Raw genomic sequence first — 56,368 nt, forward strand, 5'->3', positions numbered from 1 at the left:
CCGCGAGCGTCGCGGCGAGGGTGAGCGGAGTGCGCATGGTGGGCGATTCCTTTCAGCGGTGGGGTTGGGTCATGTCGCGGTTCATGGTCGGGATCTCGATGCTGATCGGCATGCGCAGCTCGGCCAGATAGATCAGCGCGGCCTTGCGGAGGAACTCGTCGAGCAGCCAGTACGGATCGCCCAGCGGCGGCACCGCGGCGAGCAGGCCCTCGCGCACGGCGATGAACGGGCCCCAGCTCAGCCGCAGCAGCGGATCCCAGACCGGTTCGCGCGGGATGGCGAGCCCGTCGGCGATGGTGTCACCGAGCAGGAAGCGGGTGAACGCGCCGAGCACCGGCTTGCTCAGCAGGGCGAAATCGATATTGGCGCCGAGGCCGAGCAGCCGGTCGGCGAGCTTGACGCCCTCCGGGGTCACCGCGATGACGGGATCGAGCACCTGCGCGGCCTGCGCGTCGGCGGCGGGCCAGGAGTTGGGGATGTACTCGTCGCGGACGCCGAGCAGGTGCGCGGCCACCTGCCAGGAGTGCAGGAACCCCGCCGACTCGTGCTCCGGGATCGGCACGTTCCACGCGGTCAGGTGCTTCATGACGGTGGTCGGCAGGCTGTGCCAGGTGACCATGATGTCGTTCTGGCTGATCGGGATGTCCTCCTGGGCGGAGTTCACCCAGTGCGGCGACTGCGGCAGCAGATGCCGCACCGCCGCGTGTACGAGCCGGGTCTTCACGCAGGTGACGATCATTTCCCCGTCGGCGGCATAGGCATTGGCATTGCCGATGTCGTAGCCGAGCTTGGCGGTCTTGGTGATGCGGTCCTTGAGGTCGTGGCCGCCCTTGGAGTAGTAGACCGCCTTGGCCTCCTTGGGGATGACGGTGCTCATCATGCCGCTGGCGAACCCGTAGAGCACGCCGAGATAGAGGCCGCGCTTCTTGTTGAACTGGATGGCGGCGTCGAGCTTGCCGGGGTCGGTCCACTGCGGCAGGCGGCGGGCGTACTCCATGAAATCGCGCAGGTCCGTGGGCAATCCGGCGGGCAGGGGCTGGCCGTTGGTGCGCCAGGTTCGCAGCAGTTCGTTGACGGCGGGGACCTCGCCGCGATCGATCAGGTCGGCGACCAGGGCGTCGGCCTCGGGGTCCCACACCGTCATCGGATCGGCACCCGCGCCGGATCCGGCCACCGATCCGTCCGGTGACCAGGACCAGGGCTCGGCTCGCGCGGGTCCGGTGGCGGCGAAAGCGCCCACCGCGCCCAGGATTCCGCCGATTCTCATCGCATTGCGCCTGTTGATCGCGTCCATGACGCCACTCCTCGTCGAGTACGGTGTCCGGCCGGACGGGACGGTGTTCCCGCCTCCAATCCGTCAACCTCAGAATGGTGAGTAACTTAACACCGGAAGTGGGCGGGGGGCGGGGGTTCGGGTATTCGCTCGCGAAGGTGCACGTCAAGACTGATCAATATCCACTGACAGGCTGCATTGGATCTACCCGGCTGGGCGGTGCCGGAGGTTCTTTTCGGCGAAAGGTGTTGATCGATAGGAAATGGGCGGTAACTTATGGTGCTGTCACCCGGCCCCTGGTGACACAGAAAAGCGCCGACGCAGGGGTTCCTGCGTCGGCGCTCCTGTGTGCGTGCTAGCCGGGGACGGCGGCTGTCCGCGCCGCCGGGGCGCTCGGTGTGGTGCGCGGCAGTGTCGTCGTGGCGAGAACCGCGAGACCGGCGACCACGAAGCAGGCCAGGGTGTACCAGAGATTGCCGATCGGGTCCCCGTTGGCGGTCTCGCCGTCGACAGCGCCGAAATACGCGGGCAGCGAAGCGATCCAGAGCACGGCGAACACGAGCAGATACACCGCGCTGAACCGCTGCACGAACGGGTCGACGTAGTCCACCGGCGCGGCACCCGCCCGCAGCGCCCGCCACTGCCGCACCAGCGCCACGACCGCGACCACCGACAGCGCCGCCAGCTCCAACGCGTAGACCACCCCGCGCACCGTGTCGCCCGCCAGCCCGATCACCGTCGCCGGGAGCGGCAGCAGGAAGGTGCCCACCGAGGCCAGCAGGCCGATAACCAATGTGCGCCAGGTCAATTCGACGCCACCGAAGTGCCGTCCGGCATCGACGTGGCGGCCCACGAAGTACTGCACGCAGAAGGCCAGCGACATCGGCCACAGTGCCGCGAACACCACCACCGAGCCCATCGGCACCGCGTCGAACATGGGCTGGTTGATCGGGTTGTCCACCGACCACTCCCACCAGCGCAGCTGCGGGCCGAGGTGATCGAAGATCTCGTAGAACGCGTGGTGCACGAACCCGACGCAGGCCGCGCCGACGAGCGTGCCGTAGCGGCGGAAGACACCCAGCATCCGGACCAGGCCGAACGCCATGGTCGCCATCAGCGGATAGATGGCCACGATGTAGAGGGGCAGGCGGCCCCACAGGAAGTCGACGGTGAACACGTTGTGCGCGAACATCGTGTCGACGTGGTCCTCGATGCCGAACGCGGCCGGGAAGTACAGCGGCGGCTCGATGACGAACAGATACGCCGTGGCACCGAACCACAGCACGAGATTGGTGGGGTCACCGTGGCGGTGCAGCCGCGTGATCGCGAACCACAGGGCCAGGACGGCCCCGACGACGATGGTGAGTTCCAGGACCGGCAGGGTCCAGTTCTCCAGGGCGAACGGGCTGCGGAACTCCGCGAGCCCGCCCGCCTCCTCGCAGGAGAAGCCGAGTTCGGTGGCGAGTTCGGCGAAGGTGGGGGAGCAGTGCTCGGCCATCGGGGCACTCCTAGGAATTCACGGAATCGGCGGTGTACCACCGGGTCACGTCGTAGCCCTCGTCATAGCGGCGGAACCACTCGTCGGCCAGCTCGGGCAGGTTCTCGTGCGCGGGATTGTGGTGCGGCAGCTGGCTGCGGATGATGCCGCCCAGGGCGACGAGCTGCTCTCCCAGGCCCAGGTCGTCGAACGCGCGTGGCATGGTGCCGTTGTCGGCGGGCCGCAGGCCGGGCAGCCAGCGGCGCAGCGTCTGGCCGCGGCGGTAGTTGGCGAACATCGACAGCGCGTCGACCTGCCGCTCGTCGAGGGGCACATGCTCGTTGAAGCCCTCGCAGGCCACCCGGATCACCTGCAGCACATGCCGGAAGATCGAGGGCGCCACCCGCATCCGGTACAGCTCGCTGTCGACCACGGAGTTGAAGATGATCAGCGCCGAACTGCGGTGCTCGACCTCCTCGACGAAATGCCAGATGAACAGCGAGGCCACCCGGTCGTCGCCGGGGGCGAACAGCGAGGCGTCGTTGTCGAGCATGAGCTTGAACACCGGGGTGAAGGTCGCCTCGAGATCGGCGGTGTAGGCCAGCCGGTACTTCACCGGGGTGCTCGCGGTGAGCTTGTCGAACTCGCCGATGACCGCGTCGAGGGTCTGTTGCAGGCCGGGGTAGCGGCGGATCAGCGCCTTCACGTGCTGGCGGTGCGCGGTCGAGTGCTGACCCTCCTGGCGCATGAACGCGTCGGCCTCCTCGGCCACCTCGGGGTCGGTGATCTGCGGCTTCGCCTGGGTGATCAGCTGCACGATCATCTTCTCGAAGCCGATGGCCAGGAACGAGACCGCGTTGGCCATCGAGGAGAAGGCCGGGTTCTGCGGGTTCCACAGGAACGGCACGTCGTAGTCGGAGAAGGCGAAGTCCATTTTGCGGACATGAAGATCGGTCACGGTGGTGTACCTCGTTGTCGGGCGCGCACGATGCTGCTCGGATGGTGAGGCAATCATACGAATGACCCATCGAGTGTATGATCCCTTTGCGGGAATTCGCCCTGACCTGGGGTTGTGCTAGCGTCCAGTCGGTGGCGCGTAGACGTGGATGGGGCGGGAGTCCGCCGGGGGACGACGAGGAGGCGACGCGCCGGATCATCGGTGCCGCAGTGGATCTCATCGGCCGGACCGGTGCGGAGATCAGCATCGCCGATGTGGCCGAATCACTCGGCGTGATCCGGCAGACCGTCTACCGGTATTTCCCGAGCGCCGACGCGCTGATGACGGCCGCGGCCATCGCCTCGGTCGACGGCTTCCTCGACCGCCTCGCCGCGCACGTGCGCGGGCTGCGCGACCCGGCCGAGGCGATGACCGAGGCGGTGGTCTACACCCTCACCGAGGTCCGCCGGACCCCGCACCTGGGCATCCTGCTGTCGAGTTCCTACTCGGCCAGCGCACACACCGACAGCCTGACCTCCGAGGAGGCCCAGGCCTTCGGCATGACGATGATCGACCGCTTCGATGTCGACTGGGCGGCCGCGGGCTACGACGAGCCCGCGCTGCGCGAACTGGTGGAATACGCGCTGCGCACCATGCAGTCGTTCTTCCTCTCGCCGGGCGATCCGCCACGCGGCGAGGACGAGCTGCGGCGCTACCTGCGCCGGTGGATGGGCACCGCGATCAGCGCCCAGGCCGGCGAACCACGCTGAGTTCGCCGGCGGTGGCGCGGATCAGCGCGCCTGCCATTCGGGCTTGCGCTTCTGCATGAACGCGAGGGTGCCCTCGCGCACGTCCTCGGTGCCCGCGACGGCGACGATCTCGCGGTTGCTCTGATCCCAGGACGCGTCGTCGGCGAGCGTGCCGTCGACGATGCCCAGGGCCACTCGCTTGCTGGCCTGCACGGCCAGCGGCGCGTTGGCCGCGATCCGGTTCGCCAGCTCGAGGGCGGCGTCGAGCACCTGGTCGGCGGGCACCACCCGGTTGATCATGCCCAGTTCCAGCGCGCGGGCCGCGGTGATCGGCTCGCCGGTCAGGATCATCTCCATGGCCACCTTGCGGGGCAGCTGCTCGGGCAGCCGGAACGCCCCGCCCGCGGCGGCGAACAGCCCGCGCGCCACCTCGGGCAGCCCGAAGGTGGCCGTCTCGGCGGCCACCGCGAGATCGCTGGCGAGCACGAGTTCGGTGCCGCCGCCGAGGGCGAAGCCGTTCACCGCGGCGATGGTCGGCTTGCTGATCGGGTGCCGCACGTACCCGGCCAGGTTCCACTCCTCGTGGCCCGGCGCCAGGATCGACTCGCCGCGCCCGATCGCCTTGAGATCGGCACCGGCGCAGAAGGACCGGTCACCCGCGCCGGTGATGATCACCGCGCGCACCGCCGGATCGGCCTCGGCCTGTTCGAGCGCGGCGCCCACCCCGGCGCTGACCTCCGCGTCAACGGAGTTCATGGCCTGCGGCCGGTTGATGACGATGACGAGCACATGCTCGCGCTGCTCGACCAGAACTGCGCTCACGAATCGACTCCTTTGTCCGAACGGGCGCCCACCGAGCGGACGGGCGTCTTCGACATCTACCACGCGCCCGCTCCCGGCAGGCCGTTCGTCCCGGTCAGCGGGCTCGCCCCACCGCGGCGCCGTAGGCTGCCGGGAAGTCGCGAAAAAAGATTCGGACGGGTGTCGATTCGTGCGGGTGCCCGTTCGACCTAGGGATGAACACCGGGCCCGGCCATCGGGTCCGCACCGATCCGAGGAGAACCGATCATGAAGTACATGCTGATCATGCGCGCGACCGACGAAGCCTGGGCCGCGATGGCGAATGTCGATTTCGACGAGATCCTGGAGACCATGGGCAAGTTCAACGACGAGCTCATCAACGCCGGGGTACTCGTCGCGGCCGAGGGGCTCGACGACGCGGCCGAGGGCGTGGTCGTCGACTACGCCTCGGAGACCCCGGTGGTCACCGACGGGCCCTACGGCGAGACCAAGGAGCTCTTCGGCGGGTTCTACATCCTCAACGTCGCTTCCAAGGAGGAGGCGATCGAGTGGGCCAAGCGGATGCCCTACGTGGGTCCGGGCACCAAGACCGAGATCCGCCGGGTGACCAGCATCGACGAGTTCCCGCAGGACAATGTCTGGATCCAGAAGGAACGGGCCTGGCGCGAGGCCACCGGCCAGCTCTGAGCCGCGATGACCGAGCACACCGGCCGCGAAGCCGTCGCCGCGGTCTGGCGGATCGAGTCCGCCCGGATCGTCGGCGCGCTCGCCCGCTACACCGGCGATTTCGCGATGGCCGAGGACCTCGCCCAGGAGGCCCTGGCCGAGGCGCTGGTCACCTGGCCGCGCGCGGGCGTGCCCCAGCACCCGGCGGGCTGGTTGCTCACCGTCGGTCGGCGCCGCGCGATCGACGCGTTCCGGCGCCGCGCCGCCCTCGACGAGCGCTACGCCACCCTCGCCGGTGATCTCGGCGAGGGTGGCGTGCTGACCGGGGGCGAGCCCGCCGACCCGGTGCGCGCGGCGGCCGAGGTGCTGTGGGATCCGGACCAGATCGACGACGATGTGCTCGCGCTGATCTTCGTCTCCTGTCATCCGGTGTTGTCGCGGGAGGCGCGGCTGGCCCTGACCCTGCGGGTCGTCGGCGGTCTGACTAGCGACGAGATCGCCCGCGCCTGCCTGGTACCCACCGCCACCGTGCAGGCCAGGATCACCCGCGCCAAGAAGACCCTCGCGGCGGCGCGGGTGCCGTTCGAGGTGCCGTCGGCCGCCGAGCGCGGGGCGCGGCTGGGCTCGGTGCTCGGGGTGATCTATCTGATCTTCACCGAGGGGTCATCGGCCAGCAGCGGCACCGACCTCATCCGGGTCGACCTGGCCGGGGAGGCGCAGCGGCTGGCCCGGGTGCTGTCGCGGCTGATGCCCACCGAACCGGAGGTCTACGGGCTGCTGGCCCTGCTGGAACTGACCGCGGCGCGCTTCCCCGCCCGGACCGGTCCCGACGGCGAACCGGTGTTGCTCGAGCAGCAGAACCGGCGGCGCTGGGACCGCTCGGCGATCCGGCGCGGCCGGGCGGCACTGGCCAGGGCCGGGCAGGTCGGGCGCGGGCTCGGCGCCTACGGATTGCAGGCCGCCATCGCCGAGTGCCACGCGGTGGCACCCTCGGTGGCCGCGACCGACTGGGACCGGGTGGTGCTGCTCTACGAGGCGCTGGGCAGGCTCGCGCCCTCGCCGGTGGTCGAACTCAACCGGGCGGTGGCGGTCTCGATGGCGGGCGGACCGGCCGCCGCGCTGCCGCTGGTCGACGACCTGGTCGCCGGGGGTGCCCTGGACGGGTCGCATCTGCTGCCGAGTGTGCGTGGGGAGCTGCTCACCCGGCTCGGGCGGGTCGCCGAGGCCAGGAAGGAGCTGGCCGCGGCCATCGCGCTGTGCGGCAACGAGCGCGAACGCTCGGTGCTGACCGGCAAACTCGACGCGCTGGGCTGATCAGCCGGGGCCGCGGCGCACCAGCGCGAGCGCGTCGGCGCGGGAACAGAGCTTGGGCAGCGCGGTGAGCCACCAGGTGGCGCCCGCGCGCTCGTAGGCCGCGCGCTGGTCGTCGGTGGCCGCCGCCACCGCCACCTCGAACCCGGTGAGGTCACCGCGGTGCTCGGCCACGATCTCGAGCATCTCGACGAGCTCGCCGGGGGTAGCCTCCGGGCACAGGCCGTCGTAGCGGGCCGCCCGGCGCAGCGGGGCGTGGCGCACCGACTGCGCGCCGACCCAGATCGGGATCCGGGGCCGCTGCACCGGCCGGGGCAGGAACTGCACGCCGTCGATCCGGTAGGCCGGGCCGTCGTGGTCCACCACCTCCCCGGACCACAGTGCGGTGAGCACGGTGAGCGCCTCGTCGAGGCGGTGCGCGCGCTCGCCGGGCGCGATGATCTCGCCCAGCCGGGCGAACTCGCCGGTCTCGTCCGAGCCGAGGCCGACCCCGAGCACCAACCGGCCCTCGCCGAGCAGATCCAGCGCCACCGTCTCGCGGGCGACGTCCTGGGGCCTGCGCCGCGCCAGCGGGGTCACCCGGGGACCGAACACCAGCCGGGTAGTCGCCGCGGCGATCGCCGCCATCCCGATCCAGGCGTCGCCGACCGGCAGGCCAGGGTCGTTCGGGCGGGCCACGTGATCCCAGACGAAGGCGCCGTCGAAGCCCGCCGCCTCGGCCTCGGCGGCGACCTCGGCCAGCACTCGCGGGTCGGCGAGTTCGCCGAACGGTGGCAGATAAACCCCGTATCGCAGCACCATTTCTGCAGTGTAGAGCTATTGTGTGGCGATCTTCGCACGCTCGTCACGTTTGCCAGGGACCCCGGCGGGTAGCCCGAATAGGCGACGACGAGAGGTTTGTGCATGTCACAGCAATCGAAATCGGTGCTGCACCGCGCAATCGGTGCATCGGCGATCGGAAATGCGGTCGAATGGTTCGACTACGGTGTCTACGCCTATCTGGCCACCTATATCGCGACCTCCCTGTTTCCCGGTGACGGCGAGTCGGGCATGGTCTACGCCCTGCTCGGTTTCGCGCTCTCGTTCCTGATCAGGCCGATCGGCGGGATGATCTGGGGTCCGCTGGGTGATCGCATCGGGCGCAAACGGGTGCTCGCGACCACCATCATCCTGATGGCCGGTTCCACGCTGGCCGTCGGCCTGATCCCGAGTTACGACCTGATCGGCATCGCCGCGCCGATTCTGCTGTACGCGCTGCGGATGGTCCAGGGCCTGTCCGCCGGTGGCGAATACGGTGGCGCGGCGACATTCATGGCCGAATACGCGCCGGACCGCAAACGCGGTTTCTACGGCAGTTTCCTCGAGGTCGGCACGCTCGCCGGATTCACCCTCGGCAACCTGGTGGCACTGCTGCTGGTGAACGTCCTCGACGACGCCACCATGCATTCGTGGGGCTGGCGCATCCCGTTCCTGATCGCCGCCCCGCTGGGTCTGATCGGCATGTACCTGCGCAGCCGGGTGGAGGACACCCCGGTCTTCCGCGAGGTCGACGCCAAGGACGAGACCGAGGAGGCCGTCGGCGTCTATCGCGACCTGCTCACCCGCTACCTGCGCCCGGTGCTGACCCTGTTCGGCCTGGTGATCGCGCTGAACGTGGTCAACTACTCGCTGCTGAGCTACACCCCCACCTACCTCGGGTCCGCGCTCGGGATGGAGGAGTCCGACGCGCTGCTGGTGCCGCTGATCGGCCAGGCCGCCATGCTGTGCACGCTGCCGTTCCTGGGAGCGCTCTCGGACCGGATCGGGCGCAGGCCGATGTGGATGTTCTCCTGCGCGGCCATGATGATCGCGGTGATCCCGGTCTACAAGCTCATCGGCACCTCGCTGGCCGGGGCGATCGCCGGTTTCGCGATCCTGGGCCTGCTCTACGCGCCGCAGCTGGCGACCATCTCGGCGACCTTCCCGGCGATGTTCCCGACCATCGTGCGTTTCGCGGGCGTGGCCATCGGCTACAACGTGGCGACCTCGATGTTCGGTGGCACCGCGCCGGTGATCAACGAGGCGCTGATCAGCGCGACCGGCGACCACCTGATCCCGGCCTACTACATGTTCGGCGCGTGCCTGGTCGGCCTGATCGCGGCGTTCTTCCTGATCGAGACCAAGGGCGTGTCGCTGCGCGGCACCCAGGTGCCCGGCACACCGGAGGCGATCGAGGAACAGCGCGAACTGGGCGAGCTGCCGGAACCGGATCTCGTGCCGGTGAAGTGAGGTCTCAGCGCTGGGCGGCGGCGCGGAAGACCGCCAGCGCCTCCTCACCCAGGTGCGGCCCGCTGACCTCCACCGGCACGGTGGCACTGGCCACCAGCTCGGCACAGGTGAGCGTGAAGGCGGGCCCACCGGGCAGGATCTGCCCGAACTCGGCGGCGGCCGCCCCGAAGACGATCCGCCCGACCCGCGCCCACACCATCGCCGCCGCGCACATCGGGCACGGTTCCCCGCTGGCATAGACGGTGGCACCCCGCAACGCCTCGGCCTTGCCCGCCGCCGTCGCCACGGTGATCGCCACCAGCTCGGCGTGTGTGGTCACATCCCCGGTGGTGTTGACCGCGTTGACCCCCTCGGCCAGCACGGCCCCGTCCCGGCCCACGGCCACCGCCCCGAACGGCCGGTCGCCGAGCGCGAGGGCCTGCCCGGCGAGCTCGACGGCCCGCCGCAGATGAGTGCTGTCGATCTCGGTGAGTGCGGTCATCGGCTGAGGTCCACTTCCGTTCCGACGCCGTCGACACGAAACCGTGTCGTCGGACTTGGTGAGTTGTGGTCGGCCCTGAGTCTACGGCCACCTCCGCCGTGCACTCCCTCGTCCGGACCATCCGTGGGTGCTCAGCCGGGATAGGGCGCGTGGAGGTTGCCGGTGAAGAGTTCGAGGTAGAAGGCGTTCATCTTCGCGGCGGCGGGGGCGTGGCGGGTCAGGATCGCGGCGACCACCGGTGGCATGTCGTCGGGGATATGTCCTTCGGCGCACCTGAGTACGTACGCGTTGCGGGCATCGGGGCTGGTCACCATCGGGACGCCGCAGACCTCGAGCACCAGCCAGTTGACCAGGCGCATGGCGGCGTAGTCGGCGTCGTGGGTGGTGTGGCGGGCGACAAAGTCGCGTTCGGTGGGCGAGAGCTCGAAACGCGGGGAGGTCACGAGGCCGAAGTCGGTGAGGCAGATCCGGGTCCCGTCGGTGCGCAGATTGCCGAAGTGCCAGTCCATGTGGAGCAGCTCCCGGTCGCTGAGGAAGGCCGTGATCTCCGCGAACTGCCGCTCGACGGTGGCCGCCTTGCCGACCGGGTCCGTGCCGAGCCAGTCCGGCAGCGCGTGCGGGATGTACTCGCAGAACAGGACGAGGCTGCTCGGTGCCGCGGCGAGTGCTTCGAAGCGGGCGCGCACCGCCGGGCTGCCGTCCTGGGCGGCGACCGCGGCCTCGAGATCGGCGTGTTCGGCGGCGACCGGTGACCGGCCGGGCAGCACCCGCCAGTGGTGGAGCAGGGGGAACGCCTCCGACTCCCCGGCCAGCACACCCGCGGTGACGCTGAGGTTCGCGGCCAGCTCGCGCCAGGCGTTGAAGCCGGGACCGCCGACGCCGTACTGGCAGAACATCGGCAGGTCGAACAGGTTCGCGGTGGAGCGCGGATGGGCGAGTTCCCGATCGGTGAGCGGGATGCGCTTGGCGAACACCGGCACGCCGTCGATCTCCAGGATCGCTGTCCCGCCGCCGACGCCCACGGTGTTGGGCCTGCCCGTGGCCACGAGCTCGGCGAGCTCGATGTCGGTGTGGGAAGCCAGGAATGCCGAGAGCCGCCGATGGCGATCGTGTCGAACCGCTGTCATCGCACGATTCTGCCAGCGGGCCCGGTAGGTCCGCCTGAGCGAACCCTCAGGCCATCTCCGGGCGTCCGCGCGCGGCCGCGTGGAGGGCGCGGCGGGCGGCGTGGACGCCGGGGTGGGTGGCGGTGCCGGTGCGGTAGGCGAGGTGGGTGCGGCGGCGGGTCGGCAGGGGAGTGAGGGCGAGATCGATCGGCGCGGAGGGCAGTGCCATACCGGGAACGATGGCGGTGCCCGCGCCCGCGGCCACGAGGGCCAGCACGGTGCCGAAATCGTCGGCGTGGTGCCGGATGTGGGGGGTGAACCCGGCGGCCTGGCAGACCCGCAAGGTCATGGTGTGGCACAGCGTACCCGCGGTGCCCGCGATCCACGGTGCCGCGCGCTGGGTGGGCAGCGCGTCGGCGGCCGGGACGGGGTGACGGGTGGCCAGGTAGACCGTGTCGGTGTGCAGCGGTTCGGTCTGCAAGGCCGGGCCGGGGTCGGCGGGGACCAGGTCGTAGTCGTGGGTCAGGGCGATGTCGAGGGTGCCCGCGCGCAACGCGTCGGGAGCGTCGGCGGGATCGATCTCGGTGACGGTGAGTTCAAGGTGCGGATGCTCGGTGCTCAGCGTGACCAGCGCCGGGGAGAGCAGCCCGCGGGCCGCGGTGGGGAAGGCGCCGATGCGCAGCGTGCCGACGAGATCGGCACGGGCACCGGCCAATTCGGCATCGGCGCGCTCGAGCGCGGCCAGTATGGTCTCGGTATGCCCGACCAGCAGGTGGGCCGCGGGGGTGAGGACCACCCGGCGGCCCGAGCGCTCCAGCAGGGGCACGCCCGCCTCGCGTTCCAGCGCGGTGAGCTGTTGGGAGACCGCCGACGGGGTGTAGCGCAGCGCCTCGGCGACCGCGGCGATGGTGCCACGGTGGGCGAGTTCGCGCAGCAGGCGCAGCTTACGGACATCGAGCATCAGTCCAGCTTAGGTGTTGCCTCAAGTATGTGAACTAGACCTGATGTATTGGGGACGCGAGCATAGGTGTCATGACCTCGCTGCACGGACTGTTCGTCCCACTCATCACCCCGTTCACCGCCGACGGCGCCCTCGCCACCGACGCGCTGACCCGGCTCGCGCACCGCGTGCTCGACGCGGGCGCCACCGGCCTGGTGGCGCTCGGCACCACCGCCGAGCCGGGCGCCCTCACCCCGGGCGAGCGTGCCCGGGTCCTCGACATCTGCACCACGGTGAGCGCCGAACGCGGGACGCCGCTGATCGTCTGCGTGAGCGGCACCGCGACCGCCGCGGCGGTCGCGGCCATCGACGCGCTGCCCGTCGAGCCCGCCGCCGTGCTGTCGGTGGTGCCCTACTACGTGCGGCCCAGCGAGGAAGGCGTCATCGCCCACTTCGCCGAGCTCGCCGCGCACAGCCCGGTCCCGGTGCTCGTCTACGACGTCCCCTATCGCACGGCCCGCCCGCTCACCGGCGACACCCTGGTCCGCCTGGCCGCGATCCCGAATATCGCCGGTTTCAAGCACAGCGTCGGCGGCGTCGACGCGGCCAGTGTCGAACTGCTGGTCCGGGCCGGTGCGGACACCACCGTGCTGTGCGGCGACGACCGCTTCGCCTCCGCCCTGCTCGGCCTCGGCGCCCACGGCGGCATTCTGGCCGCGGCCAATGTCGCCCCCGCCGCCTACGCCGACCTCGTCGCCGCCTGGCACGCCGGTGATCTCGCCCGGGCCCGCGCGCTGGGACACCGGCTCGATGCCCTCGGCGGTGCTCTGTTCGCCGAACCCAACCCGACGGTCATCAAGGCCGTACTCGCCGCCCAGGGCCACATCCCCAGCGCGGCGGTCCGGCTGCCCCTGCTGCCCGCCACCGAGCAGTCGACGACAGCCGCGCTCGCCGCCGCGGCCCTCGCGCGGGACGACACGACGACCCGATCCGCCCTGGTCGACGCGCTCTCCGATCACGAACAATAACTTTCACTGGTCAACGGCGACGAAAGGTGCCAGGCTCAAGCGGTGACGAAACCTCCGGATATCGGCGCCGCCGATCCCACTTCCGACAAACTGGACGCCGCCGTACTGAAAGTGGCGGGCGTGGTCGTCCTCGGTGCCGTGATGTCGATCCTCGACATCACCGTGGTCACCGTGGCGATCCCCACCTTCATGACCGACTTCCAGGCCTCCGTCGAGGTCGTCGCCTGGACCATGACCGGCTACACCCTGGCCCTGGCCTCGGTGATCCCGATGACCGGCTGGGCCGCCGACCGCTTCGGCACCAAACGCCTGTACATGGCGGCGCTGACCTTCTTCATCCTCGGCTCGGTGCTGTGTTCGATGGCGTGGAGTATCGAATCGCTGGTGGCCTTCCGCGTCATCCAGGGCATCGGCGGCGGCATGCTCATGCCGCTGGGCATGACGATCATGACCCACGCGGCCGGTCCGCAGCGGATCGGCCGGGTGATGGCCGTGCTCGGTGTGCCGATGCTGCTCGGCCCGATCTGCGGCCCGATCCTGGGCGGCTGGCTGATCGACTCGTTCAGCTGGCACTGGATCTTCCTGATCAACCTGCCGCTGGGCCTGCTCGCGCTGGTGCTGGCGTTCGTGGTGTTCCCCGCCGACAAACCCAAGCCCTCGGAATCGTTCGACTTCGTCGGCATGCTGCTGGCCTCGCCCGGCCTGGCGCTGTTCCTGTTCGGTGTCTCCTCGATCCCGGAGAAGGGCACCGTGCTCGCGGGCCGGGTGCTGATCCCGGCGATCATCGGCGCGATCCTGCTGGTGGCGTTCGTGTTCCACGCGCTGCGCACCGAACATCCGCTCATCGATCTGCGGCTGTTCCGCAACCCGTCCCTGCGGTTCTCGGTGCTGACCATGTCGCTGTTCGCGACCGCGTTCTTCGGCGCGGGCTTCCTGCTGCCCAACTACCTGCAGCAGGTGCGCGGGGAGACCGCCTTCGACGCGGGTCTGCTGATGGCGCCGCAGGGCATCGGCGCCATGCTCACCATGCCGGTCGCGGGCTTCCTGGTCGACAAGATCGGCCCCGGCAAGATCGTCATGTTCGGCATCACCCTCATCACCATCGGCCTGGGCGGGTTCACCCAGCTCGGCGCGGACACCTCGTACCTGGTGATCGGCGGGGCGCTGTTCGTGATGGGCCTCGGCATGGGCTGCACCATGATGCCGGTGATGACCGCGGCCATCCAGACCCTGACGCACGCGCAGGTGGCCCGCGGCTCGACGCTGATGAACATCATCAACCAGACCGCCGCCTCGATCGGCACCGCGACCATGTCGGTGGTGCTGGCCGCCCAGCTCAACAATCACCCCGAGGCCGGGATCGGCATCGCGGCCACGGTGAAACCCGAACTCGCCGCGCAGTTCCCGGCGGCGGTGATCGAACAGGGCAGGCAGCTGGCAGCCGAGGCGTTCAGCAACACCTACTGGGTCACCGTGATCCTCGCGGCGCTCACCCTGATCCCCGCGTTCTTCCTGCCCCGCAGCAAACCCAAGACCCCAGTCGACGCCGAAGCCTCGATCATGGTCTGACACTCACGAAAGCCCGGGCCGGACAGCGCAGTCCGGCCCGGGCTTCGTCGTAGCAGGGGTCAGCCGTAGAGCTTGACGAACGCTTCCAGCGAGCGCTCGATATCACCGCGCAGCGCCTTGGCCACCGCCGAGCCGATCGGGCCGAACAGCGGCGCGCCACCCAGGTCGATGTCGACGCTCACCTTGGAGCCGGTGCCGTGCGCTGCCACGACCATCCCGAGACCGAACTTGGTGCCGCCGATCCCGGTGCCGGTCAGCTGCAGGCGACGCGGGGGTTCGGCGGTGCGCACGGTCCAGGTGACCTTGTTGCGGAAGCCTTTCACGCGCGCGATCCCGACGAGCACGGTGCCGGGGGTCAGCTCCGCGGGGAGCTCGCCGCGCCAGGCCTCGTGAATGGTCAGCCAGTCACCGAGGTGGGGCAGATCGGCGGCATGATTCCAGGCCTCGTCCGGCGGGACGGGGACATCGACGGAGAGCTTGAGTTTCGCCACGCCCGGATAGTATCCGGTACCCGTGGTTCCGCCTCGGGCGGCTCGAGGCATAGCAAACCAGAATAGATCAGCTGCCCAATACCATGGGTGGCTTTCGCGGGGAAATCTGATGGCGGACAGCACGATCCGGCCTCGGGAACGTTCACGGTGCTGCTAGGGTGTGCGGGTCGCTGGAACCGGAGCGTGTGTATCGGGTAACCCGAAACGCCGTACGGCTCGTGCGAATGCCTCCCGGGTCGGCCGGTGAGGGCCCACCGACCAGGGCGCCGGAGTGGTCGACGACGACGAAAGATCTGATGAACTCAGGAATCGCGGTGCTGTTACTGATCATCGGGGCTCCGCTGTTACTGCTCGCGATGGGTGTCGCCGTGCTGGCGATGCGCAACGAGCGTCAGCAACGGCTGCGCACCGATGCCGCCGTCCGGGATCGCCTCGCGATGGAAGAGGTAGTGCTCCGGTTGGCGCAGACCACCCTCCCTGCCATCACCGAGGCCGTGCGCAGGCACGAGATCCCGCAGGTCGGCGTGGAGATGCCCGCCGAGCTGGCGCAGACCCCGCCCGGCCAGGCCCTGCAGTGGATCGCGACCGGCCACGCCGAGGACCTGCGTGCCGTCGCCGAGGACACCAGGGCGATGGTCGAGCGCTACAGCGAACAGCGCCGCACCGCCGAGGTGCAGGCCGCCCACGAGCAGGCGGGCAACGAACTCTCGGCCGCCTCGCGCGCGGCGACCAGTGCCGCGGTGCGCTCGTTCGGCACCTCGGTGGTCAGCCTCGGCACCGACCTCGGCCAGGTGGTGAGCGCCGCGCTGCGCGAGCACCGCGACGACGCGATCTACGAGACGCTGACCCGCATCGACCACACCGTGCAGCAGATGATCCGCCAGGCGCAGTCCTATGTGATCGTCTCCGGTGGTCTGCCCGGGCGCCGCTGGCCGCAGCAGTCGCTCACCGACGTCGTCGGTGGCGCGACCGGCCGGGTCCGGGAATTCCTGCGGGTGCGCTCGGGCCAGTCCGACCGGGTGGTGATCAGCCGCGCGGTGGAACCGCTGGTGCACACCCTGGCCACCCTGCTCGACAACGCGCTGCGGTACTCACCGCCCTCGTCGTTCGTCGAGGTCGGGTTCCAGGAGGGCCATCACGGCGTCACCGTGATCATCGACGACGCGGGCATGCGGATGAGTCCCGAGCAGCTCGAGGACGCCCGCCTGGTGCTCAGCGGCGAACGGCCCGTCGACATCCACGACCTGGGCCCCGCGCCCAAGGTCGGCTTCCCCGGCATCGCCGCGCTGGCGCGCCGCTACGGCTTCTCCGTGCACGTCGACGGACCCAATATCTTCGGCGGCATGCGGGCCATGGTGTATGTGCCCGCCGCGCTGCTGGTCTCGGGCGCGGCCCCGCGCCTGCCCGAACCGGAACTCACCGCGACCGCGCACGTTCCGGTGCCCGTCCCCGACCTCGTCGAGCCCGAACGCGGTGCCGAGGTCCACGAGATCACCAGCGGCGGCCTGCCCAAGCGCCGTCGCAGGCCGGTTGCCCCGGATTCGGCGGGGGCAGCCACCGAAACGGGGCAGGCTCGCCCCGAACTCGCCGCTGCCTGGCACAGCGGTTCCCGCAGCGGTCGCGCCGCTGCGGCCGAGCGAACCACGGAAGGAACAGCCGATGAGCACACCGGTGGCCGATAGCACGAACCGATTGGCGTGGCTGCTCGGGGATCTGGAGATCCCCGGCGTCCGCTTCGCGGTGCTGCTGTCCGAGGACGGACTGCGCATCGCCCACTCCCGTGGTGTGGCCAAGGACGACGCCGAGCGCTTCGCCGCGGCCGCCTCGGGCCTGCGTTCACTCGGCAAGGCGCTCGGCGAGTTCTGCGGTGGCGCGCAGAACGCGGTGCGCCAGAACATGACCGAGTACGACGAGGGCATGATCATGATCACCGCCGCCGGGTCGGGCGCGCTACTAGGGGTGGCGACCACCCTCGATGTCGATGTCGCGCTGGTCGCCCACCGGATGAACGAGCTGTCCTCGCGGGTCGGCCACGAGATCGGCAGCGCGCCCCGCCACGGTGGCAGGTAATGACCCGCGGCAGGCGTGACCCCGACCTGGTCCGGTCGTATGTCCGGGCCGGGGGTCGGGTCAAGGCCGCCCGCGAACTGGATCTGGTCACCCTGATCCGCGCGGTCGCCGATCCGCGGCCGGACCACCGGCCCGATCAGCGGCGCGTGCTGGGCCTGCTCAGCCGCCGCGGCGCGCTCTCGGTCGCCGAATTGTCGGCCTATCTCGATCTGCCCGCCTCGGTGGTGAAGATCCTCGTGTCCGATCTGCTCGACAGCGGACATCTGCAGTGCCCCACTCCGGCTGAGGTGAAGCCGGAACTAGCGTTGATCAAGGAGGTGCTGCATGGGCTCCGTGCCCTCGCGGGCTGAGGTCGATTACGTCGCGGATACCGTGACGCGGTCGGTGAAGATCCTGGTAGCAGGCAACTTCGGCGTCGGGAAGACCACCTTCGTCGGCACCGTGTCGGAGATCCGGCCGCTGCGCACCGAGGAGACGATCACCGAGGCCAGTATCGGCGTCGACGACATGGCCGGGCTGGGGACCAAGGTCCAGACCACCGTGGCCCTGGACTTCGGCAGGCTCACCCTGAATCCGCAACTGGCGCTGTACCTGTTCGGCACGCCGGGCCAGGAACGCTTCGCCCCGCTGTGGGAGGAGCTGGCCCGCGGCGCGCTGGGCGCGCTGGTGCTGGTCGACACCCGCCGTATCGAGAAGGCCGACGACGTGCTGTCCGCGCTCGAGCAGCGCGGCGTGCCCTACGCGGTGGCGGTCAACGAGTTCGAGGGCTTCCGCCGCTATCCGCTCGAGGAAGTGCGCGAGGCGCTGGACCTGGCACCGGAGACCCCGGTGGTCGCCGTGGACGCGCGCCGCCGCGATCACGGCCTGCGCGCGCTGATCACCCTGGCGGAGTTCCTGTTCCGCAGGCAGGAAGCGGCCGCGTCGTGATGCCCGAACTCGTCGTCGGCGAGCGCGTGCCGATGTACGCGCCGGAATTCGCCGCCGATCCGCAGGCCGCCTACCGGGAGATGCGGCGCCGGTTCGGTTCGGTGGTGCCGGTCGAGCTGTCGCCGGGGATCCGGGCGACGCTGGTCATCGGCTATCACACCGCGGTCCGCATCCTCAACGATCCCGAGCACTTCCCGGCCGATCCGCGCGCCTGGCAGCGCGATATCCCGCAGGACTGCCCGGTGCTGCCCATGCTGCAGTTCCGCCCCGCGGCGCTGCGCACCACCGGCGCCGAGCACGCGCGCTACCGGCAGGCCAATGTGGCCGGTATCGCCGGGGTCGACCTGTACGCGATGCACACCACCATCGAGCAGTTCGCCATCCCGCTGATCAACAGCTTCTGCGCGTCCGGCTCGGCGGATCTGCTGAGCCAGTACGCGTTTCCGCTGGTCTTCCAGGCGCTGAACTCGATGCTGGGCTGCACCCCGGAGATCGGGCAGCGGGTCGCCACCGGCATGGCCCAGATCTTCGAGGGCGACGACGCGGAGGCGGGCAACAACCTGCTGGCCAGCGCGCTGTCGGACCTGGTCGTGCTGCGTCAGCGCGAACCCGGCGACGATGTCGCCACCCGCCTGCTGCACCATCCCGCCGCGCTCACCGACGAGGAACTGGTGCACCAGCTGCTGGTGCTCTACGGCGCGGGCATCGAACCGATGCTGAACCTGGTGGTCAACACGCTGCGGCTGATGCTCACCGACGACCGCTTCGCCGGTGACGTCCTCGGCGGCAGCCTGTCCACCCGCGACGCCCTCGACGAGGTCCTCTTCACCGACCCGCCGCTGGCCAATTTCTGCATGACCTACCCGCGTCAGCCGATCCTGATCGACGAGGTGTGGCTGCCCGCCAACGAACCGGTCGTGATCTCGATGTCGGCGTGCAACAACGATCCGGCCATCGCGGGCCGCGATGTGGTCGACAACCGCGCCCACCTGGCCTGGAGCGCGGGCCCCCACGGCTGCCCCGCCAAGTCGGTGGCGTATCTGATCGTCCAGGACGCGATCGACCAGCTCCTCGACGCGCTCCCCGAACTGAGCCTGGCCGTCCCCGCCGAGGACCTGGTCTGGCGACCCGGCCCCTTCCACCGCTCACTGGCCGCCCTCCCGGTGCGGTTCCCGAAGACACCACCGCTACCGATGCCCTGACCCGTCAGCGAGTGCGCAGGGCTGGGCCGACGAAGCGTTCGACCAGTGCGCGTTCGGCCGCGGCGTCGGGTAGGGGCCAGGTGAGCAGGGAGAGCACTACGCGGACGATCCAGGCCGCGGCCGCGGCGTCGGGTGCGATGCGGGTGAGGGTGGTCGCCAGGTCGCCGAGTTCGGGTGCGGCGGCGAGGAATTCGTCGGTGCCGGGGGAGCGGTGGCGGGTGAGCCACTGGTGCAGGACCGGGTCGGCGCGCAGGGCGGCCACCGCGGCCAGGATGGCCTCGACCGGTCGGCGTTGCGCCGGGACCCGGTTGATCGCCGTTTCTATGCGGGCGACGACGGTGCCCGCGGCGCGCAGCATGACGGAGCGGACGAGGTGTGGTTTGCCGCCGACGTGGCGGTAGAGGGTGGCGCGGGAGCAGCCCGCGGCGGCGGCGATGTCCGCGGCGGTGACGGCGTCGATGCCGCGTTCGAGGAACAGGGCCAGGGCCGCGCGTTCGATGCGGTCGACGGCGACGGCCCGGCGGTCGCCGCCGGTCAGCCAGTCGTTGTGTGTGGTCATGAGCGGCTCCCTTCCGTCTCGCTCTGAGACACTTTCCGGAATCTGTCTACTCGAACTCTCGTCGGCGAACAGGTCTTTCCGGCGAGAACGGTCGAGGCGTGTCTCCACCGGCCGTCTCACCTCGCGACACTCGTTGACCCTGTGCCCGGATCGGCGCACGGTGGGCGCCGATACTCCTGACCAGGAAAGGCATCGCCGTGACCGACCTCGCGACCTTCGATCTGTTCGACCCGGCCGTCCTCGACGATCCCGTCCCGCTGTATCGCGCCCTGCGCACTCACGCGCCGGTGTATCCGGTGCCGGGAACGGATTTCGCGCTCGTCTCCTCCTGGGACGCGGTCACCGAGGCCACCGCGCGCACCGCGGACTTCTCCTCCCACCTGACCGGCGTGCTCGTCGCGCGTCCCGGAGCGGCGCCGTCGACCTTCGCCCTGGACGCGGCGGGCGAGGCCGTCCACGTGCTGGCCACCACCGACGGCGCCACCCACGCCGCGCACCGCGGCATCATCGGCCCGGCCCTGGCCAAACGGGTCCGTGCCCTGAGCCCCGTCGTCACCGCGCTCACCGAGCGGCTCTGGACCGAGGAACTCGACGGGGACCGGATCGACTGGGCCACCGGCATGGCCGACCGGCTGCCCCTGGCACTGATCGCCGAACTCGTCGGTTTCCCCGCCGCGGACGTGCCCCGCTTGCTGACCTGGGCCTACGACTCGACGGAGATGCTGGGCGGGGTCGTCGCCGAGGGCCGGATGCCCGCGCTGATCACCTCGGCGGCCGAACTGGCCCACTACGCCTACCTGGCCTTGCGGACGGCGAAAGAGCAAGTCGCCGACGCGGATTCCCCGCCGACGCTGCTCGCCGTCCTCGTCGCGGCGGTCGCCGACGGCCGCATCGACGACCAGCAGGCCGTCCTGATCCTGGTGCAGCTCATCGGCGCGGGTGGGGAATCGACCGCCGGTCTGATCGCCTCCGCGGTCCGCGTCCTCGCCACCGACCCCGAACTCCAAGCCCGCCTGCGCGAGCGCCCGGAACTCGTCGCGACCTTCCTGGACGAGGCACTACGCCTGGAATCGCCCTTCCGCGGCCATCACCGGCACGTCGTGAGCGACACCCGGCTCGGCGACGTCGACCTGCGCGCGGGCAGCCACCTCCTCCTGCTGTGGGGCGCGGCCAACCGCGATCCCGCGCGGTATCCCGACCCCGACACCGTCGACCTGACTCGCCCCCGCGGACGCACCCACACCGCCTTCGGGGCGGGCGCACACTTCTGCATCGGCTCGACGTTGGCCCGCCTGGAAGCCACCGCCGCGCTCACCCTGCTGCTCGACCGCACCACCCACTTCGCCCTGCGCGCCGACGAACCGCCCCGCTGGCTACCGAGCCTGTTCGTCCGCCGCCACGCGAGCCTGCCGCTGACGATCACACCCCGCTGACCGGCGCGGCCGATCACGACGAATTCGGCAGGGGTCGCGCAAGTTCGCCGCGCGGCACCCGCGCTACCCCCGGCAACCACAAAAAGCGCTCTTGTTGCGAACCGGAATCCCTATCCGCAACCTCCGGCAAATCCGCGGAACGCCCGGAACTGGGAGGTTAACCGGATGATTGCGGCGGGTGGATACCGGTTGGTTCGAAGGCTGGTTGTTCGCCGAATTCGCACCCGCTGGAATCGTCGGTGAAATACCCACTGGTAACGGCATTTCCGCGTGGGAGGCACCCTTGACGGGTGATCTTGGCCGTCCTACTGTCCCACTCGCTCGAAATGTTTCCGGACGGCACGCCGGCCCCTGCCGTCCTCCGTATGCGTTTCCAAGGAGTATTCACGTGAGAAACCGATTTCTGTTCCTCGCCGGTGCGATGGTGGTCGCCCCGATCGCCTCGCTGCTCGTCCCCGTGGCGAATGCCCATGCGCACGGCTGGGTCACCGGCCCGGCCAGCAGGCAGGAACAGTGCGCCCGCGGGCTGGTGTCCTGCGGTGCGGTGAAATACGAACCACAGAGTGTGGAGGGGCCCAAGGGGCTCAGCTCGTGCAGTGCGAACAAGTATCCCGAACTCGACGACGACAGTCTCGGGTGGATTCCGCAGAAAGTCTCCGGCGTCACGACGTTCACGTGGAAGAACACCGCCAATCACCGGACCCTGAATTGGGAGTATTTCCTCGGGAACACCAGAATCGCGGTCTTCGACGGGCGCAACGAACAGCCGCCGATGGAAGTCGCCCACACGCTCGACCTGTCAAACTATTCCGGTCGTCAGAAATTGCGGGCCGTGTGGAACATCGGTGACACGGCCGCCGCGTTCTACAGCTGCGTCGACCTCGAGATCGGTGGCGGTACCGCCCCGACCACTACCCCGAAGCCGACCACGACCACCCCGGCACCGACCACCACCGCCCCGCCGACCACCACGAAACCGCCCGCCACCACCACGAAACCGCCCAGCACGACGACTCCCGGCCATCACCATCCCACCACCACCGCACCGGCGGGCTCGTCCTGGCGGCAGGGCGCCACCTACGCGGTCGGCGACAAGGTCACCTATCAGGGCGTCACCTACACCTGTCGGCAGGCGCACACTGTGCACGACCCCAACTGGACGCCCCCGAACACCCCCGCGCTCTGGTCCCGGGCATGAATCGCGTGTGTTCTCCCACCATCGGCCCGCCGCTGGGGTGAGGATTGGGGCCGACTCGAAGGGACGTGAGAGATGAGTGACAGGAAGTTCGCTTTCGCCATCGCGGCCACCGGCGCGGCGGTGCTGGCGATGACGATCGGCGCGCCGGGCGCCTCGGCGGGTGTTTCGCAATTGACCGTCAAACCGAATATCAGTGTCGGGTCGTCGACCAATTACGGCACCGGGTGCACCTATCAGCTGCTGGCGCGGCTCAGTATCGGGATCGTCCCCGTGTCCTACTACGACAACGGCGAGCTGCTGGCCGTGGTCGCCCCTACCGACGGTGTGGCCATGTACAACTGGGTGCCCGCCTACGAGGGCGTCCACACGCTGACCGCCTATCAGGACGGGATCGGCAGCAGCGCCACCGTGTCGGTGGGCCGCGGCTACCGTTTCGGCGAGAACTGCGTGGTCACCGGCGGCTGAACCGGCATACACGCCACCGGCCCGGTCCCCGGGGACCGGGCCAGTGGCGTCGTTCCGGTGCCGATCACTTCTTGGCGTCGGCCTTCTTCTTACTCGCCTTCTTGGTGGTCTTCTTCGGGTCCGCGCCGTTTCCTTCGGCCTTGCCCGCCGGATTCGCCGCGGTGACGACCAGATCGTCGTCCGCCACCTCGACCGATACTGTCGCGCCCGGTTCCAGCCCGCCGTCGAGCAGCAACCGCGAGATCCGGTTGTCGAGTTCGCGCTGCACCGTGCGGCGCAGCGGCCGCGCGCCGAATTCCGGCTGGAACCCGCGCTCGCCCAGCCAATCCACCGCCGGTTCGCTGATCTCCAGGCCGATGTCCTGGGCGGCGAGCATGCGCCGGGTCTTGTCCAGGATCAGGTTGACGATCCGCTCCAGCTGCGACTTGTCGAGCCGGTGGAACACCACGGTCTCGTCGATGCGGTTGAGGAATTCCGGCCGGAAATGCTGTTGCAGCCGTTCCATCAGCTGCGGCGTGATCGCGTCCAGATCACCCTCGGGCGCTTTGAGAATCAGGTCCGAGCCGATATTGGAGGTCATGATCACGATGGTGTTCTTGAAATCGACCGTGCGGCCCTTGGAATCGGTGACCCGGCCGTCGTCGAGCAGTTGCAGCAGGACATTGAACACATCCGGATGGGCCTTCTCGACCTCGTCGAACAGGATCACCGAATACGGTTGCCTGCGCACCTTGTCGGTGAGCTGCGCGGCATCGTCGTAGCCGACATATCCGGGCGGCGCGCCGACCAGCCGCGAGACGGTGTGCTTCTCCTGGAACTCGCTCATGTCGAAGCGGATCAGCCGGTCCTCGTCGCCGAACACCGCTTCGGCCAGCGCCTTGGCCAGCTCGGTCTTGCCGACCCCGGTGGGTCCGAGGAACAGGAACGAGCCGATCGGCCGGTTCGGGTCCTTGAGCCCGGCCCTGGCCCGGCGCACCGCCTCGGCCACCGCCACGATCGCCTCGTCCTGGCCGATCACTCGCTTGTGCAGCACGTCCTCGAGTTCGAGCAGGCGCTGCTTCTCCTCGGCGGTGAGATCGGCGACCGGGATGCCGGTCTGGCGCGAGATCACCTCGGCGATATCGACCACGTCGACCACCGGTTCGGCCGAGGTCGCGCCGGATTCCTCGAGTTCGTCCTCGGCCGTGGCGATCTCGGCCTTGATCGCGGTGGCCCGCTCGTAGTCCTCGTTGTCGACCGCGGCGTCCTTCTCCCGGTACAGCTTGGCGATGCGCTCGTCGCGGGCCTTCACCTCCGGATCGGGCGTGCCCGAACGCAGCCGCACCCGCGCGCCCGCCTGGTCGATCAGGTCGATCGCCTTGTCGGGCATGAACCGGTCGGTGATGTAGCGATCCGAGAGCTGCGCGGCCGCGACCAGCGACTCGTCGGAGTAGCGCACCTGGTGGTGCTCCTCGTAGACATCGGCGAGCCCGCGCAGGATCTCCACGGTATCCGCCACCGACGGCTCCGACACCATGACCGGCTGGAACCGGCGCTCGAGCGCCGCGTCCTTCTCGATGTACTTGCGGTACTCATCGATGGTGGTCGCGCCGACGACGTGCAGTTCGCCGCGGGCCAGCGCGGGCTTGAGCAGGTTGCCCGCGTCCATCGAGCCCTCGCCGCCGCCTCCGGCACCGACGATGGTGTGCAGCTCGTCGATGAACACGATCAGCTCGTCGGAGTGCGCGCGGACCTCGTCGAGGATCTTGGTCAGCCGTTCCTCGAACTCGCCGCGGTACTTGCTGCCCGCCACCAGCGTGCCCACATCGAGGGCGATCACCCGGCGATCGGCCAGCGTCGACGGCACATCGTTGTTGACGATGCGCTGGGCCAGCCCCTCCACGATCGCCGTCTTGCCGACGCCGGGATCGCCGATCAGCACCGGATTGTTCTTGCGCCTGCGCGAGAGGATCTCGATGGTCTGCTCGATCTCCTCGGCCCGTCCGACCACCGGGTCGACCAGGCCCTCCCGCGCCTCGGCGGTGAGATCGCGGCCGTATTCGTCCAGCGTGGGGGTGTCGGAGTTGTCCTTCTTGCGCACGGCCGCGGGTCCGCCCGGGGTCGCCGCACCCGACGGGGAGCCGCTCTGGGTCGCCGCCAGACCGGCCACCAGCGCCTGGGCGGCGACGCTGTCGGGCAGCGCGGCGATGCCGAGCAGGATGTGCTCGGGGCCGATGTAGCTGCTGCCGGACTGCGCGGCCTGCCGCTGCGCGGCGCGCAGGGCCAGCTTGGTGGCGGGGCTGAGGGTGATGTCGGCGAGGTCGCTGTCGCTGGGCGAGCCGGTGTCGAGATAGTCCTGCATCTGCTCGGCGACCTGGTCCGGGTCCAGGCTGAGCTCGGCGACGATACTGCGCCCCGGCTCGGCCTCGGTGGCCGCGTAGAGCAGGTGCTCGGGGGTGATCTCGGCATTGCCCCACTCCTGGGCGGCCTCGCGCGCCGAACCGATCAGCAACTTGGCGTTGTCGGTCATCAATCTGCCGAGATCGATGCGCTGTACGGGCGGTTTCGCGGACATGCCGGATCCGAAGAACCGCTGGAAGATGTCGTCGAAGGAGTCCATCGAACTCGGCCAGCTCGCAGTCATTCCCTACCTCTTCGCTCGTCGGGCCGCGCGCGGCGGCCGGTTCCGCAGATCGGTCGGTGTGCTGCCAGCAATCCTTCGGCATCCGTGTCCGGGGTGCAAGCGGTTGGACAGTTTCACATCTACAACGTGCCGAGGTGTGGCGCGCAAACCAAACTCCGGCGAAACCGGTCCGAAACCACCGGTTTTGTCTGATTCTTGATCGCGGAGCGGCACGGCAGAGTAGCGTGACGACCCGCGCGGAGGGATCGACCACCGCGCCCATATTCGCCCGCCGACCACGCTGGTCGAACAGGCCGACGGGGAGAAGAGCACGGAGTTTGGTCACCGACGTCATCGATGTCACCGCGGATTTCACCATCGCGCGGCAAGCATTGTGGGATGTACTGCTGGATCCGCAGAGCTATCCGCGGATGTTCACCGGGATCGGCAGCTGCGAACGCGTGGAGCGCCCCGACGGGGCGGTGGTCTGGCAGGTCCGGGTCGGTTCGGCCGCCGCGGGGATCGAAACCCACGAGTTCGTCCTCGAGATCGGCCGCTGGTACGAGAGTTTCGAACTGCGCAGCAGGCAACTGGGCAGTTTCGCCGCCATCCGGTTGCGCGGCGACCAGCAGCGCACCCGGCTCGACATCACGCTCTTCGCCGCCGCCCGGGTGCATCCGGCGCTGGAGCCGAAGGCCAATTCGGTGGTCACCGACTGGGTCCGGGCGGGGTTGCGCCGCACCGCCGACGTGATCGCCGGAACCCGGTCCTCGGTGGTGGTCAATGCCGAGCGCTCGCCGCTGCGCCGCAATGCCGGGGTGGCGCGCAGTATCGCCGCCACCGGGCTGATGCGGCCCGAACCGATGTCGATGGTGCGGCAGCTGCGCTCGCTGTCGAAGTGGGGCTTCAATCTGGCCGGGGGTTACGGCGCGGGCGCGGCACACGCGCCGGACCGGATCGCGCTCATCGATCCGCACGGGCGCCGCACCTTCGGCGAGGTCGACGCCCGGTCCACCGCGCTGGCCGGGGCGATGTACGACCTGGGCCTGCGCGCCGGTGACGCGATCGGCCTGCTGGCCCGCAATCACGCGGGCATGGTCGAAACCATGGTCGCCGCGGGCAAACTCGGCGTCGACGTGGCGTTGCTCAACGCGGGCCTGTCGGGCAGGCGGATCGAGGAGATCGTCCAGCGGCACCGGCTCAACGCGGTCTATGTCGACGGCGAGCTCGAGAAACTCATCCGCTACCTGCACAACGACGTCCCACGGTTCACCACCGACGATCGTCCACCGAACCGCGAACGCACCACCATCGAGAACCTGATCGCGCTGGGCCACACCGATTTCCCGGTGCCCGCCCATCCCGGCAGGCTGATCGTGCTCACCTCGGGCACCAGCGGCTCACCCAAGGGCGCGCGCCGCCCGCACGCCAAGGGCTTCGGCACCATCGCCGCGCTGCTGTCGCGGATCCCGTTGCGCGTCGAAGAAGTGATGCTCATCCCGGCCCCGCTGTTCCACACCTGGGGCCTGGCCGGGTTGCAGCTGAGTACCGCGCTGCGCGCCACCGTGGTGCTCAGCGACGGATTCGACGCGGTCGAGTGCCTGCGCGCGGTCGCCGAGCACAAGATCACCACGCTGATCGTCGTGCCGACCATGGTCGAGCGGCTGCTCGATGTGCCCGAGGCCGTGCGCGCGGGCCTGGACCTGTCCAGCCTGCGGCACGTGGTCAGCTGTGGCGCGCCGCTGGCCGGGGCCACGGTGCTGCGTTTCCTCGACACCTTCGGCGATCTGCTCTACAACGTCTACGGCTCGACCGAGGTGTCCTGGGCGAGCGTGGCCACTCCGGCGGACCTGCGCGTCTCGCCGACCACCGCGGGCAGGCCGCCGCTGGGCACCCGGGTGGCGGTGCTCGGCCCGGATCTGCGGCCGGTGCCGGTGGGCGCGACCGGGCACATCTTCGTCGCCAACCACATGCTCTTCGACGGCTATGTGAACTCCGCGCCGCCGGAGGAGGCCGACGGCATGCTCGACACCGGTGATCTCGGCTATCTGGACGCGGCGGGCCGGTTGTTCGTGGCGGGCCGCGACGACGAGATGATCATCTCCGGCGGCGAGAACGTCTTCCCGCGGCCGGTGGAGGAGGCGCTGGCGCACCTGCCGCAGATCACCGAGGTCGCGGTGGTGGGTGTGCCGGACCGGGAGTTCGGGCAGCGCCTGGCCGCGTTCGTGGTGAAACGCGAAGGGGCGGGCCTGGATTCGGACATGGTCCGCACCTATATCCGCAACAGGCTCAGCCGGTTCTCGGTCCCGCGCGACGTGACCTTCCTCCACGCGCTGCCGCGCGGCGAGACCGGCAAGATCCTCAAACGCGTGCTGGTGCGCCCGGAGTCGGCGCTGAGCGAATAGCCGCTCAGGCCGGTTCGGCACCGCCGGGCCGCACCAGTGCCCGCAGGAAGAACCCCACATTGGCGGGCCGTTCGGCAAGGCGGCGCATGAAATACCCATACCACTGCTCGCCGTAGGGGATATAGACGCGCACGTGATTGCCCGCCGCGGCGAGACGCTGCTGTTCGTCGGCGCGGATGCCGTAGAGCATCTGGTATTCGTACTCCTCGGTCTTGCGCCGCGCCGACCGCACCCCGACCTCCGCCGCGGCGAGCATGGCCGGATCGTGCGAGGCGATCATCGGATAGCCCGCGCCCGCGGTGAGGATCGCCAGGCAGCGCAGGTACGACGCGTCGATCTCGGCGCGGTCGCGGAAGGCCACGCCCACCGGTTCGTCATAGGCGCCCTTGCACAACCGGATCCGCGAGCCCGGGCCGGACAGGGCGCGGCAGTCCTCCTCGGTGCGCCGCAGATACGCCTGCAACACCGTGCCCAGCCAGGGATAGTCCTCGCGTAGTTCGCGCACGATCGCCAGGGTGGAGTCGGTGGTGGTGTGGTCCTCGGCGTCGACGGTCACCCACACGCCCGCGGCCTCGGCGGCCGCGCAGATCCGCCGGGCGTGCTCGCGGGCCACCGCGTGCCCGTCCCGGGGCAGCGCCTGCCCGAGGGCCGACAGTTTCACCGAGACCTCCAGTGGCCGCACCGCACCCGGTGCCACCTCCGCCCGCGGCAGCCGCCCGAGCGCGTCGATCAGCACCCGGTACTGCTCGACGGTGGCTTCGGCCCGCGCGAGGTCGGTGGTGTCCTCGCCGAGGTAGTCGATGCTGACGAAACGTCCGGTGCCGACCAGGGTCTCGGCCGTGTGGACCGCCTGCTCGACGGTGGTGCCCGCGACGAACCGGGCCACCACGTCCCGCGAGACCGGCAGCCGGGTGATCGCGCGTTCCAGCCGGGGCGAATGCGCGGCGGCGAGCAGGGTCGAACGCAGCAGTGCCGACATCAGTGGGCCTCCGGCTCCTGGTGGGGGTAGCGGTGCTCGGTGGGTGGGGTGAAGGTCTCCTTGATCGTGCGGGCCGAGGTCCAGCGCAGCAGGTTCTGCGCCGATCCCGCCTTGTCGTTGGTGCCCGAGGCGCGTCCGCCGCCGAAGGGCTGCTGGCCGACGACCGCGCCGGAGGGCTTGTCGTTGATGTAGAAATTGCCCGCGGCGAAGGTGAGCCGGTCGGTGGCGGCGGCGATCGCGGCACGGTCCTGGGCGATGATCGAGCCGGTCAGGCCGTAGGCGCTGCCTCGGTCGACCAGGTCCATGGCGTCGGTGAAGCCGGTCGGGGTGCTGTCGTCGTAGACGTGCACGGCCAGGATCGGGCCGAAGTACTCGGTGTGGAACACCTCGTCGGTGGGGTCGTCGCCGACCACGACGGTCGGTTCGACGAACCAGCCCTCGGCGTCGTCGCTGTGCCCGCCCGCCACCACGGTCAGGCCGGGCGTGGCCTTGGCCCGCTCGAGGGCGGTGACATTGCGGTCGAAGGCGGCCCGATCTATGAGGGCGCCACCGAAATTCGCGAAATCGGTGATATCGCCGTAGCGCAGCGCCGAGGTCTTCTCGATCAGGTCCTCGGACATGGCCGCCCACACCGAGCGCGGCACGAACGCGCGCGAGGCCGCCGAGCACTTCTGGCCCTGGTAGTCGAACGCGCCGCGCAACAGCGCGGTGGTCAGCACCGCCGGATCGGCCGACGGGTGGGCGAGCACGAAGTCCTTGCCACCGGTCTCACCGACCAGCCGCGGATAGGTGCGATACCGGTCCAGATTCCCGGCCACCTCCCGCCACAGGTGCTGGAACGTCGCCGTCGAGCCGGTGAAATGCACGCCCGCCAGGTGCGGATCGGCGAGCACCACGTCCGAGACCGCCGCGCCCGCCCCGTTGACCAGGTTGATCACCCCCGGCGGCAGCCCGGCGGCCTCCAGCAGCCGCATCGTGAGATAGGCCGCGACCGCCTGGGACCGGGCGGGCTTCCAGATCACGGTATTGCCCATCAGGGCGGGCGCGGTCGGCAGATTCCCGGCGATGGCGGTGAAGTTGAACGGGGTCACCGCGTAGACGAACCCCTCCAGCGAGCGGTACTGCATGCGGTTCCACACCCCGCGCGTGGACAGCGGCTGCCCCGCCAGGATGCCGCGGGCGAAGGAGACATTGAACCGCCAGAAGTCCACCAGCTCGCAGGGCGCGTCGATCTCGGCCTGATAGGCCGATTTGGACTGGCCGAGCATGGTCGCGGCGGCGATGGTCTCGCGCCACGGACCGGCGAGCAGGTCGGCGGCGCGCAGGAAGATCGCGGCACGATCCTCGAAGGCCATCGCCTGCCAGGCGGGGGCCGCGTCGACGGCGGCCGCGACCGCGGCGGTGGCCTCGGCGGTGCCCGCCTCGTGCAGCGTGCCGAGGACGGCGGCGTGGCGGTGCGGCTGGACGACCTCGAACAGCGCTCCGTCCCCGCGGACCGCGCGTCCGCCGATGACGTGGGTGATCTCGGTGGGGGTGGCCGCCAGCTCGGTGAGCGCGCGCCGCAAGCGGTGACGTTCGGGGGTTCCGGGCGCGAAGCTGCCGACGGGCTCGTTGACCGGCGTGGGCGTGGTCGCGATGGCATCCATGAGTGCGGCTCCTGCGTCGTCGGGGCGGGATGTGACGTAGTCAACTCCTCTCCCGGGCGCGCATAATCGTCTGATCGGATGAATTCGCGGGTCATCTGTTATCCGATCAGCCAAGCGAGGAGGTCGGGATGCCGGAGGACGCCATCACGCTCGGCGAGCTGCTCACCGCGCTCGACCAGACCGTGGCGACCCTGGTCGAGGCGCCCGAGGGGGAGCGGGTATCGCTGCGCTCGGTCGCGCTCGGTGAGCCCGGCGATCTCGCCGAGGTCTCGGGGTCGCTGCCCGAGGTGTATCTGCTGGTCGGGGCCGATGCCGTGGAGGCCGCGCGGTGGTTGCGGACGGCGGGTGCGCGGGCGCGGGCACACCGTCCGCGGGTGCTGATCACCAAGAGCGCTGAGGACGATCCCGAGGTGCGCGCCGCCGCCCGCGACGTGGGCATCGCGCTCGTCCGCCTGCACCGCGACGCCCGGTGGGATCAGGTGTTCCCGCTGGTGCGCCGGATGGTGACCCGCACCCCCGTCCGCCGCACCGCCGCGGGCGAGCACGATCTGCTCGCCCCGGACACCGACCTGTTCGGCCTGGCCCAGGTGGTGGCCGCGGAGACCGGCGGCATGGTCTCCATCGAGGACCCGTCCTCCCATGTGCTCGCCTATTCGGCCTCCGATGCCTCCGCCGACCGGCTGCGCATCCAGTCCATCCTCGGCCGCGAGGGTCCGGCCGACTATCTGCGCATTCTGCGCGCCTGGGGTGTATTCGACCGGGTGCGCCGCAGCGACGCGGTCGTCGACGTGCCCGAGCATCCCGAACTCGACATGCGCCGCCGCCTGGTCGTCGGCATTCGGCGCGGCAGCGGCAACCGGTCCCGCATGCTCGGCACCCTCTGGTTGCAGCAGGGCGCTCGGCCGCTGCGTCCCGACGCGGCCCAGGTGCTGCGCGGCGCCGCGGCCGTGGCGGGCCGGATCATCGCCCGCGGACTCGACGCGCCGTCGACCGAGGCGCTGCTGATCCGGCGGTTGTTCGGGGCGCACGGCGACGGTGTCGACGTGCCCTCGGTCGTCGCGGCCCTGGGCCTGCCCGCCGACGGCCCCGCCGCGGTGATCGGCTTCGCCGCGCTCGGGCCCGCCGCCGGGCTCGCGGCCTCGAGCGGCCTGATCCGCTTGCACGCCAGCGCTTTTCGCGACGACTCGGTGACCGAGTCGATCGGCGATCGGGTCTATGTCCTGGTGCCCTCCTATCACTCCACCGCCGGAGTCGAGTCGTGGATCCGCGAGCTGGTCACCCAGCTCGAGCAGGCCCGGGGCCTGCTGGTGCGGGCCGCGGTGGCCGCGCCCGTCGCCGGGCTCACCGCCGTCGCGGGCGCCCGCGACGAGGTCGACCGGGTCCTCGACAGCCCGGCCGATCCCGAGGCGCGTGTCACCACCCTGGCCGAAGCCCGCACCGCCGTGCTGCTGACCGAGATCGTCGAGCTCATCCGCGACCGCCCCGACCTGCACGACCCGCGCCTGGCCGCCCTCGACACCTACGACCGCACCCACACCGCCGACCTGCGCACCACAGCCGTCACCTACCTCCGCGCCCACGGCGAGGTGAGCGCCGCCGCGTCCGCGCTGAGCATCCACCCGAACACGTTGCGCTACCGCCTGCGCCGGATCGAGTCCGTCCTCGGCATCAGCCTGAGCGACCCGGCCGACCGCCTGCTCCTGGAACTGCAACTAGCGGCGGTACCCCCTGCGCAGGCCTAGCCGCGAGGAACTCGCCGACTGGTTCACGACCCGGTGGGTACCTCGCCGACCGCCTTCGCGGGATCGATCACGCCGAACACCTCACCCTGCGGCGCCTGGAGAATGCCCATCCGCCCGAACGGGCTGTCGTCCGGGCCCATGATCACCGACGCGCCCAGCGATGTCGCCTTGGCCAGGGCGTCGTCGGCGCCGTCGACCTGGATCCAGGTGAGCCAGTAGGACGGGGTGGCCAGCGCGGCGGCGTCCATCATCCCGCCGACCTCGGTGGTCTCGCCCGGCCGCGCGAAGGTCGAGTAGGTGAGCGACTCGCCGTCGCCGATCTCGGTGTAGTGCCAGCCGAAGACCTCGGTGTAGAACTCGTGCGCACGGTCGTAGCCGGAGGTGTGCAGCTCGTTCCAGCAGTACGCGCCGGGCTGGTTGTACACACCGGCACCATGATGCGCCTTCGCTTCCCAGACCCCGAACACCCCACCGGTCGGATCGGCCGCGACGAACATCCGGCCGACATCGAGCACGTCGAAGGGTGGCATGAACACCTGGCCGCCCGCCGCGCCGACCCGCTGGGCGATCTCGTCGGCGCTGTCGGCCGCGAGATACGTCGTCCAGGTGGACGGCATCGCGCCCATCCCTTCGGGTTTCGGCCCGATCCCGGCGGCCGGTCTGCCGTCGAGGGTGGCCATCAGATAGCCGCCCGCCTCGGGCGGACCGTCCTGTACCTCCCAGCCGAACAGCGCGCTGTAGAACGCGTGGGCGGCGGCGGTGTCGTCGACCTGACAGTCGATCCAGCAGGGCGTGCCCTGCGGCCAGGCTTCGTCACGTGTGGGCATGTCGAACGTCCTTCCTCGCGAGTGGATGGATCCCGGCCGGATCAGCACCGGCACGCGCCAGTCAATCACCACCCACCGACAGAGCCGTGTCCCCGCGCGACCCCGCTGAACTGGAACGACGCGTCTTCACTGCGACAGCCCGAGCGGGCCGACGCTCACCGTGGCAAGTCGTTACCGTTGATACATTCTTCGCGCCGATCAGCGGTGGCTAGGTCAACGACGGACACGGAACCGGTCGGGGAGCGACTCACATGGTGCGAAGTGGTTCGGAGCGTGGGCTCGTCCGATTACTGGCGACGATGCTGGCGCTGGTGGTCGTGTTCGGGTGCGGTGGGGGACCGGCGGCCGGGCAGCCCGCCGTGACCCCCGCCGCACGCTGGACCGCCCAGCACGACGGTCCGGCGCCCTACCCGGAGGTCCGGGTCGAGCGTGGTGTCGATATCGCGATGAGCGACGGCGTGACGCTGAAGGCCGATGTCTACCGGCCCGCCGATGCCGCCGGTGCCGTCGAGCAGCGGCCGCTGCCGACCATCGTGAGCCTGACGCCCTACTCGAAACTGATGACCGGGCTGATCGAACAGGCCGCCGCCACCCCGGGCCTGCAGCCGATGGCCGTCGACCTGGTGCGCAGACTGAACCTGTCGACCACCCCGATCAGCGGCTTCGGCGATCTCATGCAGGCCCTCGACGGCGGCATGATCCAGACCATGCTCGGCGTCGACCGTCAGCTGATCAGCTCCGGCTACACCGTGGTGGTCGCCGACGTACGCGGCACCGGGCTCTCGCAGGGCACCTGGGACACCCTCGGCGCGCGCGAGCAGCTCGACACCCGCGAGGTGATCGAATGGGCCGCCACCCAGCCCTGGTCCAACGGCCGCATCGGCATGAGCGGCGGCTCCTACTCCGGTATCAACCAGCTGCGGGCCGCCGAGAACGCCCCCGCCCCACTGCAGGCCATCTTCCCGGTGGAGCCGGGCAGCGACCTCATGCGGGACGTGGTCGCCCCCGGTGGCGGTGTCGGCACGACCTTCCTGCCGATGTGGCTGAACTCGGTCAACCAGCTCAAACTCGTCCCCGATGTCGCCTCGATGGTCGAGGGCCGCTTCGACTGGACCTGGCTCGCCGACCGGATCGCCGACCCCACCACCAATTTCGACCTGCTCGCCCAGGCCCTGCTCACCCCCACCCTCGACGACATGCCACCCGAACTGGCCGCCGCCCTGGACGACGACTCCGCCTTCCGCCAGGCCATCCAGGGCCACCCGGACCGGATCACCGTGCCCACCTTCGTCTACGGCGGCTGGCACGACATCTTCGCCAACAGCGCCACCAAGCTCTACGAGCAGATCCCCCTCGACCCGGGCCGCAAGCAGCTCGTCGTCGGCGACACCTATCACGCCAATCCCGGTGCGGGCACCGGTGTGCCGGGTGCCCCGCCGCGCCTGGACGTGCTCCAGCGGGCCTGGTTCGACAAGTGGCTCAAGGACATCGACAGCGGCATCGACGATTTCGGCCCGGTCACCGTCAAGCAGCAGGGCGGCGACTGGATCACGCTGACGGAATTCCCGCAGCCCGGCGTCACCCACCGGCGCGTGTACCTGAGCCCGGCGGCCAGCGGCACCACCGAGGACAGCGTGCACGACGGCTCGCTCTCGGCGACCGGGCCGGGCGCGAACGAAAAGCTCACCGTCGCACCGGGACTCACCACCGCGTGCTCGCGCGACGCCGCCCAGGGCGCCGCCGGGATGCCCGCCGTGCTCGACATGTGCGCCAAGGACGCCCGCATCGCCGAACGCAACGGCCTCACCTTCACCAGCGCGCCCATTACCGAGCCGACGGTGATCTCCGGCCCGATCAATGTGCGGCTCACCACGATCCACGACGCCGCCGACGGCTACTGGAACGTCACCGTCAACGACGTCGCCCCCGAGGGCACCTCCACGGTGCTCACCACCGGCCAGCTCACCGCCTCCATGCGCGCCATCGACGAACGCCGCAGCGCCCGCTCGATCAACGGCGATCTCACCGCCCCGTTCAATCCGCTCAGCATCGACCAGCTGCTGCCGGTGGTGCCGGGCGAACCGGTGGCGCTCGATATCGCCGTCATCCCGACCCAGGCGGTGCTCGCGCCCGGCCACCGGTTGCGCATCGATGTCTTCGCGGGCAACTCGCCCAAGGGGCTGGCGTTCCGCCCGATGCTCAACAACACCGAACTCAAGCCCCAGCATCTGCTGCTGGACCCGGCGGCCCCGAGCTTCGTCAACCTGCCTACCGACAAGCCGATCCCGTGACCGTCGCGCGCCTCACAGCTGTGACTTCACCGCCGCGGCGATGAGTTCCAGGTGGTCGAGGTCGGCGAGGTCGAGGATCTGCAGGTAGATCCGGCTCGCGCCGATCTCGCGGTAGCGGGCGATCTTGTCGACCACCTCGGCGGGCGAGCCTGCCAGCCCGTTCTCCTTCAGCTCGTCGACCTCGCGGCCGATCGCCGCGGCCCGCCGGGCCACCTCCGCGTCGGTGCGCCCGACACAGGCCACCAGCGCGTTGGAGTACACCAGCTCGTCGGTGCGCCCGGCCGCGCGCACCGCGGCCCGCACCCGGTCGAACTGGGCCGCGCTGTCGGCGACCGAGGAGAACGGCATATTGAACTCGGTGGCGTAGCGGGCCGCCAGGCGTGGTGTGCGGACCGGGCCGTGCCCGCCGATCACCACCGGCACCGGGCTCTGCACCGGCTTGGGCAGCGCGGGGGAGTCGGTGAGCCGGTAGTGCGCGCCCTCGAAATCGAAGGTGTCGCCGGGCTTGGTCTCCCACAGCCCGGTCACGATCGCGAGCTGTTCCTCGAGCAGGGCGAAACGGTTGTCCGGGAAGGGGATACCGTAGGCGGCGTGCTCGGCGGCGAACCAGCCGCTGCCCAGCCCGAGTTCCACCCGGCCGCCCGACATCTGGTCCACCTGCGCGACCTGGATGGCCAGCGGGCCCGGCAGGCGGAAGGTGGCGGCGGTGACCAGGGTGCCCAGCCGGATCCGGGAGGTCTCCCTGGCGAGTCCGGCCAGCGTGATCCAGGCATCGGTGGGGCCGGGCAGCCCGGACGCGTCGCCCATGGCCAGGTAGTGGTCGGAGCGGAAGAAGGCGTCGTAGCCGAGGTCCTCGGTGGCCCGGGCCACCGCGAGCAGCGTGTCGTAGTCGGCGCCCTGCTGTGGCTCGGTGAAGATGCGAAGGTCCATGATCACCATCGTGCCCGAGGTGATCGAGCGAGCGCGAGGAGAGTGTGGTGGCCGAGCCTGTCATCGTCGTCATGGGTGTGTCCGGGTGCGGGAAGTCCACGATCGGCGCGCTGCTGGCGCGACGGCTGGACCTGCCCTACGCCGAGGGCGACGACTACCACCCGACGGCCAATGTCCAGAAGATGGCGGCGGGCATCCCGCTGACCGACGAGGACCGCGCGCCCTGGCTCGCCATCATCGCGGAATGGCTGCGTGAGCACCGGGATTCCGGCGGGGTGGTGGCCTGCTCCGCGCTGCGGCGCGTGTACCGCGATCAGCTGCGCGCCGGTGCCCCGGACGCGTACTTCGTGCACCTGTCGGTCGGCCGCGCGGAACTGCTGCGGCGGCTGGCGGGCCGCCACGGCCACTACATGCCGACGACCCTGCTCGATTCCCAGCTGGCCACCCTGGAACCGCTGCAACCCGGCGAGGCGGGCGTGACCCTGGACGCGACGGTGCCGCCGGAACTACTGGTCACCGAGGCGATCGCGGCCTGGCGGGCCGATCACCGCTGAAGCAGCGGGTACAGCTCGGCCACCGGCGCGAGCATGAACCCGGCCCCGACCACCAGCGCGGCCAGGCAGACGATCGCGAAGAACACCACCCACAGCAGCGCGGGCAGATGCGTCAGCCGGGCCAGCTGATCGGCGTCGGAATCGCCGCGGCCGGGCTGTCCGCGCCTGCCGCGCTGCATCTCCACCACCGGCCGCACCGCCGCGGCCAGCAGGAACCAGGCGGCCAAGTAGGCGAATCCGGCCTGCAACAGGTCGCCGCCGAACCAGGACACCCCGAACACCAGCGCGCCGAGCACCACCACGGTGAGCAGGCCGTAGACATTGCGCACCTTGATCAGCACCGCGACCAGCATGGCCAGCGTCGCCCACAGCATCACCGTGACCCGCCCCGAACCGAGCAGCGCCGCGTAGCCGAGCCCGAGCACCGCCGGTGCGGTGTACCCGGCCGCCGCGGTGAGGATCATGCCGGGACCGGTGGGTTTGCCGCTGGAGACGGTCAGGCCCGAGGTGTCGGTGTGCAGGGTGATCGCGTGCAACCGCCGCCCGGTGAGCAGCGCCACCAGCGCGTGCCCGCCCTCGTGCGCCACCGTCACCGCGGCCCTGGCCAGCCGCCACAGCGGCCGGTAGCCGACGAGCACCAGCGCGAGCGCGGCGGTGACCAGCACCAGCCACCACGGCGGCGCGGGCTGCGGGGCCAGAAGGTTGTCGAACGTCGTGCTGACGGACTCGGTATCCACCGCCGCACCATAGCCGTGATCGGCCGGTGGCACCGCCCGGTCGGGCGTCACCGAATGCACAGCGGGACCGGGTGACACCCGCCGCGACCTTCGCCCGGTACCGATCACACATGGTGCGCGCGTACGGTTTTCCCGCCACACCCGGCCCGTCCCGTCGGCGCGCGTGGTAGCAATGGGCATGCCGATGCGACCCCACCGCTGGACCCCGCCCCGCCCGACCGCGCGGGCCGGGCAGACCGAGAGCGTGCCGCCCCTGCCACCGGTGCGTCTGCTGCCGCTGCCGGGCACCGCGCCCGAGGATGTGGTGGTGACCGCCGACGGTCACGTGATCGCGGGCACCGACAACGGCACGATCTGGCGGATCGACCCGGCCGACGGCGCCGTCGAGCAGATCGCCCACGTCGACGGCCGCCCGCTGGGCCTGCACGCCGACCCCGACGGTGCGCTGCTGGTCTGCGTCACCGGCGTCGGCATCGTCGAGATCGCCCACCCGGGCGCCGAACCGGCGGTCCTGGTCGACGCGGTCGACGGCGAACCGCTGACCTTCCCCAGCAATGTGATCCGCGACGACGACGGCACCGTGTACTTCTCGATCGCCTCCCGCCGCTGGCCCTACGAACAGTGGATGGGCGACATCCTCGAGCACTCCGGCAGCGGCAGGCTCGTGCGCCGCGACCCGGACGGCGCACTCACGGTGCTGATCGACGGCCTGCAGTTCGGCAACGGCGTGGTACTCGCCCCGGACCGGTCCTGCGTCCTGGTCGCCGAGACCGGTGCCTACCGGATCGCGCGCCACTGGCTGACCGGCCCGCGCGCGGGCAGCAACGACCTGCTCGTCGAGAACCTGCCCGGCTCTCCCGACAACATGTACCTCGGCAGCGACGGCCTGGTCTGGGTCGGCATGGTCGCACCCCGCAACGCGCTGCTGGACCGGCTCCTCGCCCTGCCCGGCATCTTCCGCAGGCTCTCCTGGGCGCTGCCCGACAGCCTGCGCCCCGCCCCCGACCGGACCACCTGGGTCCTCGCGCTGGACATCGACGGCACCGTCGTCCACGACCTGCAGCGCGACGGCACGAGCTTCGCCATGGTCACCTCGGTCGCCGAACACGACGGCACCCTCTACCTCGGCAGCCTGTCCGAACCGGCGGTGGCGGTGAGCACCGTGCCCTGAGCGGCTCAGCTCCGCGCGGTCACCGAGGACGGCAGCGGATGATCGGGTTCGAGGGCGGGCAGGCCGTCGATGCTGACGGAATTGTCCCCGGCGATCCGGCGGGCGAAGTCGGCATCGGTGCGCCGCAGGTGCGCCTCGTCGAGCACCGACCGCTCCTCGACCAGATCCAGGCGCGGCACCGACCAGCCGCAGGAGTCGGCGATCCGGTCCACCGCGACGGTCACCACCGCGCGGATCCCGGTGTGGCCGGTGCCGAAACAGTCACGGAGCGTGTCGAATTCGGCGCTGTCGGGCCGGACCACCCGGCCGGTGCCGAACAGGCGCAGGATGCGGGCGGCGCGGCCGAACGAACAGAACATCACGGTGATCCGGCCGTTGTCGCGCAGGTGCGCGATGGTCTCCGAGCCGCTGCCGAACAGGTCCAGATAGGCGACGGTGTGCTCGTCGAGGACGGCGAAGGTGTCGCGATATCCCTTGGGGGAGATATTGACATGGCCACCGTCGGACGGCGCGGTGCCGACGAAGAACATCGGCTGTTCCGCGATGAACGCCCGCAGCTTGTCGTCGATCCGCTCGAAGACCTTGCCCATCTCGCCCTCCTCCGGCCCGCCGCACGGCGCGCTCCCCGCCCCGAGTGTATCCGCAGGCCGGGGCGGTCCTTCGATTCACGGTGAGGGTTACCCGCGACGCCGACGGCGCGATATCCGACGATCGGAGCATGACGCAGACCGCCCCCAGCCCCGTCCACCCCGTCCAGCAGCGCTACGCGGACCCGGCCACCGAGGTTCCCGCCCAGTGGAATTCCGTGCTGCAGGTGTTGCACGAGCACAAATCGGTGCGTCGCTACCTGCCCGACGCGGTGTCGCCGGAGACGGTCGAGCTGCTGGTCTCAGCCGCGCAGTCGGCGGCGACCTCGTCGAACCTGCAGGTGTGGAGCGTGATCGAGGTCCGTGACGCGGCGCGGCGGTCCCGGCTGGCGGCGGTCGCGGGCGGACAGGCGCACATCGAGCAGGCGCCGGTGCTGCTGGTGTGGACGGCCGATTTCGCCCGGCTGCGCCAGCTCGCCGCCGACCAGGGCGCCCCGCTCGACGGCGCCGACTACCTGGAGTCCAGCTATGTCGGTTTCATCGACGCCGCCCTGGCCGCGCAGAACGCCGTGGTCGCGGCCGAATCCCTTGGCCTGGGCACGGTGTACATCGGCGCGCTGCGCAACAACCCCGAGCAGGTGGCCGCTGAGCTGAACCTGCCCGACGGTGTGTTCGCGGTCTTCGGGCTGGTCGTCGGTCATCCGGATCCGGCCGAGGGCACCCGGGTCAAGCCGCGGCTGCCGCGCGCCGCGGTGCTGCACCGGGAGGGCTACGACCTCGGCGTCCAGCGCGCGGCCGTCGCCGCCTACGAGCAGCGCATCGGTGAGCTCTACAGCGATCAGGGCCTGCCGTTCTCCTGGATCGAGCGGGTGCTGGGCCGGTTGGCCTCGGCCGCCGCGCTCAACGGGCGCGACCGGCTGCGCGAGTCCCTGCTCGCCCGGGGCTTCGGGCTGCGCTGAGCGCTCAGCCGTCGAGCGCCTCGCGGGTCAATGCCAGTGAGCGGCAGCGGGCCTCGAGGTCGTAGACCAGGGTGTTGAGCATCAGTTCGTCGGGGGCGGTGGCCGCGAGCAGCTCGGCGGCCTGGGCGCGCACCGTCGCCGGTGAACCCTGGAGCTGACCGGCCTTGCGCTGGGCGGCGAAACGTCGCTCGGCCTCGCTGCCGGGGAACGCCGCCGCCTGCTCCGGGGTGGCCAGCGCCTGCGGCCTGCCCGCGCGGAGCTGGGCGAAGGCCAGGTCGCGGGGCGCGGCGAGCCGGTCGGCCGCGGCGTCGGTGTCGGCGCAGATCGCCGAGGCGGCGACGATCGTGTACGGCTCGGACAGCGTCGGCGATGGCCGGAAGTTGTCGCGGTAGAGCGCCAGCGCGGCGGCGGTGTTGTCGGGGGCGATGTGATGGGCGAAGGCGAACGGCAACCCCAGCACGGCCGCCACCTGCGCGCTGTAACCGCTGGACCCCAGCAACCAGACCTCCGGTTCGGCCCCGCGGCCCGGGCTGGCCACGATGCCGTCGGGATCGGTGCCGCGGAAGAAGCCGATCAGCGCGCCCAGCTCGCGCGGGAACGCGTCGGCGCCCAGCCCGTCGGCGTGGCGGCGCAGGGCGCGCGCGGTGCCCGGGTCGGTGCCGGGCGCGCGGCCGATCCCCAGATCGATCCGGCCGGGATGCAGCGACTCGAGCGTGCCGAACTGTTCGGCCACGACCAGCGGTGCGTGATTGGGCAGCATCACCCCGCCCGAACCCACCCGGATTCGCGTGGTCGACGCGGCCAGATGCGCCAGCACCACCGCGGGCGCCGCGCTGGCGATGCCGGGCATGTTGTGGTGTTCGGCCACCCAGAACCGGTGGACGCCCAGCTCCTCGGCGTACTGCGCGAACCGCGTCGTGGCACGTAGTGCCGCGCCCGCGTCCGCTCCGTCCTGTACCGGCGCCAGATCCAGCACCGACACGGTGACCGCGCTCATGGGTCTCCTCCACTCGACATGCTTCCTGCGGCTGCAACCGGCACCGCCCGCCCGGATATTCCGCCGGGCGGTGGGGGTGACCGGAGCCACTGCCGCCGGGCGGTAGCGTGCAGGACTGTTCGCCGAGGGAAGGATTTGTTGACATGCCAGCAGACGGCTCCGGCCTGTCCACCGACGCCGCGCCCGCCGCAGCGCCGACCGCGGGATCGGAGGGATACGAGCGCGGGCTGAATCCGCGCACGATCCAGATGATCGCCATCGGCGGCGCGATCGGCACCGGCCTGTTCTACGGTGCGGGCGCCGCCATCGAGCAGGCGGGCCCGTCGCTGATCCTGGCCTACCTCGTCGCGGGCCTGGCGATCTTCGTGATCATGCGCGCGCTCGGCGAACTGCTCACCTACCGTCCGGTCTCGGGCAGCTTCGCCGAGTACGCGCACGAGTTCCTCGGCCGGTTCGCCGGCTTCGCCACCGGCTGGTCGTACTGGGCGGTGTGGGTGTCGACCTGCATGGCCGAGATCACCGTGGCCGGGCACTACGTGCAGTACTGGTTCGACATCCCGCAGTGGGTGACCGCGCTGGTGGTGCTGGCGGTGCTGTTCACCGCGAATCTGATCTCGGTGCGGATCTTCGGCGAGGGCGAGTTCTGGTTCTCGGCCATCAAGGTGACCGCCATCCTGGCGATGATCCTGATCGGTATCGGCGTGCTGGTGTTCGGCTTCGGTCATGCCACCAACCCGACGGTGACCAACCTGTGGGCCGAGGGCGGAGTATTCCCGAACGGCTTCGGCCAGACCCTGCTGGTGCTGCAGATCGTGGTGTTCGCCTATGTCGGTGTGGAACTCGTCGGCGTCACCGCGGGAGAGGCCCGCGACCCGAAGACCACCCTGCGCAAGGCGATCAACACCCTGCCCTTCCGGATCGGGCTGTTCTATGTGGGCGCGCTGGTGATCATCATGTCGGTGGCGAGCTGGCGCAGCTTCCACGCGGGCCGCAGCCCGTTCGTCGAGGTGTTCGAGCAGATCGGTATCCCGGCCGCGGCGGGCATCATCAACTTCGTGCTGCTCACCGCGGCGCTGTCGTCGTGCAACTCCGGCATCTACTCCACCGGCCGGATGCTGCGCAGCCTCGCGTTGCGTGACGAGGCGCCCGGGAAGTTCGCGGCGCTGAGCAAGCAGTCGGTGCCGTTCACCGGCATCTGCGCCTCGGCGGGCGCGATGGTGATCGGCGTGATCGTCAACCTGGTCTCGCCGGACAAGGCCTTCGCCTACATCACCTCGGTGAGCACCGTCGGCATCATCGTCGTCTGGAGCGTGATCCTGGTGTGCCACTTGAAGTACCGTGCCAAGGTGCGGGCCGGGGAGCTGCCCGCCAGCGACTACCGGCTGCCCGGCGCCCCGGTGACCAACTGGGCGGCGCTGGCCTTCCTCGGCCTGGTCGTGGTGCTGCTGCTGTGGACCGACGGCGGGCGCAGCGCACTGGTCGTCGGCGCGGTGTGGGCGGCGCTGGTGTGCGCCGGGTACTACGCGTTCGGCCGTCGTCCGGTGGTCTCGGCGCCGTAGCCCCCGCACACTCCCGTTTGCTGGAAAGCCGCTGGCAGACAAGCGTTTTCTGTCGTACCCCCTCGGTATCGTGGAGCTGTCACGAGAGTCCGGCGCGGGTGTGGCCGGACGGTGCGAGAACGGGGGCACGAGATGAGTGACGAGTACCGCGGCGATTTGCTGCCGCCGCGCCAGCACGGAACCACCTGGCGCGAATCGGAATACCGGGTCCTGGCCGACGATCTGCGCGCGGGCGCCGATCTGGCCGCGACGGCACGAACGGTGGGGCGCACCGAATCGGCGGTGCGCGCCGCCCTGCGCAACTTCGTGCCACCCGAGGAACGGGTGCCCGGTGCCGAGCGGGAGTCCTGGATCCGGGCCAGGCTGGTCGCCGAGCCCGAATGGGATTGGTGGGCGGTGGTGATCGACCATCACCGCCGAACCCGCAGCGGCCTGTGGTTCACCCGGCACGAGCACTGTGCCCGGATCGGCTGGCGCCGCCGCACGCCGATGCCCGCGCTGGCCCAGGAACTGGGCACCTCGGAGCTGACCGCCGCGGAACTACTGCGCTCGCTCGGGCTCGCCGAGAGCATCGAGGACGCGGCCGAACGACTCGGCGCGACGCCGGGTCAAGCGCTCGCCAAACGGGTCGCGGCCCGCCGCGACAACGCGGTCGGCGCGCGCTGGATCCTGGTGATCGACGGTGCCGTGGGGACCACGCGCTCGCGCAATGCCCCGGTGCGCCGCCAGATCTCGCTGCACGAGAGCCGGGTGGCGGCCGAGGCCGAGCGTGACCGGGTGCTGGCCTGGCATGCCAGGGTCGCCGCCGCCGACGCGGACCCGGCCGTATGGTGGACCATCGCCGAACGCGGTCTCGACGGCACCGCCGGAACCACCCGCTGCGGCACCTTCGACCCGGCCGCCGTCACCGGTGGCCGCGTCAGGGCCGAGGCGCTCACCGTGGGTGAGGTGATCCGGGTGCCCGTCCCCGGCGGCGGTTTCCTGCAGGATCGCGTCACCGCCATCACCCAGCGCGGCGCGGGCGCGCCGATCGTCGTCGACCTGGCGCCGGTCGCGAATTCGCGGGTGCGCCGGGTGGTGGAGTTCGCGCCCGGCGAGGTCGTGGAGGTGGTGCGCAGGCCGGGCGAGCCGCTCGGCTAGCCGCCGGACCCCACCGTGATGACCAGGTCGGCCCGGCCGTCCGGTGGGGTACAGCGGACACCGTCCGGAACCGCCTGCCAGCCGGGGTGTTCCGGGCCGGTGACCACCTCCACCCGCAGATCCGCGAGTACGAGCGCGGGCGCACCGCTCCCGGGGAACGGGACCGAGCTGTGCACCGCCGTGCAGCCCTCGACCCGCAGCACGACCCGATCGGTGTCGTGGGCCACGACCTGCCAGACGCCGTCGCGCGCCCAGATCGTGCCGATCGCACCGTCGACGCGGCGGCCGTGCAGCACGAACGGCATGCGCTGCTGGGCGCCGACCCAGGTCGGGGTGGCGGTGGAGGTCTCGACCCCGAACATCCATCGGTCGTCGCGGACCACCGTGCACCGCCGGTCGGCGAGCTCGATAGTCGTTGTGCGTGGCGTGGTGGCGGGGCTCAGGATGGTGGGCCCCCAGCTGTCGGCGAGGTCGGCGATGAGCGGGCCGAGCATGATGTCGTGGCCGTGCGTGGCCAGGTGCGGGGCCTGCTCGAAGGCCGGTCCCACCCGGACGCCGGTCCTGGCCCAGATCCACAGGGCCGACAGCGCCACATAGGAATTCATGTCCGGGAAGTGCGCCCGGCTGTAGGGCCCGGCGACATTGCCGAGCTCGGCGGCGAAGAAGTCGTCGAGCTGGGCCCACAGCGTCTCGCGCAGCTGGTGCGCGGTGGCCGCGATCGCCGCCGAGCCGCTGAGCTCGCACATCAGCGACAGGGCGAACAGGTTGATCCCGTCGTAGGTGGGCGCGTTGAATTCGTCGAAACGCCCGCCCAATGCGTGGTGGCGCTCGGCGATGCGCGCCATCTCGGCCTCGGCCTCGGCCAGCTCGGCGGCATCGCCGCGCCGGGTCGCCGACCAGGCCATGGCGGCGACCTGCATGAGCCGGGGATTGGTGTAGTTCTCCGGAATCCGCCCGGGTGGCTCCGAGCGCACCGCGGTCTCGACGGCGGTGGCGAGCGCGGCGGCCAGCTCGTCGGGCAGCAGCGATTCGAACCGGTGCAGGGTGGCCGCGAAGGCGCAGGCGACGAACTGCCGCCAGTTCGGGTCGTAGTCCCACCACTCGATCGCGGCCTCGGGGGGCCGCTCGGGCCACTCGGCGAACCGGCGGAAGGTGCCGTGCCAGGCCCGGCCCGGATCGTCGAGCTGGAGAGCCAGCACCGCGCGCAGCACGCGCTGCGCCTCGGCGATGTCACCGGTGTCCGCCCTGGCCAGCAGCCCGTAGGCGTACCAGGCGGAATTCGGCACCAGGTGCAAGGTGGCGGGCGGTGCGAATTCCTCGTGGGTCCCCGGCGGATTCATCACCAGGGCGGCATCGGCGTCGTAGAACAGTGCGGAGTAGGCCACCGAGAGCCGCCGCAACCGGTCGGCCCCGGGCAGGGTGTGCTCGCGCTCGAATGTCATCGGAACAGGATCGCCTTCCCCTGCCGCAGCTCGTCGACCATCCGGGTCAGTCTATGCGCGGGATCGAGACCGAAACGCGCGCACTTGGCCGCCACATCGTCGACCAGTAGCCGGGCGAGCGCGGGATTCCCGCGCTCCCGATACGCCTCGGCCAGATACAGTTCCGAGCGCAACACCTCCGGATGCCGGGCACCCAGATCCGCCAGCTGGCCCCGGCACAACGCGGCCAGCTCCCGCAGGACCGTGGCCGACGGGCCGCCGTCGAGGGCGTCGGCGCAGCGGGCATCGATCGCCAGCTGCCAGCGCATGGGTGCCGACATGTCCGGCCGCTGCCCGGCCCGCTCCAGCGCCTCGCGCAGCAGCGCGCGCCCCTGCGTGAGATCGGCGGCCGCGCCGGTCTCGACATAGCGGTGCAGCAGGGTCCGGCCCCGCTCCCGGACCGTCTCGATGATCTCGATCCGGGCGCTGTCGCGGGCTTCCGCCCTGGCCTGGACGCCGGTGAGGGTTTCCAGTGCCTCGTCGAGGAATCCGGCGTCGCGGCGGCACACCGCGTAGTTGTGCAGATCGCGCAGGGTCGTCCAGTGATCGGCGTCCACGTCACCGCCCTGCGCGGCCAGGGTGCGGAACATCGCGGCGGCCTCGGCGTGGTGCCCGAGTTTGCGGTGCAGCCAAGCCACATGACTGGTCGCCTCGCGGGTGGACTGGGAGGCGCCGAGGACGCGGGTGCGCAGCTCCCGCAGATCCTCGGCCTGCGCCATGGCCTCGGTGAGCCTGCCCCGGTCGCGCAGGACGGCGACGACCAGCTGCTGGGTGGCCAGGGTGTCGGGATGGGTCCGGCCGAGCAGGCGCCGCTGGCGGTCCAGCAGCGGCTCGGCGATCGCGGCGGCCCCCGCGAGATCGCCGCGGCGGCGCAGCACCGAGGCCATCTGGTGCTCGGCGCGCGGCAGATCACGTTCGGCGCCGGGTGCCCAGGTGGTCGCCAGCACGTCGTGCAGAATCGCCTGCGCCGCACCGTATTCGCCCTTCACCGCGTGGGTGTAGGCGATATCGCAGCGGGTGGTCAGCAGGCCGGGTGCGTCGGGGCCGAGCAGCGCGCGTTGCCGCTGGGCGACGGAATCGAACCGTCGCAGGGCGGCGTCGGCGCCGACCGCGACCCGTTCGGCGCGCGCGTAGAGCCATTCGATCCGCAGCCGCTGTTCCTCGGGCAGGTCGGTGTCGAGCAGCGGCGCGAGCACGGTGAGCGCGGTGCGGTGCTCGCCCTGTTCGGCCAGCGAACGGGCCCACATCTCGGTGAGCAGGGTGAGCTGCGGGTCGCGGGGCAGCCCGGCGGCCTGCGCGCCCGCCACCGCCGTGCCGCTGATCTCGCCGAGCAGCGGGATGTCGCCGTAGTCGGCGCGCAGCGCGAACACCAACCGGCAGCAGGCCGCCACCAGCGACTCGACGTGCACGTCGTAGCCTGCCCGGGCCAGCGCGACGATCAGCGAATCGCGGATGCCCCGGCGCGGATCCTCCGGCGCCGCCCAGTCCGGATCGTGGGTGCGCAACGCGAGCAGGCCCCGGATCTCGGGACCGAGATCCTCGTCGGCGGCGTCGCGCAGCGCCAGCCCGCGCCGCTGCCGGTCGACGAAGGCGTACACCGGCCCGTCCACCGCGCACAGCCAGTGCCTGCGCACCGCCTGGTCGACGAATCGGTCCGCGGCCGGTGCGGGCAGCAGCAGCGAGAGATCGCACCGCTCGTCGAAATACAGGTTCGCGCGGTGGTCGGCCTCCTCGATCGAGGCCGGAGTGGCACACGCGACGCGGCGCAGGCGATCACGGACCCGGTGATCGAGGGTCGCCCAGGATTCGTCGAGAAACTGTTCCACCCGGCGCGGCAGGTCGTGCAGCAGCCGCGGGTCCAGGGAGCGGGCGGCCAGCGCTTCCCGGGTCCGGCGCAGCCCGCACACCAGCAGCAGCATGTGCAGGTTGGGGTACTGCGCGGCGAGCATGCGGGCCGCGTCGGGGTGCGCGTGCGGCACGAGTTCGCCGATCAGGGCCGCCCGTTCGTCGACGGTCAGCGGTGCCAGCGACGCCCCGGCCGGAAAGCATTGGGCGAGAAGGGGGTCGGGGGTGTGTACCCCGGATTCGGTGACGGTGACCCACCGGTCGACCGCGGGCTCGGCCAGCCGCTGATTGCCCCGCTCCCATTCGGAGGTGATGACCAGCAGCGGCCCGCGTTCCTCGGCGAGCAGCCGTTTGAGCGCGTCGAGCAGCACCGGATGGCTTTCGTGCAGGTCCTCGACGAAGATCACCACCGGGATGACCGCGAGCACGGCGCCGATCTTGCGCAGGAACTCGTCGACGGCGTGCCCGGCGACCGCGCGCAGATCCACCTCCTCCTCGGTGCCGACCCGCCCGGTCAGGTCCCGCTCCGCGCGGATCCGGGCGGCGATGAGCCCACCCAGATGCACCGCGGGCCCCACCCCGGGAATCTGCGCCCCGACGAGTTTGAGCCCCGCCTCGATCCCCTGCACGGCCAGTTCCTCGACCGACATCTTCCCGACCTGCCCACCGAACTCGGCGGCGGCACCGCGCGCCTGCCGGACCAGTCCCGCGCGCCGCTGGACCAGCGGGAAGTGCGCATCGATCTGGCGCAGCTCCGCGCTGAGCTGGATCTCGGGCAGGCCGTCGCCGCGCCTGCCCGAGAAGCCCAGCCACAGATAGCCGGGCAGCGCTCCGGCGGGGCGTTCCCAGGCGGTCGGCCCGGCGACCTTGCGGGGTCCGATCGGCTCGTCCTCGCCGAGGATCGTCGGCGGCCAGTAGGCCGGTCCCTGCTGACCCGCGGCCAGGCGGCGGTAGAACTCGTGGACGATGCGGGTCTTGCCCGCCCCGGGCGCCCCCTCCAGCGAGATCCAGGTCCGGCGGGGGACTTCCGGCAACCGGCCCCACACCGCGCCGAGCCCGTCGACGACACCGGCGCGGCTGTGGCCGGTGAACGCGGGCGTGGTGGACCGGCCCGCCGTGTTGTTCTCCACACGGCCACGATAGTCGCGCGAACGCAACATCGTTGGGCCACTGGGTATTCCGCGTACGGACTACCGGCGGTCGGCGGTGCGGCCCGGCATGGTCGCCGCGGCGGCCGTCATCACGATCGCCATCACGAACATCACCACGAACACCCGGTGGATGCCCGCGGCGAGTTCGGCCGGTGCCGGGTGGTCGGAGTCGGCGATCCCGGCATTGACCACGGCACCGAAGATCGCGACACCGACCGCGCTGCCCAGCGCGCGGGCGAACATATTGGCCGAGGTCACCACGCCGCGTTCCTGCCACGCGGCGGCGGTCTGTGCGGCGATCAGCGACGGGGTCGAGACCAGGCCCATGCCCGCGCCGATCAGGAAGCACGACAGCGCGATCTGCCACGGCGCGGTGCCCGCGTCGATGACGAGCGTGGTCGCGCAGCCCAGTACGGCCAGGATGCTGCCCGTCAGCGCGGTGACCCGGAAACCCCAGCGCAGATACAGCCGTCCGGACAAGCTGGCCGACAGCGGCCAGCCCAGCGTCATCCCGCCGACGGTGAGCCCCGCCACCAGCGCGGTGGTGCCCAGTACGCCCTGGGCGAAGGTGGGCACGTAGGAGGTCGAGCCGAGCACGACCGCGCCGATCAGCAGGGCGACGGTACTGCTGGCCACCACCACCCGGCTGGTGAAGATCCGCAGCGGCAGCACCGGATTCGGCACCCGGGTCTGCGCGACGGCGAACAGCGCCAGCGCCACGGCACCGCCGGTGAACAGGCCGAGCGAGACCGGCGAGCCCCATGCCCACGCCTGCCCGCCCTCGAGCAGCGCCAGGATCACCGATCCGGCGCCCACGGTGAGCAGCACGGCACCGGCCCAGTCGATCCGCTGGGACCGTCGCGGCGCGGATTCGGTGAAGTGGCGCAGCAACATCCAGCCCGCCAGCGCCGCCAGCGGCAGGTTGACCAGGAAGATCCACCGCCAGCTCAGATGATCCGACAGCAGCCCGCCGAGCAGCGGTCCCAGCACCGCCGACCCGGCCCACACCCCGGCCATGTAGCCCTGCACCTTGGCGCGTTCGGCCAGCGTGTACAGATCGCTCGCGATCACCATGGTCATCGGCTGGATCGCGCCCGCGCCGATGCCCTGGATCGCGCGGAACACGATGAGCGCGGGCATACTGGTCGCCAGCCCGCACAGTAGTGATCCGAGCGCGAACACCGTGATGCCGACCAGGATCACCGGTTTGCGGCCCACCATGTCGGCGAGCTTGCCGTAGATCGGCACCGTCACCGCCTGGGCGAGCAGGTAGATCGAGAACAGCCACGGGAACTGGGCGAACCCGCCGAGCGAGTCGGTGATGGTGAGGACGGCCGTGGCGATGATGGTCGAGTCGAGCGCGACCAGCCCGGTCGACAGCATGAGCGACGCGAGAATCGCGCCGCGTTCGGAACGCAGGCCGACGGCCGGATCCACAGTCTCGGTCGCCACCGGTGTTCCTTTCGTTGGCGTATCAACCATCCGGGTTCACCGTAGCCAGGCGACGGCTGTTCCCGCGCGGGGTTTTCCGGTCACCCGGCGGCGGTGCAGCGCAGGTCCGCCGGTGGGGGAGTCAGCTCGACGAGGTAGCGCAGCACCGGCTCGTCGACACAGGCCACGCCCTGGCCGACTACCCCGTGCTGCACGCCTTCGTAGGTGATCAAGGTGGCATTCAGCGCCCGGGCCAGCGCCACACCGCCCGGATGCGGGGTCGCCGGATCGCCGGTGGTGGAGACGACCACCACCGGCGGCAGACCGGCGACCTCGGGGGTGTGCGGTTGCGTGGCGGTCGGCACCGGCCAGAACGCGCACACGTCCAGGGGTGCCTGTCCGGTGGCCCGGCCGTCGTCGAAGATCGGTGCGGCGGCCCGGGTCCGGCGATCGAGATCGGCGGCGACGGCGCGATCGGTCACCCGCGGCTCCTCCAGACACAGCACGGCCGCCTGGAGGTCACGCTCGACGATGCCCGCCGAGGCCATCCGGTCGGCGATCGCCAGCAGCACGTCGCCGCGCCCCCGGGTCAGTTCGGCGAGTCCCTCGGTGATCCCGGGCCAGGCCAGCGGTGAGTACAGCGAATTGGTGAGGGCGCTGAGCGCGTCGGGATACCGCAGCCCGCGCGGATCGGTCGTGGCCGCAGGCCGGTCGACCAGCGGATTGATCAGTGCGCGCAGCGCCTCGGTCGCGCCCGCCGGATCGGTGCCGACGGGGCAGTCCGCGCGCGTCGCGCAGTCGGCGGCGTAGGCCTCGAACGCGCGCTGGAACCCGGCCGAGAAGCTCACCGGGTCGATCATGGGCGCCGCCGGGTCGATTCCGCCGTCGAGGACCATCGCCCGGATCCGGTCCGGGAACATCTCGGCGAGCGTGGATCCGAGCCGGGAGCCGTAGGACCCGCCGAAGTAGTTCAGCTTCGCGTCACCGAGCACGGCCCGGATGATGTCGAAATCCCTGGCCACCTCGGCGGTTCCGACATGGGCGAGCACATCGAGCCCGGTCCGTTCGACACAGCGGGCGATGTAGTCGCGATGCTCCCGCTCGGTCTCGGCGATGCCCGCGGGGGAGAAGTCGTTGTCGAGATCGCCGCGCTGGGCCTGGAATTCGGCCTCGGTCGAGCAGACCACCTTCGGTGTGGAGGCCCCGAGCCCGCGCACATCGACCCCGATCAGATCGAAGCGCTCGGCGATGGGGTGCGCCGCGAACGCCGCGAGGAACCCGAGCCCCGGCGCCCCCGGCCCGCCCGGATTCGACAGCAGCGACCCGACCTTGTCCCCGTCGGCGGGCCGCCGGGAGATTGCGATCAGCGCGGTCCGCCCGTCGGGATCGGCATAGTCCAGTGGCACCAGAATCCGCGCGCATTCGAACCCGGACTCCACGATCGCGTCCCCACCCTCGAACTCCGCGCACGAACCCCAGTCCGGCTTCTGCCCGTAGTACTTGTCCAGCCCGTCGGCGGGTTCGCGGTCGGTGCCCATACAGCCCGTGCCCGCCAGCACCAGTCCTGCCATCAGTGCCGCCCGAAGCCTCCGCCCCACCCTGTGCGTACGCATCTCATCGACCCCCTGTGTAGTGAACTAATCCCGGCGTCAGTCTGCCGGTTGCCGCGCCGCCTGCCAACGTCCTCGCCTGGTATCGGGAACACCTGGATCCGCTTGCCGGACAAGGGGGCACGATCGAGCGGTCGGTCGATCGCGATGGCGAAGGTCGTGGCGTCTCGGCGGGATATCGCCGCTCAGCGTCGGGACCCGGTGACCCACACCGGCCCCGTCAGCAGCCAGATCACCGTGATCACCCCCAGCGTGCCGAACACCCCGGCCAGCTGCTCGCGCTGCTCGGCATCGGCCACGGTGTAACTCAGCGCCAGCGTGAGCAGCGCGGCGATGCCGGCCGCGCCGAGCCAGCGCGCGAAGTCGGCCCATTCCTTGCGGGCCCGTTCCGGGCCGTCCTTCGGCACCTTCACCGGGGCGGGGCCGCCGTCGAAGCGATGGGCGAAACGGGCGTCCAGCCACGCGATCACGCGATGGCCGAACATCACCGTGCAGCCCAGATAGATCCCCGCCAGGCGATGGGCGAAGCTCACTTCGCCGCCGCGGTGCAGGTCGATGGCCACCGCGACGACCAGCACCACGTCCAGGACCGGAACGAGGGCCAGCGTCACCAGACCGGCGCGCCGCAGCCGCGCCACATAGCGCAGCAGCAGCCCGCCCACCACGAGCACCCAGAAGCCGATCTCACACGCGGCGATGGTCAGCAGTACGGGGTTGTTCAGCTCGTCCATGCCTTCACTGTGCCGGGCGCGGTGGTGCGCGGGCGTCGGGCGGAAGGCGCGCGTGCGGTCCGTCTTTCGGGGGACCCTGGCTCGCCCGCGATGTGCTGAAATGAGGCATGCCTCCGCCCCGCTCGCCCCTGGACCGGCTCGCGGACGTCTTCGACAGCGCGACCGCCGCCGCGGTCGGGGTGTTCCTGGTCGGGCTGCTGCTGTGGGCCGCCGGAGGCTGGGCGGTCGTGATCGACCGCGACCTGTATCCGCCCGCCGCGAAACTCGCGCTGCTGGGCGCGGCCTTCGCCATCCAGCTGACCGCGCAGCACAAGCCCGCCCTCGCCTTCGGGCTGATGGTCGCCCTGCTGGCCGGTGACTTCGTGCTCGGTCCGTCGCTGCCGCTGTGGATCGCGCTCACCGATGTGATCTTCCTGGCCGTCAGCACCGGCTCGGACCGCCTCGGCCTGGTGGTCGGCTGGTTCGCGGTGCTGATCACCGCCGGTGGCGCGCTGCTCGCGCTGGCCGTGTTCGGGGTCAGGGCGGCGCTCTACACCGGCCTGATCGCGATCGCGCTCACCTGGTCGCCGCTGGGGTACGCGCGGGCCGTGCGTGCCTCACGGCGGATGGTCGGCGTGGAACGCCACGCCGCCCGCGCCGAACTCGCCGCCCGCGATGCCGAACGCAGCGCCGCCCTCGGCGAGGAACGCCGCCGCGTCGCCCGCGACCTGCACGACACGGTGGCCGGGCACCTCTCGGCGGTGGCCATCCTGGCCGAAGTCGCCCAGAAGGACCCCGGCAATACCGCCGTCATCGGTTCCATCCGCGCGGGCAGCCTGGCCGCGCTCGACGAGATGCGCGCGACCATCGACCTGCTGACCACCCCCGCCGACACCGCCGTCACCGCCCGCTTGTCCTCCCTGGACGGCCTGATCGACGCCGCCCACGCCGCGGGCGGCACCGTGACCCTGCGCGGCACCGACGACCTGACCCTGCCCACCGCCGTCGAATCGGTGATCACCCGGATCCTCGGCGAGACCATCGCCAACGCCACCCGGCACGCCCCGGGCGCGCCGCTGGAGATCGACGTGCGCCGCGAGGCGGCACGGGTCGCGGTGACCGCCTCGAACCCGATCGCGCCGGGCAGTGTCACCGGCGCGGGAAACGGATTGCGCAATATGGCCTTCCGCGCCGAATCGATGGACGGCACGCTCACCGCGCGCGCCGAGGACGGTGTTTGGCGCGTGCGCCTGCGGCTGCCCCTGGAGCAACGATGACGGTGACGGTGGTGGTCGCCGACGACCACGCGACCATCCGGGCAGGCATCACCATGCTGCTCGAGACCTCCGGGCAGATCCGGGTCGTCGGCGAGGCGGGCGACGGCGTCGCCGCGGTCCGCCAGGCCCGCGCCCTGCGCCCGGACGTCGTCCTCATGGACGTGCGAATGCCGCGGGTCGACGGGCTGGAGGCCACCGCGGCGGTGGTCGCCGACACCGACGCCAAGGTCCTGGTGCTCACCACCTTCGCCATCGACGACTACGTCCTCGGCGCGCTCGCCGCGGGTGCGAGCGGCTTCCTGCTCAAATCGGTCGGCGGTGACGAGCTCGTGCGCGCCGTGCTGGCCGTGGCCGACGGCGACGCCGTCCTCGACCCGAAGGTCACCCGCGCGGTGATCGCCGCGCTGCCCACGGCCGCCACGCAGGCACCCGCGCCCGACTTGTCCGCCCTCACCGAACGGGAACAGCAGGTGCTCGCCGGACTGGGCGCGGGGCTGTCGAATCAACAGATCGGCCGTCGCCTGCACATCGGGGAGGCCACCGTGAAGACCCACGTCTCGCGGGTGCTGACCAAACTCGGCGTGCAGTCGCGCGTGCAGGCCGCGGTGATCGCCACCCGGGCCGGACTCGCGCTGTAACCGGCCGCGCCCCACGACCGGGGCGGTCGCGGGGCGCGGTCACGGCGGGGTGGAACTCAGCGTGCTGGATGTGGGTCGGACTGATCCGGACGGATCCGGCGTGATTCAAACCAATAGGTCAGCGACACTGTGGCATAGGACGTCACTACCACTGTTGCGGTCACCAGAAGAAACGCGGCGATCAAGGGAATCAGGAAAGCCATGTGCCCTCCTCGCGGTACGGTAGGCGTGCGATGAAGGTGGTGGTCAGCGCCTCGTCGCGCCGATTCTGGACAAGCCCCGCGTACTCGATGGTAGGGGCCCGGCGCGAGCAGGGCACGGCCCGGCGCGTGTGATCGCGATCATGTCTCGGGCGGAGTGTCGCCTGTATCACCACCCCGGTTCTGAGGTTGAATGTTCCATCGATCTGGGTTCTACCGCGTCACGAGTTCTCGACATCGGCTTCACCACGAATATCCGACGAAGGAGCAACGATCGTGAGCATGATCCTGGCTGTGTTGGACAGCGCCGTTCTCGCGCAAGTCGGCAATCCCACGCCGGAGGCGCCGCCGATGGCGGAGAAGATCCTGCAGTTGGGCCGGTATTTCACCTGGATGATCCTGCTGTCCGGCGTCACCGCCATCACCTACGGTGGCGGCCGCTTCGCCTGGGAGAAGTGGAGCGGCGGCGGCCTGCAGTCCCCGAAGATGATCGCCAGCGCGATGGCGGGCGGCGCGGTCGCCACCAGCGCGGGCACCATCATGAACGCGGTCATCGGCGCGTGAGCGCCGCACCCTGATCCGCCGCCCCGGCTAGGGTCGGGGCGTGCGTATCTTTCTCGCCGGCGCGACCGGTGTCATCGGAACGCGAATGCTGCCGTTGCTGATCGGCGCGGGCCACGAGGTGGCCGGGCTGACCCGCTCCCCGGCCAAGGCGGCCGCCCTCGCCACCACCGGTGCCCAGCCGGTCGTGGTCGACGTCTACGACGCGGCGGCGCTCACCGCGGCGGTCACCGGCTTCGCGCCCGAGCTGGTCATGCACCAGCTCACCGATCTCCCCGACGATGTCGCCGACCTGGCGAACTCCGGGGCGGCCAACGCGCGCATCCGCAGCGAGGGCACCGCGAATCTGCTCGCCGCCGCGGCCGCCGCGGGGGCGAACCGCTTTCTCGCCCAGAGTATCGCCTGGCAGCCGCCCGCGGGCCGGGGCGCGGTGATCGCCGCGCACGAGTCCGCGGTGCTGAACGCGCTGGGTGTGGTGCTGCGGTACGGCCAGTTCTACGGTCCGGGAACCTATTACGCGGACACGCCGCCCGGGCATCCGCGCATCCACGTCGACGCGGCGGCCGCGCGCACGGTGGAACTGCTCGACGCGCCGACCGGCACCGTGGTCATCGCCGAACCCGCATAGCCCCCGCCGCCCGATCGCGGCTGACGGAGGTCCGGCGGTGATTCGATAGCCTCTGCCTATCATGGCGGCATCGTCGTCGAGGCCAACTCGATCAGCGCGCTCGTAGAGCTCACCCGCCGGAGTGTCCTGCCGGGCCGGGCACGTGTTCACCGGTCGTGCAGCCAGTCCGGTGTGCGGTCGAGCCGGGGCAGGCTGTCGGATATCCGGGTGACCAGCTGCCACGGGCGGTTCGTGTCGGTGCTGGCCTTGCCGCTGGTGAGGACGGCACCGGCGAGTCCGCGCTCCGGGTCGGCCCAGCCGTACTGGGTGGTCAGACCGCTGCGGCCGAAGTGGAAGCGGGTGTCGCGGCCGAACTTGGATCGGCGGGCGCCCAGTTCGAAACCCGCGCGGCTGACCCGGCCCGCCGCACCGGGGAGACGGTCGGCCGGTGCGATCGCCGCGCGCAGGGTGGCGGGCTCGAGGATCCGGACGCCGTCGAGTTCGCCGCCGCGCGTGAGGATTTCGTAGAAGCGTGACAGTTCCTCGGCGGTGGTGACGAGATTGCCCGAGGGGAGTTCGGCGGTGAGGAAGGCGTCGTTGTCGGCCTTGGACGCCTTGTCCATCCGCCCGCCGAGCGCCTTGAGGGCCAGGAACAGCGACAGGCGCGAGGGCGGGGGACCGGTCTTCACACTCGGCACGACCTCGCCGATCTCGGCGGGGTCGACGCCGAAGTTGTTCCAGCGGAAGCCGAGCGGGTCGAGGACCTGCTCGGCGAGGTGC

At 70.8% G+C, this 56,368-nt stretch carries 52 protein-coding genes (2 of these 52 cut by a window edge); 26 read left to right on the plus strand and 26 right to left on the minus strand.

Annotation, left to right across the window (positions count from 1 at the left end; translation table 11 throughout):
- The 4 genes from WA675_RS04090 to WA675_RS04105 all read right to left on the minus strand — a co-directional run.
- Positions 1-37, minus strand: the 5' portion of a protein-coding gene (locus tag WA675_RS04090; RefSeq protein ID WP_336082056.1) for a hypothetical protein. Its footprint begins 260 nt before the window's first position; the window shows 37 of its 297 coding nt (coding positions 1-37); it begins with the start codon at positions 35-37; its stop codon lies off the left edge, out of view.
- A gap of 15 nt (positions 38-52) precedes the next feature.
- Positions 53-1,294, minus strand: coding sequence for an oxygenase MpaB family protein (locus tag WA675_RS04095; protein WP_336082057.1), 1,242 nt, complete (start codon positions 1,292-1,294; stop codon positions 53-55).
- A 334-nt stretch (positions 1,295-1,628) separates the two neighbouring features.
- A complete protein-coding gene (locus tag WA675_RS04100) occupies positions 1,629-2,771 on the minus strand; it encodes a hypothetical protein (RefSeq protein WP_336082058.1) in 1,143 nt (380 codons plus the stop codon).
- A 10-nt stretch (positions 2,772-2,781) separates the two neighbouring features.
- A complete protein-coding gene (locus tag WA675_RS04105; protein WP_336082060.1) occupies positions 2,782-3,708 on the minus strand; it encodes a metal-dependent hydrolase in 927 nt (308 codons plus the stop codon).
- A 131-nt stretch (positions 3,709-3,839) separates the two neighbouring features.
- Between WA675_RS04105 and WA675_RS04110 the strand changes: the two genes are divergently transcribed.
- On the plus strand, positions 3,840-4,457 hold the full coding sequence (locus WA675_RS04110) for a TetR/AcrR family transcriptional regulator (protein ID WP_336082062.1): 618 nt from the start codon (positions 3,840-3,842) through the stop codon (positions 4,455-4,457).
- 21 nt (positions 4,458-4,478) lie between these two features.
- Here WA675_RS04110 and WA675_RS04115 read toward each other — a convergent pair whose 3' ends face one another.
- Positions 4,479-5,258, minus strand: a complete 780-nt coding sequence (locus tag WA675_RS04115) for a crotonase/enoyl-CoA hydratase family protein (RefSeq protein ID WP_336082064.1) — start codon at positions 5,256-5,258, stop codon at positions 4,479-4,481.
- Positions 5,259-5,504: 246 nt separating this feature from the next.
- Between WA675_RS04115 and WA675_RS04120 the strand changes: the two genes are divergently transcribed.
- Positions 5,505-5,924, plus strand: coding sequence for a YciI family protein (locus WA675_RS04120; RefSeq protein ID WP_336082065.1), 420 nt, complete (start codon positions 5,505-5,507; stop codon positions 5,922-5,924).
- Positions 5,925-5,930: 6 nt separating this feature from the next.
- A complete protein-coding gene (locus WA675_RS04125) occupies positions 5,931-7,217 on the plus strand; it encodes an RNA polymerase sigma factor (RefSeq protein WP_336082067.1) in 1,287 nt (428 codons plus the stop codon).
- Here the strand turns inward: WA675_RS04125 and WA675_RS04130 are convergent, their stop codons facing one another.
- Complete coding sequence (locus WA675_RS04130; protein ID WP_336082069.1) at positions 7,218-8,015, minus strand: LLM class flavin-dependent oxidoreductase; 798 nt, start codon at positions 8,013-8,015, stop codon at positions 7,218-7,220.
- A 102-nt stretch (positions 8,016-8,117) separates the two neighbouring features.
- On the opposite strand from WA675_RS04130, the gene WA675_RS04135 reads away from it, so the two are divergent.
- Entirely contained in the window at positions 8,118-9,482 is a 1,365-nt protein-coding gene (locus WA675_RS04135; RefSeq protein WP_336082071.1) for an MFS transporter, read from the plus strand.
- Positions 9,483-9,486: 4 nt separating this feature from the next.
- On the opposite strand, the gene WA675_RS04140 is transcribed toward WA675_RS04135, so the two are convergent.
- The 3 genes from WA675_RS04140 to WA675_RS04150 form a co-directional block, all read right to left on the minus strand.
- Positions 9,487-9,963, minus strand: a complete 477-nt coding sequence (locus WA675_RS04140; protein WP_336082072.1) for a nucleoside deaminase — start codon at positions 9,961-9,963, stop codon at positions 9,487-9,489.
- A gap of 131 nt (positions 9,964-10,094) precedes the next feature.
- Positions 10,095-11,090 (minus strand): serine/threonine protein phosphatase, encoded by a 996-nt coding sequence (locus tag WA675_RS04145; RefSeq protein WP_336082073.1) that lies wholly within the window; start codon positions 11,088-11,090, stop codon positions 10,095-10,097.
- Between the two features lie 46 nt (positions 11,091-11,136).
- Positions 11,137-12,030 carry a LysR family transcriptional regulator gene (locus WA675_RS04150; RefSeq protein WP_336082075.1) on the minus strand — a complete coding sequence of 298 codons (894 nt, stop codon included), beginning with the start codon at positions 12,028-12,030 and terminating at the stop codon, positions 11,137-11,139.
- Positions 12,031-12,101: 71 nt separating this feature from the next.
- Here WA675_RS04150 and dapA point away from each other — a divergent pair, with 71 nt between their 5' ends.
- Both dapA and WA675_RS04160 read left to right on the plus strand, forming a co-directional pair.
- Complete coding sequence (gene dapA, locus WA675_RS04155; protein ID WP_336082076.1) at positions 12,102-13,037, plus strand: 4-hydroxy-tetrahydrodipicolinate synthase; 936 nt, start codon at positions 12,102-12,104, stop codon at positions 13,035-13,037.
- A gap of 42 nt (positions 13,038-13,079) precedes the next feature.
- Positions 13,080-14,606: a DHA2 family efflux MFS transporter permease subunit gene (locus WA675_RS04160; protein WP_336082077.1), complete on the plus strand. Its 1,527-nt coding sequence runs from the start codon at positions 13,080-13,082 to the stop codon at positions 14,604-14,606.
- 59 nt (positions 14,607-14,665) lie between these two features.
- On the opposite strand, the gene WA675_RS04165 is transcribed toward WA675_RS04160, so the two are convergent.
- Positions 14,666-15,097, minus strand: coding sequence for a type II toxin-antitoxin system Rv0910 family toxin (locus WA675_RS04165; protein WP_336082078.1), 432 nt, complete (start codon positions 15,095-15,097; stop codon positions 14,666-14,668).
- Positions 15,098-15,393: 296 nt separating this feature from the next.
- Here WA675_RS04165 and WA675_RS04170 point away from each other — a divergent pair, with 296 nt between their 5' ends.
- The 5 genes from WA675_RS04170 to WA675_RS04190 are packed head-to-tail and all read left to right on the plus strand — an operon-like array spanning position 15,394 to position 19,296.
- A complete protein-coding gene (locus WA675_RS04170) occupies positions 15,394-16,779 on the plus strand; it encodes a sensor histidine kinase (protein WP_336082079.1) in 1,386 nt (461 codons plus the stop codon).
- The gene (locus WA675_RS04175; protein ID WP_336082080.1) at positions 16,757-17,167 is read left to right on the plus strand and encodes a roadblock/LC7 domain-containing protein; all 411 of its coding nucleotides are present in this window, start codon (positions 16,757-16,759) and stop codon (positions 17,165-17,167) included. The genes WA675_RS04170 and WA675_RS04175 overlap by 23 nt, the downstream gene beginning before the upstream one ends.
- Entirely contained in the window at positions 17,167-17,517 is a 351-nt protein-coding gene (locus WA675_RS04180; protein WP_336082082.1) for a DUF742 domain-containing protein, read from the plus strand. The genes WA675_RS04175 and WA675_RS04180 overlap by 1 nt, the downstream gene beginning before the upstream one ends.
- The gene (locus WA675_RS04185; RefSeq protein ID WP_336082084.1) at positions 17,492-18,094 is read left to right on the plus strand and encodes a GTP-binding protein; all 603 of its coding nucleotides are present in this window, start codon (positions 17,492-17,494) and stop codon (positions 18,092-18,094) included. Before WA675_RS04180 ends, WA675_RS04185 begins: the two co-directional genes overlap by 26 nt.
- The gene (locus tag WA675_RS04190; protein WP_336082085.1) at positions 18,094-19,296 is read left to right on the plus strand and encodes a cytochrome P450; all 1,203 of its coding nucleotides are present in this window, start codon (positions 18,094-18,096) and stop codon (positions 19,294-19,296) included. Before WA675_RS04185 ends, WA675_RS04190 begins: the two co-directional genes overlap by 1 nt.
- Before the next feature lie 4 nt (positions 19,297-19,300).
- Here the strand turns inward: WA675_RS04190 and WA675_RS04195 are convergent, their stop codons facing one another.
- On the minus strand, positions 19,301-19,855 hold the full coding sequence (locus WA675_RS04195; protein WP_336082086.1) for a TetR/AcrR family transcriptional regulator: 555 nt from the start codon (positions 19,853-19,855) through the stop codon (positions 19,301-19,303).
- Positions 19,856-20,046: 191 nt separating this feature from the next.
- Between WA675_RS04195 and WA675_RS04200 the strand changes: the two genes are divergently transcribed.
- The 3 genes from WA675_RS04200 (at position 20,047) to WA675_RS04210 (ending at position 22,951) form a co-directional block, all read left to right on the plus strand.
- Positions 20,047-21,288: a cytochrome P450 gene (locus WA675_RS04200; RefSeq protein ID WP_336082822.1), complete on the plus strand. Its 1,242-nt coding sequence runs from the start codon at positions 20,047-20,049 to the stop codon at positions 21,286-21,288.
- Positions 21,289-21,676: 388 nt separating this feature from the next.
- Positions 21,677-22,486 (plus strand): carbohydrate-binding protein, encoded by an 810-nt coding sequence (locus tag WA675_RS04205; RefSeq protein WP_336082087.1) that lies wholly within the window; start codon positions 21,677-21,679, stop codon positions 22,484-22,486.
- A gap of 72 nt (positions 22,487-22,558) precedes the next feature.
- Positions 22,559-22,951, plus strand: a complete 393-nt coding sequence (locus tag WA675_RS04210; protein ID WP_336082089.1) for a hypothetical protein — start codon at positions 22,559-22,561, stop codon at positions 22,949-22,951.
- Between the two features lie 64 nt (positions 22,952-23,015).
- Here the strand turns inward: WA675_RS04210 and WA675_RS04215 are convergent, their stop codons facing one another.
- Positions 23,016-25,574: an ATP-dependent Clp protease ATP-binding subunit gene (locus WA675_RS04215; RefSeq protein WP_336082090.1), complete on the minus strand. Its 2,559-nt coding sequence runs from the start codon at positions 25,572-25,574 to the stop codon at positions 23,016-23,018.
- Positions 25,575-25,891: 317 nt separating this feature from the next.
- Here WA675_RS04215 and WA675_RS04220 point away from each other — a divergent pair, with 317 nt between their 5' ends.
- A complete protein-coding gene (locus WA675_RS04220) occupies positions 25,892-27,958 on the plus strand; it encodes an AMP-binding protein (RefSeq protein ID WP_336082092.1) in 2,067 nt (688 codons plus the stop codon).
- A 4-nt stretch (positions 27,959-27,962) separates the two neighbouring features.
- Here the strand turns inward: WA675_RS04220 and WA675_RS04225 are convergent, their stop codons facing one another.
- On the minus strand, positions 27,963-28,937 hold the full coding sequence (locus WA675_RS04225; RefSeq protein ID WP_336082093.1) for a proline dehydrogenase family protein: 975 nt from the start codon (positions 28,935-28,937) through the stop codon (positions 27,963-27,965).
- A complete protein-coding gene (gene pruA / locus WA675_RS04230; protein ID WP_336082094.1) occupies positions 28,937-30,583 on the minus strand; it encodes an L-glutamate gamma-semialdehyde dehydrogenase in 1,647 nt (548 codons plus the stop codon). The genes WA675_RS04225 and pruA overlap by 1 nt, the downstream gene beginning before the upstream one ends.
- A gap of 128 nt (positions 30,584-30,711) precedes the next feature.
- On the opposite strand from pruA, the gene WA675_RS04235 reads away from it, so the two are divergent.
- A complete protein-coding gene (locus WA675_RS04235; RefSeq protein ID WP_336082095.1) occupies positions 30,712-32,325 on the plus strand; it encodes a PucR family transcriptional regulator in 1,614 nt (537 codons plus the stop codon).
- A gap of 23 nt (positions 32,326-32,348) precedes the next feature.
- Here WA675_RS04235 and WA675_RS04240 read toward each other — a convergent pair whose 3' ends face one another.
- Positions 32,349-33,152, minus strand: coding sequence for a VOC family protein (locus WA675_RS04240; protein ID WP_336082097.1), 804 nt, complete (start codon positions 33,150-33,152; stop codon positions 32,349-32,351).
- A gap of 251 nt (positions 33,153-33,403) precedes the next feature.
- Here WA675_RS04240 and WA675_RS04245 point away from each other — a divergent pair, with 251 nt between their 5' ends.
- Positions 33,404-35,443, plus strand: a complete 2,040-nt coding sequence (locus WA675_RS04245; protein ID WP_336082098.1) for a CocE/NonD family hydrolase — start codon at positions 33,404-33,406, stop codon at positions 35,441-35,443.
- 12 nt (positions 35,444-35,455) lie between these two features.
- Here the strand turns inward: WA675_RS04245 and WA675_RS04250 are convergent, their stop codons facing one another.
- Entirely contained in the window at positions 35,456-36,373 is a 918-nt protein-coding gene (locus tag WA675_RS04250; RefSeq protein WP_336082099.1) for an LLM class F420-dependent oxidoreductase, read from the minus strand.
- A gap of 71 nt (positions 36,374-36,444) precedes the next feature.
- On the opposite strand from WA675_RS04250, the gene WA675_RS04255 reads away from it, so the two are divergent.
- A complete protein-coding gene (locus WA675_RS04255) occupies positions 36,445-36,927 on the plus strand; it encodes a gluconokinase (RefSeq protein WP_336082823.1) in 483 nt (160 codons plus the stop codon).
- Here the strand turns inward: WA675_RS04255 and WA675_RS04260 are convergent.
- The gene (locus tag WA675_RS04260; RefSeq protein WP_336082100.1) at positions 36,918-37,664 is read right to left on the minus strand and encodes a M50 family metallopeptidase; all 747 of its coding nucleotides are present in this window, start codon (positions 37,662-37,664) and stop codon (positions 36,918-36,920) included. The two genes, WA675_RS04255 and WA675_RS04260, sit on opposite strands and share 10 nt — an antisense overlap.
- A 178-nt stretch (positions 37,665-37,842) precedes the next feature.
- Between WA675_RS04260 and WA675_RS04265 the strand changes: the two genes are divergently transcribed.
- A complete protein-coding gene (locus WA675_RS04265; RefSeq protein WP_336082101.1) occupies positions 37,843-38,835 on the plus strand; it encodes an SMP-30/gluconolactonase/LRE family protein in 993 nt (330 codons plus the stop codon).
- A 5-nt stretch (positions 38,836-38,840) separates the two neighbouring features.
- Here WA675_RS04265 and WA675_RS04270 read toward each other — a convergent pair whose 3' ends face one another.
- Entirely contained in the window at positions 38,841-39,425 is a 585-nt protein-coding gene (locus tag WA675_RS04270) for a pyridoxamine 5'-phosphate oxidase family protein (protein WP_336082103.1), read from the minus strand.
- A gap of 128 nt (positions 39,426-39,553) precedes the next feature.
- Here WA675_RS04270 and WA675_RS04275 point away from each other — a divergent pair, with 128 nt between their 5' ends.
- On the plus strand, positions 39,554-40,381 hold the full coding sequence (locus tag WA675_RS04275) for an NADPH-dependent oxidoreductase (protein WP_336082105.1): 828 nt from the start codon (positions 39,554-39,556) through the stop codon (positions 40,379-40,381).
- 4 nt (positions 40,382-40,385) lie between these two features.
- Here the strand turns inward: WA675_RS04275 and WA675_RS04280 are convergent, their stop codons facing one another.
- Positions 40,386-41,378 (minus strand): LLM class flavin-dependent oxidoreductase, encoded by a 993-nt coding sequence (locus WA675_RS04280; protein WP_336082106.1) that lies wholly within the window; start codon positions 41,376-41,378, stop codon positions 40,386-40,388.
- 143 nt (positions 41,379-41,521) lie between these two features.
- Between WA675_RS04280 and WA675_RS04285 the strand changes: the two genes are divergently transcribed.
- Positions 41,522-42,937, plus strand: coding sequence for an amino acid permease (locus tag WA675_RS04285; protein WP_336082107.1), 1,416 nt, complete (start codon positions 41,522-41,524; stop codon positions 42,935-42,937).
- Positions 42,938-43,069: 132 nt separating this feature from the next.
- On the plus strand, positions 43,070-44,077 hold the full coding sequence (locus WA675_RS04290) for a hypothetical protein (protein WP_336082108.1): 1,008 nt from the start codon (positions 43,070-43,072) through the stop codon (positions 44,075-44,077).
- On the opposite strand, the gene WA675_RS04295 is transcribed toward WA675_RS04290, so the two are convergent.
- The 5 genes from WA675_RS04295 to WA675_RS04315 form a co-directional block, all read right to left on the minus strand.
- Positions 44,074-45,519: a hypothetical protein gene (locus WA675_RS04295; RefSeq protein WP_336082109.1), complete on the minus strand. Its 1,446-nt coding sequence runs from the start codon at positions 45,517-45,519 to the stop codon at positions 44,074-44,076. The genes WA675_RS04290 and WA675_RS04295 overlap by 4 nt on opposite strands.
- A complete protein-coding gene (locus tag WA675_RS04300) occupies positions 45,516-48,533 on the minus strand; it encodes a tetratricopeptide repeat protein (RefSeq protein ID WP_336082110.1) in 3,018 nt (1,005 codons plus the stop codon). The genes WA675_RS04295 and WA675_RS04300 overlap by 4 nt, the downstream gene beginning before the upstream one ends.
- A gap of 60 nt (positions 48,534-48,593) precedes the next feature.
- Entirely contained in the window at positions 48,594-50,006 is a 1,413-nt protein-coding gene (locus WA675_RS04305; protein ID WP_336082111.1) for an MFS transporter, read from the minus strand.
- Between the two features lie 80 nt (positions 50,007-50,086).
- The gene (locus WA675_RS04310) at positions 50,087-51,556 is read right to left on the minus strand and encodes an alpha/beta hydrolase (protein ID WP_336082112.1); all 1,470 of its coding nucleotides are present in this window, start codon (positions 51,554-51,556) and stop codon (positions 50,087-50,089) included.
- A gap of 224 nt (positions 51,557-51,780) precedes the next feature.
- Positions 51,781-52,326 (minus strand): hypothetical protein, encoded by a 546-nt coding sequence (locus tag WA675_RS04315; RefSeq protein ID WP_336082114.1) that lies wholly within the window; start codon positions 52,324-52,326, stop codon positions 51,781-51,783.
- A gap of 107 nt (positions 52,327-52,433) precedes the next feature.
- Here WA675_RS04315 and WA675_RS04320 point away from each other — a divergent pair, with 107 nt between their 5' ends.
- Together WA675_RS04320 and WA675_RS04325 are read left to right on the plus strand one after the other, a co-directional pair.
- On the plus strand, positions 52,434-53,582 hold the full coding sequence (locus WA675_RS04320; RefSeq protein WP_336082115.1) for a sensor histidine kinase: 1,149 nt from the start codon (positions 52,434-52,436) through the stop codon (positions 53,580-53,582).
- A complete protein-coding gene (locus tag WA675_RS04325; RefSeq protein ID WP_336082116.1) occupies positions 53,579-54,220 on the plus strand; it encodes a response regulator transcription factor in 642 nt (213 codons plus the stop codon). Before WA675_RS04320 ends, WA675_RS04325 begins: the two co-directional genes overlap by 4 nt.
- 56 nt (positions 54,221-54,276) lie before the next feature.
- On the opposite strand, the gene WA675_RS04330 is transcribed toward WA675_RS04325, so the two are convergent.
- Positions 54,277-54,423 carry a hypothetical protein gene (locus WA675_RS04330; protein ID WP_336082117.1) on the minus strand — a complete coding sequence of 49 codons (147 nt, stop codon included), beginning with the start codon at positions 54,421-54,423 and terminating at the stop codon, positions 54,277-54,279.
- Between the two features lie 279 nt (positions 54,424-54,702).
- Between WA675_RS04330 and WA675_RS04335 the strand changes: the two genes are divergently transcribed.
- Positions 54,703-54,984, plus strand: coding sequence for a hypothetical protein (locus WA675_RS04335; protein WP_278262560.1), 282 nt, complete (start codon positions 54,703-54,705; stop codon positions 54,982-54,984).
- Positions 54,985-55,024: 40 nt separating this feature from the next.
- The gene (locus WA675_RS04340) at positions 55,025-55,609 is read left to right on the plus strand and encodes an NAD(P)H-binding protein (protein ID WP_336082118.1); all 585 of its coding nucleotides are present in this window, start codon (positions 55,025-55,027) and stop codon (positions 55,607-55,609) included.
- Between the two features lie 146 nt (positions 55,610-55,755).
- On the opposite strand, the gene WA675_RS04345 is transcribed toward WA675_RS04340, so the two are convergent.
- Positions 55,756-56,368 carry the final stretch of a serine hydrolase gene (locus WA675_RS04345; RefSeq protein WP_336082119.1) on the minus strand. It continues 641 nt past the right edge of the window, so only the last 613 of its 1,254 coding nucleotides appear in the window; its start codon lies beyond the right edge, outside the window — the gene reads right to left on this strand; its stop codon occupies positions 55,756-55,758.

Origin of the sequence: Nocardia sp. SSK8, from assembly GCF_037034205.1 — a bacterium.
GTDB lineage: Bacteria > Actinomycetota > Actinomycetes > Mycobacteriales > Mycobacteriaceae > Nocardia.

What these genes read in the sequence shown, in the direction of transcription:
- WA675_RS04095 (WP_336082057.1), bottom strand. Translation starts at nt 1,294, where the DNA reads ATGGACGCGATCAACAGGCGCAATGCGATGAGAATCGGCGGAATCCTG.
- WA675_RS04100 (WP_336082058.1), bottom strand. Translation starts at nt 2,771, where the DNA reads ATGGCCGAGCACTGCTCCCCCACCTTCGCCGAACTCGCCACCGAACTC.
- WA675_RS04120 (WP_336082065.1), top strand. Translation starts at nt 5,505, where the DNA reads ATGAAGTACATGCTGATCATGCGCGCGACCGACGAAGCCTGGGCCGCG.
- WA675_RS04125 (WP_336082067.1), top strand. Translation starts at nt 5,931, where the DNA reads ATGACCGAGCACACCGGCCGCGAAGCCGTCGCCGCGGTCTGGCGGATC.
- WA675_RS04130 (WP_336082069.1), bottom strand. Translation starts at nt 8,015, where the DNA reads ATGGTGCTGCGATACGGGGTTTATCTGCCACCGTTCGGCGAACTCGCC.
- WA675_RS04135 (WP_336082071.1), top strand. Translation starts at nt 8,118, where the DNA reads ATGTCACAGCAATCGAAATCGGTGCTGCACCGCGCAATCGGTGCATCG.
- WA675_RS04140 (WP_336082072.1), bottom strand. Translation starts at nt 9,963, where the DNA reads ATGACCGCACTCACCGAGATCGACAGCACTCATCTGCGGCGGGCCGTC.
- WA675_RS04145 (WP_336082073.1), bottom strand. Translation starts at nt 11,090, where the DNA reads ATGACAGCGGTTCGACACGATCGCCATCGGCGGCTCTCGGCATTCCTG.
- WA675_RS04150 (WP_336082075.1), bottom strand. Translation starts at nt 12,030, where the DNA reads ATGCTCGATGTCCGTAAGCTGCGCCTGCTGCGCGAACTCGCCCACCGT.
- dapA (WP_336082076.1), top strand. Translation starts at nt 12,102, where the DNA reads ATGACCTCGCTGCACGGACTGTTCGTCCCACTCATCACCCCGTTCACC.
- WA675_RS04170 (WP_336082079.1), top strand. Translation starts at nt 15,394, where the DNA reads ATGAACTCAGGAATCGCGGTGCTGTTACTGATCATCGGGGCTCCGCTG.
- WA675_RS04175 (WP_336082080.1), top strand. Translation starts at nt 16,757, where the DNA reads ATGAGCACACCGGTGGCCGATAGCACGAACCGATTGGCGTGGCTGCTC.
- WA675_RS04180 (WP_336082082.1), top strand. Translation starts at nt 17,167, where the DNA reads ATGACCCGCGGCAGGCGTGACCCCGACCTGGTCCGGTCGTATGTCCGG.
- WA675_RS04185 (WP_336082084.1), top strand. Translation starts at nt 17,492, where the DNA reads ATGGGCTCCGTGCCCTCGCGGGCTGAGGTCGATTACGTCGCGGATACC.
- WA675_RS04190 (WP_336082085.1), top strand. Translation starts at nt 18,094, where the DNA reads ATGCCCGAACTCGTCGTCGGCGAGCGCGTGCCGATGTACGCGCCGGAA.
- WA675_RS04195 (WP_336082086.1), bottom strand. Translation starts at nt 19,855, where the DNA reads ATGACCACACACAACGACTGGCTGACCGGCGGCGACCGCCGGGCCGTC.
- WA675_RS04210 (WP_336082089.1), top strand. Translation starts at nt 22,559, where the DNA reads ATGAGTGACAGGAAGTTCGCTTTCGCCATCGCGGCCACCGGCGCGGCG.
- WA675_RS04215 (WP_336082090.1), bottom strand. Translation starts at nt 25,574, where the DNA reads ATGACTGCGAGCTGGCCGAGTTCGATGGACTCCTTCGACGACATCTTC.
- WA675_RS04225 (WP_336082093.1), bottom strand. Translation starts at nt 28,937, where the DNA reads ATGTCGGCACTGCTGCGTTCGACCCTGCTCGCCGCCGCGCATTCGCCC.
- pruA (WP_336082094.1), bottom strand. Translation starts at nt 30,583, where the DNA reads ATGGATGCCATCGCGACCACGCCCACGCCGGTCAACGAGCCCGTCGGC.
- WA675_RS04235 (WP_336082095.1), top strand. Translation starts at nt 30,712, where the DNA reads ATGCCGGAGGACGCCATCACGCTCGGCGAGCTGCTCACCGCGCTCGAC.
- WA675_RS04240 (WP_336082097.1), bottom strand. Translation starts at nt 33,152, where the DNA reads ATGCCCACACGTGACGAAGCCTGGCCGCAGGGCACGCCCTGCTGGATC.
- WA675_RS04245 (WP_336082098.1), top strand. Translation starts at nt 33,404, where the DNA reads ATGGTGCGAAGTGGTTCGGAGCGTGGGCTCGTCCGATTACTGGCGACG.
- WA675_RS04250 (WP_336082099.1), bottom strand. Translation starts at nt 36,373, where the DNA reads ATGGACCTTCGCATCTTCACCGAGCCACAGCAGGGCGCCGACTACGAC.
- WA675_RS04255 (WP_336082823.1), top strand. Translation starts at nt 36,445, where the DNA reads ATGGGTGTGTCCGGGTGCGGGAAGTCCACGATCGGCGCGCTGCTGGCG.
- WA675_RS04265 (WP_336082101.1), top strand. Translation starts at nt 37,843, where the DNA reads ATGCCGATGCGACCCCACCGCTGGACCCCGCCCCGCCCGACCGCGCGG.
- WA675_RS04270 (WP_336082103.1), bottom strand. Translation starts at nt 39,425, where the DNA reads ATGGGCAAGGTCTTCGAGCGGATCGACGACAAGCTGCGGGCGTTCATC.
- WA675_RS04275 (WP_336082105.1), top strand. Translation starts at nt 39,554, where the DNA reads ATGACGCAGACCGCCCCCAGCCCCGTCCACCCCGTCCAGCAGCGCTAC.
- WA675_RS04280 (WP_336082106.1), bottom strand. Translation starts at nt 41,378, where the DNA reads ATGAGCGCGGTCACCGTGTCGGTGCTGGATCTGGCGCCGGTACAGGAC.
- WA675_RS04285 (WP_336082107.1), top strand. Translation starts at nt 41,522, where the DNA reads ATGCCAGCAGACGGCTCCGGCCTGTCCACCGACGCCGCGCCCGCCGCA.
- WA675_RS04290 (WP_336082108.1), top strand. Translation starts at nt 43,070, where the DNA reads ATGAGTGACGAGTACCGCGGCGATTTGCTGCCGCCGCGCCAGCACGGA.
- WA675_RS04295 (WP_336082109.1), bottom strand. Translation starts at nt 45,519, where the DNA reads ATGACATTCGAGCGCGAGCACACCCTGCCCGGGGCCGACCGGTTGCGG.
- WA675_RS04310 (WP_336082112.1), bottom strand. Translation starts at nt 51,556, where the DNA reads ATGGCAGGACTGGTGCTGGCGGGCACGGGCTGTATGGGCACCGACCGC.
- WA675_RS04315 (WP_336082114.1), bottom strand. Translation starts at nt 52,326, where the DNA reads ATGGACGAGCTGAACAACCCCGTACTGCTGACCATCGCCGCGTGTGAG.
- WA675_RS04320 (WP_336082115.1), top strand. Translation starts at nt 52,434, where the DNA reads ATGCCTCCGCCCCGCTCGCCCCTGGACCGGCTCGCGGACGTCTTCGAC.
- WA675_RS04325 (WP_336082116.1), top strand. Translation starts at nt 53,579, where the DNA reads ATGACGGTGACGGTGGTGGTCGCCGACGACCACGCGACCATCCGGGCA.
- WA675_RS04330 (WP_336082117.1), bottom strand. Translation starts at nt 54,423, where the DNA reads ATGGCTTTCCTGATTCCCTTGATCGCCGCGTTTCTTCTGGTGACCGCA.
- WA675_RS04335 (WP_278262560.1), top strand. Translation starts at nt 54,703, where the DNA reads ATGATCCTGGCTGTGTTGGACAGCGCCGTTCTCGCGCAAGTCGGCAAT.